This window comes from Pseudarthrobacter raffinosi, from assembly GCF_023913735.1.
Classification (GTDB): Bacteria; Actinomycetota; Actinomycetes; order Actinomycetales; family Micrococcaceae; genus Arthrobacter; species Arthrobacter raffinosi.
In genome coordinates, this window is record NZ_JAMXBH010000002.1 from 56,613 (window position 1) to 114,283 (window position 57,671).

The 57,671-nt window shown below is 65.1% G+C and carries 48 protein-coding genes and 1 pseudogene (2 of these 49 cut by a window edge); 32 read left to right on the forward strand and 17 right to left on the reverse strand.

The window, feature by feature from the left end:
• Nucleotides 1-134, reverse strand: the 5' portion of a protein-coding gene (locus NG698_RS02065) for a hotdog fold thioesterase (RefSeq protein WP_099093412.1). It extends 340 nt beyond the left edge of the window; the window shows 134 of its 474 coding nt (coding positions 1-134); it begins with the start codon at nt 132-134; the stop codon falls past the left edge of the window.
• Between the two features lie 193 nt (nt 135-327).
• Between NG698_RS02065 and polA the strand changes: the two genes are divergently transcribed.
• From polA to rpsA, 4 genes are all read left to right on the forward strand, one after another.
• Nucleotides 328-2,964 (forward strand): DNA polymerase I, encoded by a 2,637-nt coding sequence (polA, locus tag NG698_RS02070; protein WP_252608015.1) that lies wholly within the window; start codon nt 328-330, stop codon nt 2,962-2,964.
• A gap of 28 nt (nt 2,965-2,992) precedes the next feature.
• Nucleotides 2,993-3,604: a GyrI-like domain-containing protein gene (locus tag NG698_RS02075; protein ID WP_252607934.1), complete on the forward strand. Its 612-nt coding sequence runs from the start codon at nt 2,993-2,995 to the stop codon at nt 3,602-3,604.
• A gap of 97 nt (nt 3,605-3,701) precedes the next feature.
• Nucleotides 3,702-4,991, forward strand: coding sequence for a GNAT family N-acetyltransferase (locus NG698_RS02080; RefSeq protein WP_252598919.1), 1,290 nt, complete (start codon nt 3,702-3,704; stop codon nt 4,989-4,991).
• Nucleotides 4,992-5,225: 234 nt separating this feature from the next.
• On the forward strand, nt 5,226-6,704 hold the full coding sequence (gene rpsA / locus NG698_RS02085) for a 30S ribosomal protein S1 (RefSeq protein ID WP_056339708.1): 1,479 nt from the start codon (nt 5,226-5,228) through the stop codon (nt 6,702-6,704).
• A 139-nt stretch (nt 6,705-6,843) separates the two neighbouring features.
• Here rpsA and NG698_RS02090 read toward each other — a convergent pair whose 3' ends face one another.
• Together NG698_RS02090 and NG698_RS02095 are read right to left on the reverse strand one after the other, a co-directional pair.
• Nucleotides 6,844-7,368, reverse strand: coding sequence for a GNAT family N-acetyltransferase (locus tag NG698_RS02090; protein WP_252598758.1), 525 nt, complete (start codon nt 7,366-7,368; stop codon nt 6,844-6,846).
• Nucleotides 7,352-8,068 carry an IMPACT family protein gene (locus NG698_RS02095; protein ID WP_252598759.1) on the reverse strand — a complete coding sequence of 239 codons (717 nt, stop codon included), beginning with the start codon at nt 8,066-8,068 and terminating at the stop codon, nt 7,352-7,354. The genes NG698_RS02090 and NG698_RS02095 overlap by 17 nt, the downstream gene beginning before the upstream one ends.
• Before the next feature lie 22 nt (nt 8,069-8,090).
• On the opposite strand from NG698_RS02095, the gene coaE reads away from it, so the two are divergent.
• From coaE to NG698_RS02115, 4 genes are all read left to right on the forward strand, one after another.
• Complete coding sequence (gene coaE, locus NG698_RS02100; RefSeq protein ID WP_252598760.1) at nt 8,091-9,305, forward strand: dephospho-CoA kinase; 1,215 nt, start codon at nt 8,091-8,093, stop codon at nt 9,303-9,305.
• Between the two features lie 80 nt (nt 9,306-9,385).
• Nucleotides 9,386-11,485, forward strand: coding sequence for an excinuclease ABC subunit UvrB (gene uvrB / locus NG698_RS02105; RefSeq protein WP_252598761.1), 2,100 nt, complete (start codon nt 9,386-9,388; stop codon nt 11,483-11,485).
• 227 nt (nt 11,486-11,712) lie between these two features.
• Complete coding sequence (locus tag NG698_RS02110) at nt 11,713-12,741, forward strand: TerC family protein (RefSeq protein ID WP_252598762.1); 1,029 nt, start codon at nt 11,713-11,715, stop codon at nt 12,739-12,741.
• 121 nt (nt 12,742-12,862) lie between these two features.
• Complete coding sequence (locus tag NG698_RS02115; RefSeq protein WP_252598763.1) at nt 12,863-14,299, forward strand: MFS transporter; 1,437 nt, start codon at nt 12,863-12,865, stop codon at nt 14,297-14,299.
• Here NG698_RS02115 and NG698_RS02120 read toward each other — a convergent pair.
• The 4 genes and pseudogenes from NG698_RS02120 to NG698_RS02135 all read right to left on the reverse strand — a co-directional run bounded on the left by NG698_RS02120 (nt 14,285) and on the right by NG698_RS02135 (nt 20,128).
• Nucleotides 14,285-15,631, reverse strand: a complete 1,347-nt coding sequence (locus NG698_RS02120) for an alpha/beta fold hydrolase (RefSeq protein ID WP_252607935.1) — start codon at nt 15,629-15,631, stop codon at nt 14,285-14,287. The two genes, NG698_RS02115 and NG698_RS02120, sit on opposite strands and share 15 nt — an antisense overlap.
• Nucleotides 15,632-15,653: 22 nt before the next feature.
• Nucleotides 15,654-16,154, reverse strand: a complete 501-nt coding sequence (locus NG698_RS02125) for a GNAT family N-acetyltransferase (RefSeq protein WP_252598765.1) — start codon at nt 16,152-16,154, stop codon at nt 15,654-15,656.
• A 45-nt stretch (nt 16,155-16,199) separates the two neighbouring features.
• Nucleotides 16,200-17,570: pseudogene (locus tag NG698_RS21780) on the reverse strand (CoA transferase).
• Between the two features lie 11 nt (nt 17,571-17,581).
• Nucleotides 17,582-20,128, reverse strand: coding sequence for a DEAD/DEAH box helicase (locus tag NG698_RS02135; RefSeq protein ID WP_252598767.1), 2,547 nt, complete (start codon nt 20,126-20,128; stop codon nt 17,582-17,584).
• 97 nt (nt 20,129-20,225) lie between these two features.
• Between NG698_RS02135 and NG698_RS02140 the strand changes: the two genes are divergently transcribed.
• The 17 genes from NG698_RS02140 (at nt 20,226) to NG698_RS02220 (ending at nt 39,502) form a co-directional block, all read left to right on the forward strand.
• The gene (locus NG698_RS02140; RefSeq protein ID WP_252598768.1) at nt 20,226-21,011 is read left to right on the forward strand and encodes a trans-aconitate 2-methyltransferase; all 786 of its coding nucleotides are present in this window, start codon (nt 20,226-20,228) and stop codon (nt 21,009-21,011) included.
• 144 nt (nt 21,012-21,155) lie between these two features.
• Nucleotides 21,156-22,904, forward strand: coding sequence for an ABC transporter ATP-binding protein (locus NG698_RS02145; protein ID WP_252598769.1), 1,749 nt, complete (start codon nt 21,156-21,158; stop codon nt 22,902-22,904).
• Nucleotides 22,901-24,712, forward strand: coding sequence for an ABC transporter ATP-binding protein (locus NG698_RS02150; RefSeq protein WP_252607936.1), 1,812 nt, complete (start codon nt 22,901-22,903; stop codon nt 24,710-24,712). The genes NG698_RS02145 and NG698_RS02150 overlap by 4 nt, the downstream gene beginning before the upstream one ends.
• On the forward strand, nt 24,709-25,089 hold the full coding sequence (locus tag NG698_RS02155) for a GntR family transcriptional regulator (RefSeq protein WP_252598771.1): 381 nt from the start codon (nt 24,709-24,711) through the stop codon (nt 25,087-25,089). Before NG698_RS02150 ends, NG698_RS02155 begins: the two co-directional genes overlap by 4 nt.
• A 48-nt stretch (nt 25,090-25,137) precedes the next feature.
• On the forward strand, nt 25,138-28,065 hold the full coding sequence (uvrA, locus tag NG698_RS02160; RefSeq protein WP_252607937.1) for an excinuclease ABC subunit UvrA: 2,928 nt from the start codon (nt 25,138-25,140) through the stop codon (nt 28,063-28,065).
• Nucleotides 28,066-28,143: 78 nt separating this feature from the next.
• Nucleotides 28,144-28,857 (forward strand): HAD hydrolase-like protein, encoded by a 714-nt coding sequence (locus tag NG698_RS02165; RefSeq protein ID WP_252607938.1) that lies wholly within the window; start codon nt 28,144-28,146, stop codon nt 28,855-28,857.
• On the forward strand, nt 28,844-29,512 hold the full coding sequence (locus NG698_RS02170; protein WP_104061423.1) for a lysophospholipid acyltransferase family protein: 669 nt from the start codon (nt 28,844-28,846) through the stop codon (nt 29,510-29,512). Before NG698_RS02165 ends, NG698_RS02170 begins: the two co-directional genes overlap by 14 nt.
• Before the next feature lie 12 nt (nt 29,513-29,524).
• The gene (gene uvrC / locus NG698_RS02175; RefSeq protein ID WP_252607939.1) at nt 29,525-31,528 is read left to right on the forward strand and encodes an excinuclease ABC subunit UvrC; all 2,004 of its coding nucleotides are present in this window, start codon (nt 29,525-29,527) and stop codon (nt 31,526-31,528) included.
• A 72-nt stretch (nt 31,529-31,600) separates the two neighbouring features.
• Complete coding sequence (gene rapZ, locus NG698_RS02180; protein ID WP_058932525.1) at nt 31,601-32,524, forward strand: RNase adapter RapZ; 924 nt, start codon at nt 31,601-31,603, stop codon at nt 32,522-32,524.
• Nucleotides 32,524-33,543 carry a gluconeogenesis factor YvcK family protein gene (locus NG698_RS02185; protein WP_252598775.1) on the forward strand — a complete coding sequence of 340 codons (1,020 nt, stop codon included), beginning with the start codon at nt 32,524-32,526 and terminating at the stop codon, nt 33,541-33,543. The genes rapZ and NG698_RS02185 overlap by 1 nt, the downstream gene beginning before the upstream one ends.
• Before the next feature lie 9 nt (nt 33,544-33,552).
• A complete protein-coding gene (whiA, locus tag NG698_RS02190; RefSeq protein ID WP_252607940.1) occupies nt 33,553-34,533 on the forward strand; it encodes a DNA-binding protein WhiA in 981 nt (326 codons plus the stop codon).
• A 111-nt stretch (nt 34,534-34,644) separates the two neighbouring features.
• Entirely contained in the window at nt 34,645-35,271 is a 627-nt protein-coding gene (locus NG698_RS02195; RefSeq protein WP_252598776.1) for a superoxide dismutase, read from the forward strand.
• A gap of 264 nt (nt 35,272-35,535) precedes the next feature.
• On the forward strand, nt 35,536-36,546 hold the full coding sequence (gap, locus tag NG698_RS02200) for a type I glyceraldehyde-3-phosphate dehydrogenase (RefSeq protein WP_058932523.1): 1,011 nt from the start codon (nt 35,536-35,538) through the stop codon (nt 36,544-36,546).
• 10 nt (nt 36,547-36,556) lie between these two features.
• Nucleotides 36,557-37,783, forward strand: coding sequence for a phosphoglycerate kinase (locus NG698_RS02205; RefSeq protein ID WP_252607941.1), 1,227 nt, complete (start codon nt 36,557-36,559; stop codon nt 37,781-37,783).
• A gap of 87 nt (nt 37,784-37,870) precedes the next feature.
• Nucleotides 37,871-38,686, forward strand: coding sequence for a triose-phosphate isomerase (gene tpiA, locus NG698_RS02210; RefSeq protein WP_141140574.1), 816 nt, complete (start codon nt 37,871-37,873; stop codon nt 38,684-38,686).
• A 51-nt stretch (nt 38,687-38,737) separates the two neighbouring features.
• A complete protein-coding gene (secG, locus tag NG698_RS02215; protein ID WP_252598778.1) occupies nt 38,738-38,995 on the forward strand; it encodes a preprotein translocase subunit SecG in 258 nt (85 codons plus the stop codon).
• A gap of 111 nt (nt 38,996-39,106) precedes the next feature.
• Nucleotides 39,107-39,502 carry an RNA polymerase-binding protein RbpA gene (locus tag NG698_RS02220; RefSeq protein WP_252607942.1) on the forward strand — a complete coding sequence of 132 codons (396 nt, stop codon included), beginning with the start codon at nt 39,107-39,109 and terminating at the stop codon, nt 39,500-39,502.
• Here NG698_RS02220 and pgl read toward each other — a convergent pair.
• The 6 genes from pgl to tkt are packed head-to-tail and all read right to left on the reverse strand — an operon-like array spanning nt 39,455 to nt 47,685.
• Nucleotides 39,455-40,273: a 6-phosphogluconolactonase gene (gene pgl, locus NG698_RS02225; RefSeq protein ID WP_056339787.1), complete on the reverse strand. Its 819-nt coding sequence runs from the start codon at nt 40,271-40,273 to the stop codon at nt 39,455-39,457. The two genes, NG698_RS02220 and pgl, sit on opposite strands and share 48 nt — an antisense overlap.
• Nucleotides 40,263-41,204, reverse strand: a complete 942-nt coding sequence (locus tag NG698_RS02230) for a glucose-6-phosphate dehydrogenase assembly protein OpcA (RefSeq protein ID WP_252598780.1) — start codon at nt 41,202-41,204, stop codon at nt 40,263-40,265. The genes pgl and NG698_RS02230 overlap by 11 nt, the downstream gene beginning before the upstream one ends.
• The gene (gene zwf, locus NG698_RS02235) at nt 41,201-42,772 is read right to left on the reverse strand and encodes a glucose-6-phosphate dehydrogenase (RefSeq protein ID WP_252607943.1); all 1,572 of its coding nucleotides are present in this window, start codon (nt 42,770-42,772) and stop codon (nt 41,201-41,203) included. The genes NG698_RS02230 and zwf overlap by 4 nt, the downstream gene beginning before the upstream one ends.
• Before the next feature lie 15 nt (nt 42,773-42,787).
• Nucleotides 42,788-44,422: a phosphoglucose isomerase-related protein gene (locus NG698_RS02240; protein ID WP_252607944.1), complete on the reverse strand. Its 1,635-nt coding sequence runs from the start codon at nt 44,420-44,422 to the stop codon at nt 42,788-42,790.
• A 6-nt stretch (nt 44,423-44,428) separates the two neighbouring features.
• A complete protein-coding gene (gene tal / locus NG698_RS02245; RefSeq protein WP_252607945.1) occupies nt 44,429-45,544 on the reverse strand; it encodes a transaldolase in 1,116 nt (371 codons plus the stop codon).
• A gap of 23 nt (nt 45,545-45,567) precedes the next feature.
• Complete coding sequence (gene tkt, locus NG698_RS02250) at nt 45,568-47,685, reverse strand: transketolase (RefSeq protein ID WP_252608016.1); 2,118 nt, start codon at nt 47,683-47,685, stop codon at nt 45,568-45,570.
• A gap of 510 nt (nt 47,686-48,195) precedes the next feature.
• Between tkt and NG698_RS02255 the strand changes: the two genes are divergently transcribed.
• Nucleotides 48,196-49,155: a heme o synthase gene (locus NG698_RS02255; protein ID WP_252598784.1), complete on the forward strand. Its 960-nt coding sequence runs from the start codon at nt 48,196-48,198 to the stop codon at nt 49,153-49,155.
• A gap of 272 nt (nt 49,156-49,427) precedes the next feature.
• Here the strand turns inward: NG698_RS02255 and NG698_RS02260 are convergent, their stop codons facing one another.
• The 3 genes from NG698_RS02260 to NG698_RS02270 are packed head-to-tail and all read right to left on the reverse strand — an operon-like array spanning nt 49,428 to nt 52,115.
• A complete protein-coding gene (locus NG698_RS02260; protein ID WP_252607946.1) occupies nt 49,428-50,372 on the reverse strand; it encodes a COX15/CtaA family protein in 945 nt (314 codons plus the stop codon).
• A gap of 7 nt (nt 50,373-50,379) precedes the next feature.
• Nucleotides 50,380-51,150, reverse strand: coding sequence for an ABC transporter permease (locus tag NG698_RS02265; RefSeq protein WP_252607947.1), 771 nt, complete (start codon nt 51,148-51,150; stop codon nt 50,380-50,382).
• Nucleotides 51,147-52,115: an ABC transporter ATP-binding protein gene (locus NG698_RS02270; protein ID WP_252607948.1), complete on the reverse strand. Its 969-nt coding sequence runs from the start codon at nt 52,113-52,115 to the stop codon at nt 51,147-51,149. Before NG698_RS02270 ends, NG698_RS02265 begins: the two co-directional genes overlap by 4 nt.
• A 106-nt stretch (nt 52,116-52,221) precedes the next feature.
• Between NG698_RS02270 and NG698_RS02275 the strand changes: the two genes are divergently transcribed.
• From NG698_RS02275 to NG698_RS02300, 6 genes are all read left to right on the forward strand, one after another.
• Nucleotides 52,222-53,064 (forward strand): helix-turn-helix transcriptional regulator, encoded by an 843-nt coding sequence (locus NG698_RS02275; RefSeq protein ID WP_374209895.1) that lies wholly within the window; start codon nt 52,222-52,224, stop codon nt 53,062-53,064.
• The gene (gene sufB / locus NG698_RS02280) at nt 53,064-54,527 is read left to right on the forward strand and encodes a Fe-S cluster assembly protein SufB (RefSeq protein ID WP_252598789.1); all 1,464 of its coding nucleotides are present in this window, start codon (nt 53,064-53,066) and stop codon (nt 54,525-54,527) included. The genes NG698_RS02275 and sufB overlap by 1 nt, the downstream gene beginning before the upstream one ends.
• 2 nt (nt 54,528-54,529) lie before the next feature.
• Nucleotides 54,530-55,816 carry a Fe-S cluster assembly protein SufD gene (sufD, locus tag NG698_RS02285; RefSeq protein ID WP_252598790.1) on the forward strand — a complete coding sequence of 429 codons (1,287 nt, stop codon included), beginning with the start codon at nt 54,530-54,532 and terminating at the stop codon, nt 55,814-55,816.
• A gap of 16 nt (nt 55,817-55,832) precedes the next feature.
• The gene (locus tag NG698_RS02290) at nt 55,833-56,192 is read left to right on the forward strand and encodes a non-heme iron oxygenase ferredoxin subunit (RefSeq protein ID WP_056339825.1); all 360 of its coding nucleotides are present in this window, start codon (nt 55,833-55,835) and stop codon (nt 56,190-56,192) included.
• Nucleotides 56,193-56,305: 113 nt separating this feature from the next.
• On the forward strand, nt 56,306-57,094 hold the full coding sequence (gene sufC, locus NG698_RS02295) for a Fe-S cluster assembly ATPase SufC (protein ID WP_056339828.1): 789 nt from the start codon (nt 56,306-56,308) through the stop codon (nt 57,092-57,094).
• Nucleotides 57,095-57,106: 12 nt separating this feature from the next.
• On the forward strand, nt 57,107-57,439 hold the full coding sequence (locus NG698_RS02300) for a metal-sulfur cluster assembly factor (protein ID WP_160670844.1): 333 nt from the start codon (nt 57,107-57,109) through the stop codon (nt 57,437-57,439).
• 158 nt (nt 57,440-57,597) lie between these two features.
• On the opposite strand, the gene ypfJ is transcribed toward NG698_RS02300, so the two are convergent.
• Nucleotides 57,598-57,671, reverse strand: partial view of a KPN_02809 family neutral zinc metallopeptidase gene (ypfJ, locus tag NG698_RS02305; protein ID WP_252598791.1) — the end only. 808 nt of this gene lie beyond the right edge of the window; 74 of the gene's 882 nt are visible here — the last part of the coding sequence; the start codon falls outside the window, past its right edge; it ends in the stop codon at nt 57,598-57,600.

Genomic DNA, 57,671 nt, shown 5'->3' on the forward strand with positions numbered 1-57,671 from the left:
TCGAGGAAGTGGATCCCCATCTTCACCACCAGGGCACCGATGCCCAGGCGGCCGAGCCAGTCGTGGAGGTGCGCCGGGATGCCTGCTGTGACCAATTCCTCAGTGAAGGGCCCGGGCGTGAAATTGTCCATCATGGGAACTAGGCTGGCACCTGTGAGTGAAACTACCAAACCGGCCCCCTTCCCGTCCGAGACCGCAGTGCTTGACGCTGATGCTGCCCTGCAGGACATCAACGTCCTGCCGGCCGGAGGCCAGGTTTCCGCCACGGAAGGCCCCGTGGTTCCCATCACCGGCCAGCCGCGGCTCCTGGTTCTGGACGGCCACTCGATGGCGTTCCGCGCGTTCTTCGCCTTGCCGGCGGACAAGTTCTCCACCGCCAACGGACAGCACACCAACGCCATCCACGGTTTCACGTCCATGCTCATCAACCTGATCAAGGAACAGAAGCCCACCCACATTTGTGTCGCCTTCGACGTCTCGGATGACACCACGCACCGCAAAGCCGAGTACAGCGAGTACAAGGGAGGACGCAACGAAACGCCCCGTGAGATGAGCGGCCAGATCGACCTCATCGACAAGGTCATGGGCGCCTGGGGCATCAAGACCATCAAACTGCCCGGCTATGAGGCCGATGACATCCTGGCCACCCTCGCCGCCATGGGGGAAAAGGCCGGTTTCGAGGTGCTGCTCGTCTCGGGCGACCGTGACGCCTTCCAGCTGATCACGGACAACGTTTTTGTGCTGTACCCGAGGAAGGGCGTCAGCGACATTCCCCGGATGGACGCGGCAGCCATCCAGGAAAAGTATCTTGTGACGCCCGCGCAGTATTCGGACCTTGCCGCTTTGGTGGGCGAGACCGCGGACAATCTTCCGGGCGTTCCGGGCGTCGGCCCGAAAACCGCGGCCAAGTGGATCAACCTTTACGGCGGTCTTGAGGGCGTCCTCGAGCACCTGGATGCGATCGGCGGCAAGGTGGGCGATGCCCTCCGGGAAAACGTGGAGGACGTCAAACGCAACCGACGCCTGAACAGGCTCCACACGGATCTCGAACTTCCGCTCACCCTGGATGATCTCGCGGAACCGCGGCCGGACGAAGCCGCGCTGGAGGCTTTGTTCGACGAACTTGAATTCAAGACCATCCGTTCCCGGCTCTTTGCCCTTTACGGCAGCGAGGACGTGGAATCTGCGGAGCGCGAAACCATCGCCGCGCCGGACTTCGTGATTCCCGCCGGGGCCGCCGAGCTGGGTGCCTTCCTGGCGGCGGGCGCTGGCAAGACGTCGGCAGTCGCCGTCGACCTGGTGCCCGGGCGGATCGGCGAGGACGCCGCCGCACTGGCCATCGTCCGTGACGATGCCGCCGTCTATATCGACCTCGCCGCGCAGGACGCCGCAGCCGAAAACGTCCTGGCGGACTGGCTGCGCGATGAAAGCTCGTCAAAGGTCATGCACGGCTACAAGGCTGCGTTGAAGGCCCTGTCCAGCCGTGGCCTGGGACTGGAAGGCGTAGTGGATGACACGTCAATTTCCGGATACCTCATCCAGCCGGACCGCCGCACGTATGAACTCGCCGAGTTGGCCCAGCATCACCTCAACGTCAGTGTTCCGTCCGAGGCCTCCAAGGCGGGCCAGCTGGAGCTGGCGTTCGACGACGCCGCCGCCGCCGGCGCGCTGGTCCAGGTGGCGGCCGTGGTCCAGGCCCTGAGCCGGCACTTCGCATCAGAGCTCACCGAACGCAAGGCGGGGGACCTGCTGACCACCCTGGAACTGCCCGTCAGCCGGGTGCTGGCCGACATGGAAACAGCGGGCATCGCCATCGACCTGCCGCGCATGGACGAGCAGATCGCCGATCTGGCCAAAGTGATCGACAACGCGCAGGAACTTGCCTTCGCCGCGATCGGCCACGAGGTTAATCTCGGATCGCCCAAGCAGTTGCAGACCGTGCTCTTTGACGAACTCGAATTGCCGAAAACGAAGAAGATCAAGTCCGGCTACACCACCGATGCCGCGTCGCTGAAGAACCTGCTGGAAAAGACCGGCCACGAATTCCTGGTCCAGCTGATGGCGCACCGGGAGTCCTCGAAGCTGCGCCAGATGCTGGAGTCGCTCAAGAAGTCCGTGACGGAAGACGGCCGGATCCACACCACCTACGCGCAGAACGTGGCAGCGACGGGCCGGATCTCCTCCAACAATCCCAACCTGCAGAACATCCCCATCCGCAGCGAGGAAGGCCGTCGCGTCCGCGGCATCTTTGTGGTCAGCGACGGCTACGAGTGCCTGCTGTCCGCGGACTACTCACAGATCGAAATGCGGATCATGGCGCACCTTTCGGGCGACGCAGGCCTGATCCAGGCCTACCAGGACGGCGAAGACCTCCACCGGTTTGTGGGCTCGAACATCTTCCACGTGCCCACCGAAGAAGTCACCAGTGCCATGCGCTCCAAGGTCAAGGCGATGTCCTACGGCCTCGCCTATGGCCTCACATCGTTTGGCCTGTCCAAGCAGCTGGAAATTTCCGTGGACGAGGCCCGCACGCTGATGAAGGACTACTTTGACCGGTTCGGCGCCGTCCGCGACTACCTCCGCGGAGTGGTGGACCAGGCCCGGGTGGACGGCTATACGGCCACCATCGAGGGGCGTCGCCGCTACCTGCCGGACCTCACCAGCACGGACCGGCAGCTTCGCGAAAACGCGGAGCGCATCGCCCTGAACTCACCCATCCAGGGATCGGCCGCGGACATCATCAAACGCGCCATGCTGGGCGTGCACGCTGCACTGGCGGCCCAGGGCCTGAAGTCGCGCATGCTCCTGCAGGTCCACGACGAACTGGTCCTTGAAGTCGCCGCCGGCGAACGTGTTGCGGTGGAGAAGCTCGTCACCGAGCAGATGGGCTCCGCCGCGGACCTCAGCATCCCGCTGGATGTCCAGATCGGGGTGGGCCCCAGCTGGTACGACGCCGGCCACTAGGCTGCTGGGAACGAATGGGTGGGGCGCGATGGACAAGTACGACGTCAAGAAACAGTTCAAGGATCTGTACGCGCCCCGGGCCCGGGACTTCGAAGTGGTCACCGTCCCTCCGCTGAGCTACCTGATGCTGGACGGGCAAGGTAATCCGGGGACGGCCCCCGCCTACGCCGCCGCCCTCGAGGCCCTGTATTCGGTGTCCTACGCCGTCAAGTTCGCCAGCAAGCACGCGGGCCGGGACTACGTCGTCGGGCCGCTGGAGGGCCTGTGGACAGCAGACGATCCTGACGCCTTCACCCGGGGCGAGAAGAACAGCTGGAAGTGGACCATGATGATCCATCAGCCAGGCTGGATCGGCGCCGCCGAGGTGCAGGACGGTATCGCGGAGGCGGCGGCGAAGAACGTTCCGGGGCTGGACCTGCTCCGCCTTGAGACCCTCGATGAAGGCCTCTCGCTGCAGATCCTGCACATCGGCAGCTACGACGACGAGGCCCCCACGCTGCACCGCCTGCACAGTGAATACATTCCGTCCAAGGGCTTCGGATTTGCCGGCCTGCACCACGAGATCTACCTCAGCGACGCCCGCCGGGTGGCACCGGAAAAGCTCAAAACCATCCTCCGCCAACCCGTGCGGCGGCTCTGAGCCATTTCCCGCCGGCTCTGCGGAACTTCCTGCCTGCGAGCGTGTTGCTGCTGGCCAGGCGCCGGAATCATTGGTTAGGCTCGGCGGTGTGGCCGAACTGAGTGATGACTATGAAATCCGGCGCTTCCCAGCGGCATCCAAAGGCGAGGCGGGTTATCCCGACGCCGAATCATGGGTGAAGGCGGTCGCCTTTGGCTTCCACGAATCCACGCGGACACCGGAGCATGTTGCCAAATCCTTGGAGACCTACGCAGCTGACCGGCGGATCTTCACCGGCGCCTACCAGACCCGGGAAGTCGCGCCTGGGTCGCTCCCCGCGGAGGTACCGGTGGCAACCTTCGGCACCCTGCGCAAAACACTCAACATCGGCTTCGGCCGGCTGCTGGAAACGCAACTGGTCACAGCTGTGACGGTCCGGACCTCACATCGGCGGCGCGGCTTGCTGCGCCGGATGATGTCCGAGGACCTGGCCATGGCGAAAAACGATGGCCTGGCAATGGCCGCCCTGACAGCGTCAGAAGGCTCCATCTATGGGCGCTTTGGCTACGGCGTGGCCAGCTTCGAACGGACCGTGAAAGTGGACACCACTGCCCGGTTCCGGCTCAACCATCACGCCGTCGGTACCGTGGACATCGCGGACCCCCGTGTGCTGCTGGACCTGGCGCCGGTCGTCTTCGACCGCGTGCACCGCCTGACGCCGGGATCGATCGGCCGCCAGGACTGGTACCGCCAGCTTGCTTCAGGTTCCTTGGGCCGCGAGGGCAAGGAAGATCCTGCCGTCAAGGCGGCACTGCACTACGGCCCCGACGGCGCCGTGGACGGCTACGTCTCTTACAAATTCCTTGGCTGGGACACCGAGCCCTACACCATGCAGGTGGTGGACCTCGTGGCGGCCACGAACGAGGCGTACCTGGAGCTCTGGCAGTTCCTGGCCGCCATCGACCTGGTGGAACGCATCACGTGGGACGAAGCACCGCTGGATGACCCGCTCACGTGGGCACTGGCCGATCCCCGCTGCATCGACTCCTCAGACAGCCGGGACATGCTCTGGCTCCGCATCCTGGACGTGGCCCAGGCGCTGGAAGCCCGGCATTACCCGCTGGACGGCAGGCTGGTGCTCGAGGTGCAGGACCCGCTTGGTCTCACGGCGGGAACGTTTGCCGTGGACGTCAGCGGCGGCGAGGCCGCCGTCGTGCGTCTGGCAGCTGCGCAGGATCCGGACCTGACGCTGGATGTCTCCGCGCTGTCATCCATCTACCTCGGCGCTGTCAGCCCGGTGACGCTGACGGCGGCGGGCCGGATCCGTGAACACACCCAGGGCGCGGCGCTCCGGGCCCGCGGGATGTTCGCGGTGGAGCGCGCCACGCACTGCCTCACACACTTCTGAGCCCCGGCATTGCAGGCACGCTCAGCCAGGCCGCTCGTTGCCATGCGCTTTGACCCTCGTTGGCCGCTGCGACTAGAATAAGTGGGCGCGTACTACGTGCGCGTTTCTAGAATCCACAAATCAGGAAGACCCGGAAGATCCCTGCGATCGCCCGAAGACCTGCGCCTGCGTTCCATAACGCGGGCGCGGCGGTTTGCCTGACCGACTTACTATCCACAACGGAGCCCCTACTACATGACCATCACCTCCACCGAGAAGCCCGGTACCCCCGTAGTCGCCATTAACGACATCGGTACCGCTGAGGACTTCCTCGCAGCAGTCGACGCCACCATCAAGTACTTCAACGACGGAGACCTCGTCGAAGGTACCGTCGTCAAGGTCGACCGCGATGAAGTTCTGCTCGACATCGGTTACAAGACCGAAGGTGTCATCCCCTCCCGCGAGCTGTCCATCAAGCACGACGTTGATCCCGGAGACGTTGTCTCCGTTGGCGATCTCGTCGAAGCCCTGGTGCTCACCAAGGAAGACAAAGAAGGCCGCCTGATCCTCTCCAAGAAGCGGGCTCAGTACGAGCGCGCCTGGGGCGACATCGAGAAGGTCAAGGAAGAAGACGGTGTTGTCACCGGTACCGTCATCGAGGTTGTCAAGGGTGGTCTTATCCTCGACATCGGTCTGCGCGGCTTCCTGCCCGCATCCCTCGTCGAGATGCGCCGTGTGCGCGACCTCGCTCCGTACATCGGTCAGAAGATCGAAGCCAAAATCATCGAGCTGGACAAGAACCGCAACAACGTTGTGCTGTCCCGCCGTGCCTGGCTCGAGCAGACCCAGTCCGAGGTCCGCTCCACGTTCCTCAACAAGCTGGAAAAGGGCCAGGTTCGTCCCGGCGTTGTTTCCTCTATCGTCAACTTCGGTGCCTTCGTGGACCTGGGCGGCGTAGACGGCCTCGTTCACGTTTCCGAGCTGTCCTGGAAGCACATCGACCACCCGTCCGAGGTTGTCGAAGTTGGCCAGGAAGTCACTGTCGAGGTTCTCGAAGTCGACCTGGACCGCGAGCGTGTTTCCCTGTCGCTCAAGGCTACGCAGGAAGATCCGTGGCAGACCTTCGCCCGCACCCACGCCCTCGGGCAGGTTGTTCCGGGTAAGGTCACCAAGCTCGTTCCGTTCGGTGCGTTCGTACGCGTCGAAGACGGCATCGAAGGCCTCGTGCACATCTCCGAACTGGCAGTCCGCCACGTGGAGCTGGCTGAGCAGGTTGTCTCCGTTGGTGACGAGCTGTTCGTCAAGGTCATCGACATCGACCTCGAGCGCCGCCGCATCTCCCTCTCCCTCAAGCAGGCTAACGAGGGCGTTGACGCCGAGTCCACCGAATTCGATCCGGCGCTCTACGGCATGTCCGCTGAGTACGACGAAGAGGGCAACTACAAGTACCCGGAGGGCTTCGACCCGGAGTCCAACGAGTGGCTTGAAGGCTACGAGAACCAGCGCGCCGTCTGGGAGCAGCAGTACGCTGACGCCCAGACCCGCTGGGAAGCACACAAGAAGCAGGTTGCCCAGCACGCTGCTGACGACGCTGCAGCTGCAACGTCCGGTGACAGCGATTCCGGCACCACCAGCTACTCTTCGGAGCCTGCTGCCGAGTCCAACGCCGGGGCCGGTACCCTTGCTTCGGACGAGGCTCTTGCAGCTCTGCGCGAGAAGCTGACCGGCAACTAATTGCCACCGGCCCGGGGCTTCCCGGGCCAGCACAGCGGGCCCCTGCGAAGGCAGGGGCCCGCTGTGCTTAATGCGCCATCCGTGGTTGGCCGGCCATCTGACCAGCACTTAATGCTCCCAAACGAGGCTTTCGGTGCGTCTACTGCGAGTTAGTTGAGAGTACGACGACGGCACTCACCGCGCCGCCGTCGTCGTGCGTCAGGACCGCGCCAGCGGCGGTGAGGAGCCGCTGCGCGCCGATGTTGGCTGCCGTGGTGTTGGCCACGACCTGGTGCAGTCCCGCGCGGCGGGCTTCCGCCAACACCAGCCGCAACGCGGCGCCGCCGACACCGTGGCGGCGGTAGCTCCGGCCCAGCCAGATGCCCGTCTCAGCTGTTTCGTGTTGCGCCGTTTCCGCGTCCGTCAGCTTGAGCCTGATCGCGCCGGCCGGGCTGCCGTCGCATAGCACTGCCCAGCTCTTTTCCGCTACCGGTCCCTCCAGTCCCGCGGCTGCAGACCGGTGGTAGACGCGGAACCAGTCGATGCGTTCGGCATTCCAGCCCGTCCCGTTGCCCAGCGGCGGCGTGACGTCATCCGCGGACGCATCCAGCTGCGCCAGCTGCAGCAGCCGCTCCAGCATGGGGTCGTCGACGTCTGCCAGACGGACTTCAGGGCAGCGGGACATCGAGCCACTCCGTTCCGGCCGGCGTGAGCACGGTTCTCCCGGCGGTGAGTGACAACACGCGATCGGTGGCGGCAGAAACTTCCGCGGCATCGTCAGGCACGGCCAGGCGAAGGACCGTGTCCTGCGCTCCGTAGGTGGTTTCCGCCATCACAAACCCGGCCGCGCGAAGGTCGTTCTCCAGCCGTCCCGCGGCGGAGTGCGGCACCGACGCCGAACAGATCCGCAGCCGGCTGCGACGAACCAGTGGGGCCCGTTGCAGGGCCGCGGAAACCGACTCGGAATATGCACGCACCAGCCCACCCGCCCCCAGCAGGATGCCGCCGAAGTAGCGGACGACGACGGCGCTGACGTCGCTGAGGTCCGTCACGCCCGGCGCTGTTTCCCTCTTGATGATGGCCTCCAGCATGGGGATGCCGGCCGTGCCGGAGGGCTCGCCGTCGTCATTGGAGCGTTGGATGTCCCGGTCCGGCCCCAGGACGAACGCCGAGCAGTGGTGGCGGGCATCGTGGAACTCGCGGCGCAGGGCGGCCACCAGATCCCGCGCGGTGTCCTCATTGTCCGCGCGGCGCAGCACCGTGATGAACCTGGAGCGTTTGATCTCGATCTCGTGCCGGAACTCCGGCCCCAACGCGAGCGTGGTGTAGGCGGTGGCCCTGCTGTCTGCGGCGTCAGTGCTCTGTGTATCCGCTGTTTGTGCCACGTCTTCAGTTTAGGGTGGTGGGATGCTGAAGATCGGTTTGACGGGCGGCATCGCCTCAGGGAAGTCAGTGGTCGCCACACGCCTGGCGGAGCTCGGTGCGGTGCTGGTGGACGCGGATGCGCTGGCTCGGGACGTCGTTGAACCGGGAACGCCGGGGCTGGCCAGCGTGGTGGAAGCCTTTGGAGAGGAAATGCTCGACGGCGGCGGCCGGCTGGATCGGGCCAGGCTGGGTGCCGTGGTGTTCGGCAATCCCTCGCAGCTGGCCGTGCTGAACGGCATTGTGCACCCGCTGGTCCGGGCCGCCGCGGCCAGGATCATCGCCACAGCCCCGGCCGGCGCCATTGTGGTCCAGGACATTCCACTGCTCGTGGAGACGGGCCAGGGGAGCGGCTTCCATCTTGTCCTTGTGGTGGACGCGGCCGATGACGTCAGGATCGCCCGGATGCTCGAACACCGCGGCATGACGGCCGAGGACGCCCGGTCACGCATGGCTGCCCAGGCCTCGCGCGGGGCGCGGCTGGCCGCTGCCGACGTCGTGCTGGACAACTCCGGATCACTGGCGGACGTGACGGCGCAGGTGGACCGGCTCTGGGCCGAACGACTGGTGCCGTTCGCGCGCAATCTCCGGCGCAGCGTCAGGGCGGTCAGGGCAGGCATGGCAGTCTTGTCGGTGCCGCAGCAGGATTGGGCGGTCCAGGCTGCACGGCTTGGCGCCCGAATCACGGCCGCAGCACCGGACGACATCCTGGCTGTGGACCATATCGGCTCCACAGCCGTGCCTGGCCTGGCAGCCAAGGACGTCATCGACCTCCAGGTCACGGTGTCCGATCTCAACGCCGCGGACCGGATCGCACCGCTGCTGGCCGCTGCTGGCTTCCCGGCCGTGCCGGGGGTTGGCTTCGACACTCCGAAACTGACGGATCCGGACCCGGCGCAGTGGCAAAAACGCTTCCACGCCAACGCGGACCCCGGCCGCCCCGCCAACGTGCACGTACGGGCGGCCGGATCGGCCGGCTGGCGCTACGCGCTGCTCTTCCGCGACTGGCTCAGGAACGACACGGAAGCCGCCGCCTTGTATGAAGACCATAAACGCGCGTTGACCGAACAGTTTGCCGGCAGTAGAGGTACCCACGCCTATGCGGAGGCGAAGGAGCCGTGGTTCACGGACGTCGCCTGGCCGCGTATGGACGGTTGGGCTGCGCGCACGGGGTGGGTGCCGCCGTCGTACGCGCCCTGATCCTGTCCGCCCGTTTAGGGTGATGTTCGCCGGTAACTGATCCGGCTTTCACTGTCGGTCCCCGGTTGTAGATTAGATGCATGAGCCTTGCCCAGGAGATCAACCGCGTCGTCGCTCCGTTTGAAGTCATCAGCGAGTTCCAGCCGGCCGGCGACCAGCCTGCCGCCATCACCGAACTCACGGAGCGGATCAGGAACGGCGAAAAGGACGTTGTCCTGCTGGGCGCCACCGGCACCGGCAAGAGCGCCACCACGGCGTGGCTCATCGAACAGGTCCAGCGGCCCACGTTGGTCATGGTGCAGAACAAGACCCTGGCCGCCCAACTCGCCAACGAATTCCGTGAACTCCTGCCCAACAACGCGGTGGAGTACTTCGTTTCGTACTACGACTACTACCAACCTGAGGCCTACGTAGCGCAGACGGACACCTTCATTGAGAAGGACTCGTCCATCAACGAGGAAGTGGAACGGCTCCGCCACTCCGCCACCAATGCGCTGCTGACCCGCCGGGACGTTATTGTGGTGGCCACGGTGTCCTGCATCTACGGCCTGGGCACGCCGGAAGAGTACATTGCCGGCATGGTCACGCTCCGCAAAGGGGCGCAGATGAACCGCGACGACCTGCTCCGGAAATTCGTCTCCATGCAGTACGCGCGCAACGACATGGACTTCCACCGCGGCACGTTCCGGGTCCGCGGCGACACCGTGGAAATCATCCCGATGTACGAGGAACTGGCCATCCGCATCGAATTCTTCGGAGACGAGATTGAGAACATCCACACTCTCCATCCGCTGACTGGCGAACTGATCCGGGACGAGGAGGAAATGTACGTCTTCCCGGCCTCGCACTATGTGGCCGGGCCCGAGCGGATGGCCCGGGCCATCAAGCGGATTGAGGACGAACTCGCCGAACGCCTGGCCGTCCTGGAAGGCCAGAACAAGCTGGTGGAAGCCCAGCGGCTCCGGATGCGCACCACCTACGACCTCGAAATGATGCAGCAGATGGGCTTCTGCAACGGCATCGAAAACTACTCGTCGCACATCGACGGCCGTGCCCGCGGGACCGCTCCGCACTGCCTCATCGACTACTTCCCGGACGACTTCCTGCTGGTGATCGACGAATCCCATGTCACCGTGCCGCAGATCGGCGCCATGTACGAGGGCGACATGTCCCGCAAGCGGAACCTCGTGGACTTCGGCTTCCGCCTGCCGTCGGCCATGGACAACCGACCGCTGAAATGGGACGAATTCCTCCAACGCGTGGGCCAGACGGTCTACCTGTCGGCCACGCCCGGCAAGTACGAACTCGGCAAGGCTGACGGCTTTGTGCAGCAGATCATCCGGCCCACCGGACTGATCGACCCCGAGGTGGTGGTCAAACCCACCAAGGGCCAGATTGATGACCTCCTCGGCGAGATCAAGACCCGCACGGCAAAGAACGAACGCGTCCTGGTCACCACCCTGACCAAGCGGATGGCGGAGGACCTCACCGACTACCTGCTGGGCCACGGCATCAAGGTCGAATACCTGCACTCGGACGTGGACACCCTCCGACGCGTTGAACTGCTCCGGGAACTCCGGATGGGTGTCTTCGACGTCCTGGTGGGCATCAACCTGCTTCGCGAAGGCCTGGACCTGCCCGAGGTCTCCCTCGTGAGCATCCTGGACGCGGACAAGGAAGGCTTCCTGCGCTCGGCGACTTCGCTGATCCAGACCATCGGCCGTGCTGCCCGCAACGTGTCCGGCGAGGTCCACATGTACGCGGACCGCATCACCGACTCCATGGCCAAGGCTATCGACGAGACCAACCGGCGCCGCGCCATCCAGGTTGCCTACAACACGGAACGGGGCATCGATCCGCAGCCGCTGCGGAAGAAGATTGCCGACATTACCGACCAACTTGCCAAGGAAGACGCCGACACCCAGGAGCTGCTCAACAACAACCGGCTGGCCAAGGGCGCCAAACGTAGCAAGTCTGCGGCCAAGGGCGCGGCACAAGTCCGCAAGGACGGCCTCGCCGCGGCACCGGCCGAAGACCTCGTGGGCCTCATCGAACAGCTGACCGAACAGATGCACGGCGCTGCCACCGAACTCCAGTTCGAGCTGGCCGCGCGGATCCGGGACGAGGTCAGTGACCTTAAGAAGGAACTCCGCCAGATGCAGGCGGCCGGCCACGCCTAGTCCACCCCCGGGCGTCGAAGGGACGTGGCAGTCGGGGCATGTTTCCGCATGTCGGGACGCTGCTGTACAGTTAACGTCACGTAGGGGAGTATCCCGAGCGCTACGATCGTCAGCACGCCAGGCACAGTTGCCTGGCCGGGCGTAGCGGGCCGCCATTTCAGCACCAAGTGCACAGGCTGGCCGGAGAGACTTACACCATTTCTCTGTACCCTGCGAAAGGCTAACCTGTGCCCGAATTACCCGTGTGGTTCGAGGTCGGCTCACTTGTCGTCCTTGGCCTGATCCTCCTCATTGACCTTCTGCTGGTCGTCCGGCGCCCCCACGAGCCTTCCATGAAGGAAGCCGGCCTGTGGGTTGCGTTCTACGTCTCCCTGGCCCTGCTGTTCGCCGGGGCCATGTTCTTCTTTACCGGCGCCGAATTCGGCGGCCAGTTTGTGGCCGGCTGGGTCACTGAATACAGCCTCAGCATCGACAACCTGTTTGTCTTCATCATCATCATGGCCCGCTTCTCCGTGCCTCGTAAGTACCAGCAGGAAGTCCTGATGGTGGGCATCATCATCGCCCTGATCCTGCGCGGCATCTTCATCCTCCTCGGCGCCATCGTGATCGAGCAGTTCAGCTGGGTGTTCTACATCTTTGGCGCGTTCCTGCTCTGGACCGCCTGGAAGCAGGCCCAGGACGAAGGCGAGGACGAAGAGGACAAGGAAAACCCGCTCATCGCCCGGATCCGCAAGGTCATCCCCATGTCGGAGAAGTTCGACGGCGGCAAGCTGCGCACCACGGTGGACGGCAAGAAGGTCTTCACCCCCATGCTGATCGTGTTCATCACCATCGGCCTGACCGACCTCCTCTTCGCAGTGGACTCGATTCCCGCGATCTTCGGCCTGACGCAGAGCCCGTTCATCGTCTTCACCGCCAACCTGTTCGCCCTGATGGGCCTGCGCCAGCTCTACTTCCTGCTGGGTGGCCTGATGAACCGCCTGATCTACCTGAAGCACGCGCTGTCCTTCATCCTGGCGTTCATCGGCGTGAAGCTGGTGCTCCACGCCATGCACGTGAACGAACTGCCGTTCATCAATGGCGGCAACCACATCGAGTGGGCCCCGGAGATTCCGACATTCGTCTCCCTGGCCGTCATCGTGGGCACCATCATCGTTGCCGTGATTGCCAGCCTCCTGAGCTCCAAGGCAAAGACAGCCCACCTGGACCCCCGACTCGAGGAAGACGCCAAGAAGAGCCTCAGCGACGCCGAGTAGGCTGTCTCCGCGTTCCGTTGACGCACACTGCATTTCCACTGATCCCGGCCGCACGGCGGCCGGGATCAGTGGCTTAATCTGCCCCCTGTAGGACCTGGCCGCCCAGGACTATGCTCGGACCATGGCCCGCACACTGATCACGGAAAGAGGAGTGCGCCAGGTGCAACGGCGCACCGTGGTGCTGCTGAGCGCGGCCCAGGTTTTCGGTGGCATCGGCACCGGAGCCACGGTTTCCATTGGGTCCATCCTGGCCGTGGAACAGTCAGGTTCCAGCGTGTGGGCGGGTGCCGTGGCCACGGTTATGACATTGGGGGCCGCGCTGACAGCACTGCCCCTTGCTTCGCTGGCGGACCGGCGGGGCCGTCGGGCCGGGCAGGTCACGGGGCTTTCCGCCGCCCTCGCCGGCACAGTTCTGATAGTGATGTCGGTGGTGTCCGGCTTGTTCGTCCTGCTGGTGCTGGGGGCGGTGGGCATCGGGGTGGGTACCGCGGCCAGCCTGCAGGCACGCTTCGCCGCCGTCGACCTTGCGGATGCTGAACACCGCGGCAGGGCGCTTTCCGCCGTGGTGTGGGCTGTGACGGTCGGCGCCGTGGCCGGACCCAACCTGATCCAGCCCGGCACCGTTGTGGGCCTGGCCCTCGGCCTGCCGCCCGTCGCCGGACCGTTCGTGATCTCCGCAGCCGGACTCCTGCTGGCCATTGTGCTGCTTTTCGCTGGCCTCAGGCCGGACCCGCTCCTGCTCGCGCGGGAAATCGCCGCCCAGGATCTTGCCGCCCGGGATCTTGCCACTCAGGAACCCGCCGCACTGGATCTCGACGCCCAGCCAGCTGGCGGGAAGATGCAGGGCACGCCACCACGTACGGCAAATCAGCAAAGCGCCACCGCGCGCAACGCAGTCGGGGGATCGCTCGTCCGCGGGCTGCGGGCAATCCGCCAGTCCAGGGCTTCCTGGCTGGCGCTTGCCGCCGTCGTCGGAGCGCACGCCGTGATGGTGGGCGTGATGTCCATGACCCCGCTGCATTTGCAGGAACTCGTGGCCGGGCCTGGTGCCTCCCATGCCGGCCACGCCGCCTCCGGCGATGTCCTGGTGATCATCGGCTTCACCGTCTCCCTGCATATCGCAGGCATGTTCGCGTTGTCGCCGGTCATGGGCTGGCTGACGGACAAGGCAGGCAGGACTGAGACCATCATGATCGGCTTCGCCACGCTGATCGCTGCCGTCGCCGTCGCCGGATTTGGCCAGACGTCCACCGTCGCGGTGGCCGTGGGACTTGTGCTGCTGGGCATGGGCTGGTCTGCGGCCACCATTTCCGGGTCCACGCTGCTGGCGGAGAGCGTCCCCCAGGAGTCCCGCGTGCTGGTCCAGGGGGTGTCGGACATGCTGATGGGCGCCGCAGGTGCGGTGGGCGGGGCCACTTCCGGACTGATCCTCAGCTGGGCCGGCTACCTGGGGCTCAACATGGCAGGCGGACTGGTGGGGGCTGCTGTCCTGACCGCCGCCGTCGTTGCCCTGGTGGCGCGCCGCCGCAGCCCGGCGGCCGGCTCAGCTGCCGGCTGAGCCGGCAACCGAGCGCACCATACCCAGCAGCCGCCCGAAAATAGCCTCGCCGTCGTCCGCTATGCCGTCATGGTGGAAGTCGGCCGTCTCCCATACCCGGAGTCCGCGCACAGCAGCCGCCGTCTCCAGTGACAGGCTGCGGTCCACGTAAATGTCGTCCTGGTAAACCGCGGCGGCGACCGGCACGCTGTTCGCGGCCAACTGTGTGGGGTCATAGAGCGGCTTCCAGTCCGTTTTGGCGGCCAGCAGATGGGCCACCTGCCGCAGCGGCACCAGGGCGGGATCCTGTTCGAAATACCACGGGTACACCATCTCGCCGGTCAGCAGCAGCGCCTCCGCATCCGGGCGGAATGCCGGATTTTCCTGCAGCACACGCCAGGCAGCCCAGTCCGTCGCTTGTCCCTGCCCGTAGATGGACTCGTGCAGCAGAGCATAGAGCGGGTTCGCCAGGCGGGACACGATGCCCTGGACCTGCTCCAGGAAGGCATCGGCGAGCCTGTTCCCGTGTGGTGTCCCGGTAAAGGCGTCCTCCAGCAGGTAGTGCAGGCCGTCCACCCGCGTGTTACCGCCCAGGAAGGACCCCACCATCTGGAACCGTTCCACCGTGAGCCGGCCGCCGTCGGGTAGGAACTCCTCGGTCTGGCGAAGGTGCGATGCGATCGCGTTCACTGTCCGGCGGTCCTCCGGATACCAGCTGAAGTACTCGGTGTTGCGGGCGGCAACGCGCGCGAACGTGGCGCGGTAGACGTCGTCGGCATGGCCGGCTAGCGGCGCAAGTCCGCCCGTGATGAGAGCCTCCTTCAGCCCGTCCGGGGCAAAGGACAGGTACGTCAGTGCGCAGAATCCGCCGTAGCTTTGGCCGTAGATGCTCCAGGGGCCGGAGCCGAGCGCCGCCCGGATGAGCTCCGCGTCGGCCACGATGGAATCCGCACGGAAATGCTCAAGGTACGCAGCCTGTGCCTCTGCCGTTCCACGCGCCGGCAGCGTGTTCCGGTCGATGGGGGTCGAAAGCCCGGTGCCGCGCTGGTCCAGCATCAGGATCCGGAAGTCCCGGGCCGCCGCCTTGCTCCAGCCGCTCAGCGAAGCCAGCCGGTTGCCGCGGCCGCCCGGCCCGCCCTGGAGGAACACCAGCCAGGGAAGCTCCTCGGCTTCAGCCTGAGTGTGGGCCGACGAGACGTACTCTCGGGCGAACACGGTGATGGTCTCGGCGGCGGCGTCACTGCCGGGCGCGAAGTGGTCCAAAGGAACGGTGAAGTAGTGCTCGGCGGTGCGCATGCCCCGGAATTCGTGCCGGGCCTTCACAAAATGCGGGACAGGGGTCCGCGTTTGCATGGTTTGAGTGGAAGCGTCCCGCTCAACCACGGATGGACGCTGCCGTTCTGGTGCCAAAGCTCTCCAGCGCGTCGCCGGTCAGCCGGAACGTGGACCAGCCGTCCAGGGGGCGGGCGCCGAGGCTGCGGTAGAAGTTGATGGACGGTTCGTTCCAGTCCAGGACGCTCCACTCAACCCGGGCGTAACCGTTCTCGACGGCGGTGGCGGCCAGGTGCTGCAGGAGCGCTTTGCCGTGGCCCTCGCCGCGGGCGTGCGGGCTGACGTAGAGGTCTTCCAGGTAGATGCCGTGGACGCCTTCCCAGGTGGAGTAGTTCAGGAACCAGAGCGCGAATCCCTGGACCTCGCCTGCGCTGTTCTCAGCCATCGTGGCAAACACGCGCGGGTTCTCGCAGAACAGGACCTCAGCCAGCATTTCCGATGTGTTGCGGACCGCGTCCGGTTCCTTTTCGTAGATGGCCAGTTCATGGATCATCTGCAGGATGGCGGGGACGTCTTGCCGGGTGGCTGGGCGGATTACACTCATGGTCCGAGTTTACTGGCGGGGCCGTGATCCCTGCTGCCAGGCTCCCTATTGCCAGCGAAGCTGCGATGTTCCGTAGCGTACGGGTCCCTTGCTGTACTCCAGCGGCACGCCGTCCGCCATGATGGGCGGCCCAACATATCGCAGGCGGCCGTAGGGGCTGTCCATCACGCGGAGTTCCGGGTCAGGCAGGGAACCGCCGTGACTGGCCACTGCGGGCAGCCGGAACAATTCTTCAGCGGTGCGGGCCAGGGAAAGCCGGCCAGTGCCGCCACGTCCGCTTCGGAGCCGTTCGGCCAGCAAGGCAATTGCTGCCGCCGCCAGGCCATAACCGGTGGCATGATCCAGTGCCTGCACTGGGAGCTCCCCCGGCTGCCACCCGTCATCAGTCGTGCGGCCATACCGTTCGGCAATGCCGCAAGCGGCCTGTACCAGGCTGTCAAAACCGCGCCGTCCGTTCCAAGGGCCGCCGCTGTCCCAGGCGCTGAGGGTGACGATCACGAGTTCGGGCCGGGCAAGCAACAGCGCTTCGGGCGCCAGCCCAAAAGGGTCCAGCCCGCCGTCGCGGTAACCGGTGACCACCACGTCTGCAGACTCAATGAGAAGCCTGACCGTTTCCATGGCGGCAGGATCCCGGAGGTCCGCCTCGGCGCTGCGCTTGTCAAGCCCGAGTCAATGAACACATCTCTCAACTCCCGGAAGCTGGGGCGGGTCGATGCGCAGGACGTCCGCGCCCAGGGCGCCCAGGAGGCGTGTGGCAGTGGGCCCCGCAATGACGCGCGTCAGGTCCAGCACCTTTAGCCCGGCCAAGGGGTGGCGCGGAACTGCCGATGGAACCCACCGGGAGAGCTGCGGACTTTCACTGGCTGACGGTGGCGGACTGGAGATTCTGATCCATGGACCGGAGCTGGCCGTCGCATACATGGGGGTCGCGATCCACTCGTCCCGTGTGCGCACGGCAGCAGCGACGCCGTTGTTTGCCGTGATGGCTTCCTCGGCTGTCAGCGACGTCATACCTAACAGGGCGTGTTCCACGTCCTGTGGTGTGCTCACGGTGAGGGCCGACGTCAGCCGGGCTGCGTGGTGGGGGTAATTGGCGTGGAGGCGGATCCAGCCGTCCGACGTGCGCCGAAAGCCGGACATCGGAGCGAACCCTTCGGGTTTGACGCCCGCGACCCGCAGATGTCCCAGCGAATCGAAGGCCGCCGCGGTGGCTCCGGATGCCAGGGAATACCGGCCCGGAACGCCAACAAGCGCGTTCAGCGACGTCGCTGCTGCCTGGACCGCCCCCAAAGCCAGTCCCTCGACGTCCAGCGGGCCCTTCCACCACTGCCGTGGACCGTTGGAAGGTGCCACGGGCTGGGCCTCCAGGGCTTCCACAACCCGAAGGCTGCCGGTCAGGTCGGGGACGGAGTCCATTCGGTCAGAGCCTAGAGCCGGTTGACGTCGGTGACACGGACCACTGCCGTACCGGTTTCATCCGAGGCCGCCAGGTCCACTTCCGCGGAGATGCCCCAGTCATGGTTGCTCGCCGGATCGTCGAAAATCTGCCGGACCTTCCAAAGCCCTGGCTCTTCGGTGATCATGAGCAGTCCGGGACCGCGGGCATCCGGGCCGGTGCCAATGTCGTTGTGTTCGTCGAAGTAGTCGTCCAGGACGTCTTCCCAGCGGTTGGCATCCCAGCCCGCGCCGCCGTCGAGCTCGCCCAGGGCTGCGGCGTTTTCGTCCGCGAACAGTTCCACGCGGCGGAACATCTCGTTGCGGACCATCACGCGGAAGGCGCGGATGTTGGACGTCAGCGACGGCGGCGGGGGAGGGGGAGCGTCGTGCGGGGTGGGCATCGCGCCGGACGTCAGCTCCTCCCATTCGTCCAGGAGGCTGGAGTCCACCTGCCGCACCAGCTCGCCAAGCCAGGCGATGAGGTCTTCAAGGTCCTCCCGGAGCATGTCCTGCGGCACGGTCTGGCGCAGCGCCTTGAAGCAGTCGGCGAGGTAGCGCAGCACAATGCCCTCGGAGCGGGCCAGCCCGTAGAACTGGACGAATTCGCCGAAGTTCATTGCCCGCTCGTACATGTCGCGGACCACGGACTTGGGCGTCAGTTCAAAGTCGCCCACCCATGGCGCGGCCTTGCGGTAGACCTCGAAGGCTTCGCCCAGGAGTTCGGCGAGCGGCTGCGGGTAGGTGACTTCCTCCAGCATGGCCATGCGCTGGTCGTACTCGATGCCGTCAGCCTTCATCGCGGCAATCGCTTCCCCGCGGGCCTTCTTCTGCTGCGCGGAGAGGATTTGGCGGGGCTTTTCGAGGGTCGCCTCGATCACGGACACCACGTCCAGGGCGTACGACGGCGAATCCGGGTCAAGGAGCTCCAGCGCCGCCAGCGCAAACGGCGAGAGTGGCTGGTTCAGGGCAAAGTTGGCCTGCAGATGGACGGTGAGCCGTACTGTCCTGCCGTCATGGCCCTGCTCTTCTGCCGGGATGCGCTCCACCACCTCAGCGGCGAGGAGCTCACGATAGATTCCCAGGGCTTTTTTCATCAGCCGCAGCTGTGAGGACCGCGTCTCGTGGTTTTCGGTCAGCAGCTGGCGGGCCGCTGTGAACGGGTCGCCGGGCCGTTCCATCAGGTTCATCAGCATCGAATGCGTCACGCTGAAGCTGGACGTCAAAGGATCGGGCACGGATTCCACGAGGCGCTTGAAGGTGGGTTCCCCCCAGGAGACGAAGCCCTCCGGCGGCTTCTTTTTGACCACCTGGCGGAGCTTCTTCTGGTCGTCACCAAACTTGGCGGTGGCCTTGGCCATCGCCTTCACGTTTTCGATGACGTGCTCGGGTGCCTGGACCACCACTGTCCCCGCGGTGTCATACCCGGCGCGGCCGGCCCTTCCGGCAATCTGGTGGAACTCCCGGGAGTTAAGCGGGCGGGTGCGGACGCCGTCGTACTTGCTCAGTGCGGTGAGCAACACGGTGCGGATGGGCACGTTGATCCCCACGCCCAGTGTGTCCGTACCGCAGATCACCTTGAGCAGGCCCGCCTGGGCGAGCTGCTCCACGAGCCTGCGGTACTTCGGCAGCATGCCGGCGTGATGGACCCCGATACCGTGCCGGACCAGCCGGTTGAGCGTCTTGCCGAAGCCTGCGGCGAAACGGAAATTCGCGATCAGCTCCGCGATCTTGTCCTTCTCCTCGCGGGTGCACACGTTGATGCTCATCAGTGTCTGGGCCCGGTCAATGGCCTCGATCTGGCTGAAGTGCACCACATAGGCGGGCACCTGACGGGTGGAGAGGAGTTCCTCGAGTGTTTCGTGGACCGGCGTCTGGTGGTAGTAGTAATGCAGCGGAATGGGGCGCTCGGCTGAACTGACGGTGGTGGTGGGGCGGCCCGTAAGTTCGGTGATGCCGGCCTCGAACCGGCTGACATCGCCCAGGGTGGCGGACATCAGAAGGAACTGGGCCTGGGGGAGCTCCAGCAGCGGGACCTGCCAGGCCCACCCACGCTGGGGGTCGGAGTAGAAATGGAATTCGTCCATGATGACCGCACCGAGCTCGGCGTCGGCCCCTTCGCGGAGGGCGATGTTCGCGAGGATTTCTGCCGTGCAGCAGATGATCGGTGCGTTCTGGTTGACGCCGGAGTCACCCGTGATCATGCCGACGTTTTCTGCACCGAAAATGTCGCACAGGGCAAAGAACTTCTCCGAGACCAGCGCTTTAATGGGGGCGGTGTAGTAACTGCGCTGGCCCCGCGCCATGGCCTGGAAGTGCGCCGCGATGGCCACCAGCGATTTGCCGGAGCCCGTCGGGGTGGCGAGGATGACGTTGGCTCCGGTGGCGAGCTCCATGATGGCCTCGTCCTGGGCAGCGTAAAGTTCCAGGCCCCGGCTTTCGGTCCACTCAAGGAATTGCGTGTACAGGGCGTCCGGGTCGATGCCTGCGCCGGAGGGGTCTGAGGCGGACAGGACAGGCAGCTGGTCAACGAGTTTCATTGATTTCCAGCTTAGTGCCCAGCCGGTGCCGGATATCCGGGCGGGCCCGGGTTAGGCTCGCGGTACTGCCAGACAGCACCCGGCGATGGAGGTAACTGTGAAGTGGGACCCCGTAAAGTACGTCCAGTTCGGCGATTACCGGGACCGGCCGTTTTTCGACCTGACGGGGCGGATCCAGGCCGACCGGCCACAGCACGTTGTGGACCTGGGATGTGGTCCGGGAAACCTCACGGCCACCCTCGCCCGGAGATGGCCGGAAGCGCAAGTGGTGGGGCTGGATTCGTCCAGGCAGATGCTGGACAAGGCCGCCGCGCACGCAGCCAGGCATGCGGGCCTCAGCTTCGGGCTGGCGGATATCGCAGCCTGGACGCCCCCGGCTGAAACGGACGTGGTGGTCACCAATGCCGCGCTTCAGTGGGTGCCTGGGCATCAGGAAATGCTGGCGGGCTGGCTGGCGGCGCTCAAGCCCGGTGCCTGGTTCGCCATGCAAGTGCCGGGGAACTTCAATGCCCCGTCCCATGCCCTGATGCGGGAACTCGCAGGTTCGGCACGCTGGGCGCCCCAGCTCGCCGGCGTACTTCGCGGTGGAGAGTCCGTGGGGGAGCCCGCAGACTACCTCAGCCTCATGCTGGACGCGGGCTGCACGGCAGACGCCTGGGAAACCACATACCAGCAGGTCCTCACTGGAACGGATCCGGTGCTGGACTGGGTGCGCGGCACGGCGTTGCGCCCGGTCGTGGCGGCACTTTCGGCCGAGGACGGGCACGCCTTTGAAGCGGAGTATGCTGCAGCCCTGCTGTCCGCATACCCGGCAACGGCACATGGCACGGTGTTTCCGTTCCGGCGGATCTTTGCCGTGGCGCAAAAGCGGCCAGGCGCATAAACTCCATTCGTTTGAGGTTCTCTGGTCGGTAATGCCTTATGACTGAGTCGAGAATGTGATGCTGGTTACAATGACGACAACGGCTTCTGGGGATGGCAAATGGCCGGACCCTCATCGGCCTCCCAAATCCGTCCTGGAGGTGCGATGCTTTTCGGCTTGATGACCCGGCTGCTGGCTGGCCACAAAGGCGCCGTGACCGCGATCGTTGCTCTCCAGCTTGTCCAGACCGCAGGCAACCTCCTGCTGCCCACCATCAACGCTGCCATCATCGACGACGGCATCGTTGCGGGGAACACGCCGGAAATCTTCCGTTTGGGCACTGTCATGGTCCTGATAGCTGCGGTCCAGGCGTCGGCGGCCATCGCCGCGGGCTACTTCGGGGCAGTGGTGGCCATGAAGCTCGGGCACCAACTGCGCGGCGAGGTCTTCACCAGGATCCAGTCGCTTTCTTCCCAGGAAATGGCAGCCTTCGGCACGCAAAGTCTTGTTACCAGGGCCACCAACGACACCCAGCAGATCCAGTCGTTCGCCGTCCTGGTCTTCACCATGCTTGTGGCGGCCCCCGTGATGGCCGCCGGGGGCGTCTTACTGGCGTGGCAGCAGGACATGGTGCTTTCAAGCGTCGTGATGGTCATCATGCCAATACTTCTGCTCATCATGTATCTCATCGTCCGGCGCCTCGTTCCCCTGTACCGGCAGGGGCAGGAGCTCCTGGACCGAACGGGGGAGCTCTTTCGTGAACAGATCATCGGCGCGAATGTGATCCGCGCCTTCGTCAGGCAGGGACACGAAACGCGCCGGTTTGCGAAGACCAACAGCAGCCTCACGGGAAACAACCTTCAGTCGTCGCTGCTCGTGGCCGGCATGTTGCCACTGATCATGATTGTGGTCAACCTGTCGTCGGTGGCCGTGGTGTGGTTCGGTGGTCACCGGGTTTACGACGGCGGGATGAAGATTGGTGCCCTCACGGCCTTTATCGCGTACATCCTGCAGATTCTCCTGGCAATCATGATGGCCATGTACGTGTTCATGACGGCGCCGCGGGCCGTTGCCTGCGCAGAACGGCTGGGAGCCGTGCTCGACGCAAGACCGTCAGTCCAGGACCACAAGGCGCCGACCCAAGAGACCCGCCATGGGAGCTCCCTGGAGGGCGGCAGCGTCACTTTCAGGAACGTCAGCTTCTCCTACCCCGGCGCCGAAAATCCGGTACTGGAAGACATCAGCTTCACGGCCCGGCCAGGAACCACTGTTGCCATCGTCGGCTCAACAGGGAGCGGCAAGTCGACACTCCTGAGCCTGGTGCCCCGGTTCCTGGACGCCACGGCCGGAACCATCAGCATCGGCGGCCGGAACATCTGCTCGATGTCCCTGGACGTCCTCCGCCGGACCATGGCGGTGGTGCCGCAAATGTCGCACCTTTTCTCCGGAACCATCGCCGACAACCTGCGCGTCGCAGCTCCGGAGGCAACCGAGGGCCAGCTTTGGGAAGCCATGGAGACAGCTCAGGCCGCCGGCTTCGTCCGTGCGCTGCCACGGGGGATGGACACGGAGGTCGGGCCAGGCGGAACGAATCTCTCCGGCGGCCAGCGGCAGCGTATCTGCATAGCGCGGGCCCTCCTGCGGAGGGTCCCCGTCTATCTCTTTGACGACAGCTTTTCTGCGCTGGACTTCGCCACCGAGGCCCGGGTCCGGGATGCCCTGGAGATTGCCCTTGAGGGTGCAGTGGTCATTGTCGTGGCGGAACGGATCTCCACCGCTGCCGGAGCCGGCCAGATCCTGGTGCTCGACGACGGCCGGCTGGCTGCCCAGGGAACACACCTGCAACTGCTGGAGACGTCTGCCACCTACCGGGAAATCGCCGAGTCCCAACTGGCGCTGGACGACGCGCCATGACCGCTTCGCCCGGCGCCGGGGCGTCCGAAGGGTTCTGGCCCACAGCGCGCCGGGTCCTCGCGTTGCTGCGCCCGTCCAGGGGGCGGATGCTGGGTGCAGTTGCGGCCACCTGCGCTTTTGTTGCCCTCAACGTCGCGGCGCCGAACTACCTCGGTGATGCCACCGATGTGGTGGTGGATGGGGTCTACAGCGGAGCGCTCGACGGGCAGCGCCTGGGACTCCTGCTGGCCGCCGTTGCCGCGATGTACATCGGCGCTTCGCTGTTCAACTGGATCCAGGGAGCGCTGACGGCCAGCGCGGTTCACGGCCTGATGTACCGCCTCCGGGCATCGGTTCAAGACAAGCTGCACCGGCTTCCTTCCACGTACTTCCAAGAGCAGTCCAGGGGTGATGTCCTGAGCCGCGTCACCAATGACATCGACAATATTTCGCAAGCGCTCAGCCAGGTCCTCACGCAGCTGATCATGTCTGTCCTGATGCTATGCGGTGCCTTGGCCATGATGCTGTGGATCTCGCCGCTCCTGGCCCTGATCGCGCTTGTTTCGGTGCCCTTGTCCACCCTTATCACCGTTATGGTGGCCCGGAAGTCCCAAGCGCATTTTGCCCGCCAGTGGACCGAAACGGGTGAGTTGAACGCGCACGTGGAGGAGTTTGTCACCGGGCACGAGGTTATTAAGGCCTTCGGGTACCAGGACCAGACAGCGGCAGTCTTCAAGGCAAGCAACGACCGCCTGGCCCGGGCATCCGCACGGGCCCAGTATTCATCCGGCATTGTCCAGCCATTGATGGTCCTTATCGCCAATATCAACTACATCGCGGTGGCGGTGGTGGGGGCGCTCCAGGTCACCATGGGGGCCATGACCATCGGCGGGATCCAGGCGTTCATCCAGTTCAGCCGGCTTTTCACCCAGCCTGTGGGCCAGATCGGCGGCATGCTCAACGTCATCCAGTCCTGCGTGGCTTCGGCGCGCCGTGTGTTCGACCTGCTCGACGCCGCGGAGATACCTGCCGAGCCCGAAAGTGACGGTCACAAACCCAGTCAGGAAGGGCGGATTGTGTTCAGTGATGTCACCTTCGGCTATGCCCGGGCTGACCCTGTGGTCCGTGGACTGTCGTTCACGGTGGAACCGGGCCGGATGGTCGCGATTGTCGGGCACACGGGCGCCGGCAAGACCACCGTTGTCAACCTGCTCATGCGGTTCTATGAGGTCGACGCCGGCACGATCACCATCGGGGGTACCGACATTGCTGACATTCCGCGGGACGTCCTGCGCAAGGGATTCGGGGTGGTGCTGCAGGATGCCTGGCTGTTTTCCGGCACCATCAGGGAGAACATCGAATACGGCCGGCCAGGAGCCACGTTTGCGGAGATCACTGCGGCAGCAGAGGCGAGCCACGTGGACCACCTCATCAGGTCGCTGCCGGCCGGCTACGACACGATGCTGGGCAACGGGGGAGAGCCGCTCAGCCAGGGCCAGCGCCAGCTGATCTCCATCGCCCGGGCGCAGTTGGCGGACCGCACTGTGCTGGTCCTGGATGAGGCCACCAGTTCAGTGGATTCCCGGACTGAGGTCCTGATCCGCCAGGCCATGCGGAGGTTGCGCCGTGGAAAAACAAGCTTTGTGATCGCCCACCGTTTGTCCACGGTCCGGGACGCTGATCTAATTCTGGTCATGGACCACGGACGCATTGCAGAGCAGGGAACCCATCGAAGCCTCCTGGCGGCCAACGGCCGCTATGCACGGCTTTACAACGCCCAGTTCGCCGGACGCTCGGGCCGGGCCGGCACGTTGGAGGCCGGACGATGACAACAACTGGTCCGTTCCCCGGGCCCTGGAAGCCCAACCAGTCCAGCACGGTGGCACTGTTTGAGCAGCTGCGCCTGCATGTGATCCGCCTCGCGGACAGCGGGGCCCTTCCGCCGGGAACCAAGCTGCCGGCGGTGCGGACCCTGGCGGGGCTGCTCGACGTCGCGCCCCACACGGCGGCCAGGGCGTATAAGGAGCTGGAGGCAGCCGGTGTCGTGGCCACGAAGGGCAGGAACGGCACCGTGGTGTGCGCGCGTGATGAGCGGGCGGACGCGCTCTCTCTGGCCGCCAACTCCTATGCGTCGGTGGCCAAGGCCCAAGGTGCCACCTTTGCGGAAGCGGTCCAGCTGCTGGCAGCAGCCTACGACGCCGACTAGCCGGACCCCGCATGGATATTCGAAGAAGTTTTCGATTAGCATTAGTGGGTGCCTAAAGCCGTAGCTGAAGAAACAGCAGTCGAATCCGTCCCCGTCGCCGTTCCCCAGGCCCCAGCCACGCCTGCCCGGCCAGACCTCTCCCGCCTTGTGGTCAAGGGGGCGCGCGAGCATAACCTGCGCAACGTGGACCTGGATCTGCCCCGTGATGCCATGATCGTTTTCACCGGGCTGTCCGGTTCCGGGAAGTCGTCGCTGGCGTTCGACACAATCTTCGCCGAGGGCCAGCGGCGCTACGTTGAGTCCCTGTCGGCCTATGCCCGCCAGTTCCTCGGCCAGGTGGACAAGCCGGACGTCGATTTCATCGAGGGGCTCTCGCCGGCGGTATCGATTGACCAGAAGTCCACCAGCAAGAACCCCCGGTCCACGGTTGGCACCATCACCGAAATTTATGACTACATGCGATTGCTGTGGGCACGCGTGGGACGGCCGCATTGCCCGGTCTGTGGCGAGGTTGTGGCCCGGCAGACTCCGCAGCAGATCGTGGACCAGCTGCTAGAGCTTGACGAAGGCACACGCTTCCAGGTCCTGGCGCCTGTGGTGCGGGGGCGCAAGGGCGAGTTCGTGGACCTCTTCAAGGAGCTGACCGCCAAGGGCTATTCGCGTGCCCGGGTGGACGGTGAGCTGATCCAGCTGAGCGAGCCGCCCAAACTCGGCAAGCAGTTCAAGCACACGATTGAGGTGGTGGTGGACCGCCTGGTGGCTAAGGAAGGCATCAGCCAGCGCCTCACGGACTCCGTTGAAACGGCGCTTGGCCTGGCCGAAGGCCGGGTGCTGGCCGAGTTCGTCGATCTGGACGCAGACGCGCCGGGACGGCTGCGGGCATTTTCCGAGAACCTCGCCTGCCCGAACGAACATCCCCTGGCCATCGATGAAATCGAGCCGCGGTCCTTCTCCTTCAACAACCCTTTCGGCGCCTGTTCCGCGTGCAGCGGTATCGGTACACGGCTCGAGGTTGACGAAGAACTGATCATTCCGAATCCTGAGCTGTCGTTGTCCGAGGGCGCCATCGCGCCATGGTCACTTGGCACCGCAACAACCGAGTATTGGAACCGCCTGCTCGAAGGGCTGTCCAAGGAGCTTGGCTTCTCCATGGACACACCCTGGGAGAAGCTGGGCAACGACGTCCGCCAGACCGTCCTGCACGGCAAGGACCACAAGGTGGTTGTGCAGTACAAGAACCGCTTCGGACGGGAACGCAAATACAGCACCGGCTTCGAAGGTGCCATCCAGTACGTCCACCGCAAGCACGGTGAGACGGACTCCGAGTGGGCGCGCGACCGCTACGAAGAGTACATGCGGCAGATCGCTTGCCCCGCGTGCAATGGCGCCCGGCTCAACCCCGCCTCGCTGTCCGTCCTGATCAACGGCAAGTCCATCGCCGACGTCGCGGCCATGCCCATGCGCGTGTGCGCGGACTTCCTGAACAACCTGGTCCTCACCGGCCGCGAGGCCCAGATCGCCCACCAGGTGCTCAAGGAAATACAGGCCCGGCTGACCTTCCTGCTCGACGTCGGGCTGGAATACCTGAATCTCGAGCGCCCCTCCGCCACCTTGTCCGGCGGCGAAGCGCAGCGAATCCGGCTCGCCACCCAGATCGGTTCCGGCCTCGTGGGCGTCCTTTACGTCCTGGATGAGCCCTCCATCGGCCTCCACCAGCGCGACAACCGCCGGCTTATTGAGACCCTGACCCGGCTCCGCGACATGGGCAACACGCTTATCGTTGTGGAGCACGATGAGGACACCATCCAGGTGGCGGACTGGATCGTGGATATCGGGCCCGGCGCAGGCGAGCACGGCGGCCAGGTGGTGCACTCGGGTTCGTACCAGGATCTCCTGGCCAACACCAACTCACTGACCGGCGATTACCTGTCCGGCCGCAAGAAGATCGACATCCCCAAGAAGCGGCGCAAATACGACAAAGAGCGTGAGCTGAAGGTCGTCGGGGCGCGTGAAAACAACCTGGTCAACGTTGATGCGGTCTTCCCCTTGGGCCTGTTCACCGCCGTGACCGGCGTGAGCGGCTCCGGCAAATCCACCCTGGTCAACGAGATCCTCTACAAGGTGCTGGCCAACAAGCTCAACGGCGCAAAACAGGTGGCCGGACGCCACAAGAGCATCATGGGCCTGGAGCACCTGGACAAGGTGGTGCACGTGGACCAGAGCCCTATCGGGCGCACCCCACGCTCCAACCCGGCCACGTACACCGGCGTCTTTGACAACATCCGCAAGCTCTTCGCCGAGACCACCGAGGCCAAGGTCCGTGGCTACCTGCCAGGCCGGTTCTCCTTCAACGTCAAGGGCGGGCGCTGCGAAGCCTGCGCAGGTGACGGCACGCTGAAGATCGAAATGAACTTCCTGCCGGACGTCTACGTGCCCTGCGAGGTGTGCCACGGCGCACGGTATAACCGCGAAACCCTCGAAGTCCACTACAAGGGCAAGACCATCGCGGACGTGCTCAACATGCCCATCGAAGAAGGTGCGGAGTTCTTCGCGGCCTTCTCCCCGATCGCCCGGCACCTGAACACCCTTGTGGACGTGGGCCTCGGCTACGTACGGCTGGGACAGCCGGCAACCACCCTCTCCGGCGGCGAGGCCCAGCGTGTCAAGCTCGCCGCGGAACTGCAGAAGCGCTCCAACGGACGCAGTGTGTATGTTCTCGACGAGCCCACCACGGGCCTGCACTTCGAGGACATCCGCAAGCTCCTGATGGTCCTTCAAAGTCTGGTGGACAAGGGCAACACCGTGATCACCATCGAACACAACCTGGACGTGATCAAGAGTGCCGACTGGATCGTGGATCTTGGCCCGGACGGCGGTTCGGGCGGCGGCCAGATCGTGGCCACCGGCACGCCCGAGCAGGTATCGAAATCCACCAAGGGCCACACGGCATCCTTCCTCGCGGAAATACTCGGCTAGGCGGTTGGCCTCCGATGACGTATGCCGTGTCGGGCATGCGAGTTTCAGCCATGCTCGGTGTCGTGAGAAACTAAGCCGGTGACTCAAACAACAGTGCCCGTGATCTTTGACCTGGACGGCACTCTTGTCGATCCGGCCGGCGGAATATCCGGCGGAATCGCAGCAGCCCTTGCCGCCGCAGGTCTGCCGGTTCCTGGCCAGGACGTCCTGAACTCGATGATCGGCCCCAAACTCAGCGACGCACTCCAGAGTGTCTGCAAGGTTCCGGCCGAGATGCTTGACGAGGTCATCCGGACTTACCGGCAGTACTACCTGGCCAAGGGGATAGCCCAGAGCAGGCTGTACCCCGGGATCAGGGAAGCGCTGGAGACCTTCGCGGCCGAAGCCAGGCCAGTGGCCGTCGCCACGCAGAAGCCCGAAGGGCTGGCCCAGATCGTGCTGCGCCACCACGGCATCGCCAACCTGTTCCAGTCCATCAGGGGTTCGGCAGACAACGAATCGTCAACGGACGGTCCGGTGGGGAAGGCCGACATCATCGCCGCGGCCCTGGCTGACCTCTCCACCCAGCACGCCGTTATGGTGGGTGACCGCGCCCAGGATGTGGCGGGCGCCATCGCGAACGGGCTTGACTGCATCGGTGTGGGTTGGGGTTTCGCTCCCGACGGCGAACTCGAGGAAGCCGGGGCCGTCACCGTGGTGGACACCACCGCGGGCATGGTTGCCGCCATCGGGCGCCTCGAAGCCATCCACGCTGCCGCGATGAGCGAGGTGCGCAACGATGGCGCTGTTTGAGGCGGTCCGCTGGACATTTCGCGGGCTCGTCGCGGGCACCTGCCGGCCCACCGTCGTCGGCCTTGAAAACGTCCCCAAAGAGGGGCCCTTCATTGTGGCCCCGAACCATCTTTCCTTCTTTGACAGCGTCATTGTCCAGGCACTGATGCCGCGGCCCGTGGCCTTCTTCGCCAAAGCCGAGTACTTCACCACGGGTGGCGTCAAGGGCAGAGTCATGAAGTCCTTTTTTGAGTCCGTGGGTTCCATCCCGGTGGAGCGCGGCGAGCAGGCAGCAAGCGTCCAGGCGCTCAAAACCCTCCTGGACATCCTCGAAGCGGGCAAAGGCATTGGCATCTACCCCGAGGGCACGCGCTCACGGGACGGCATCCTCTACCGCGGCCGCACCGGGGTGGGCTGGCTTGCACTGGCAACCGGAGCTCCCGTGATCCCGGTTGGACTGATCGGGACGGAGAACCTGCAGCCGGCCGGTGAGAAGGGCTTCAAGCCGCATCACTTCACCATGAAGGTAGGGGAGCCCCTGTATTTCGACAAGACCGGCCCGGACCATTCGCTGCCGGCGCGGCGGCAGGTCACGGACCGCATCATGGATGCGATCGCCGAACTCAGCGGCCAGGAACGCTCCACCAGCTACAACCAAAGTAAAAGCACGGATTAGTAGAATGAAGTAGTGGCAGATCCAGCAAGTTACAGGCCCCAAACGGGTGAAATTCCCACCAATCCCGGGGTGTACCGGTTCCGCGATCCCCACGGCCGGGTCATCTACGTCGGCAAAGCCAAAAGCCTTCGCTCCCGCCTGAACTCCTACTTCGCGAATCCGGCGGGCCTGCTGCCCAAAACCCACGCAATGGTTCACACAGCCAGCAGTGTCGAGTGGACGGTGGTGGGCAGCGAGCTGGAGTCGCTGCAGCTTGAATACACCTGGATCAAGGAATACAAGCCACGCTTCAACGTGGTCTTCCGCGACGACAAAACCTATCCGTACCTGGCCCTCACCATGAGCGAGAAGCTCCCCAGGGTCCAGGTCATGCGGGGGGACCGCCGCAAAGGCACACGGTACTTCGGCCCGTACACGGCTGGCGCGATCCGGGAAACCATGGACACCTTGCTGCGGGTTTTCCCCGTCCGCAGCTGCAGCGCCGGGGTCCTCAAACGGGCCCAGGCGAGCGGCCGGCCCTGCCTGCTGGGCTACATCGACAAATGCTCGGCCCCCTGCGTTGGCCGGGTGACTCCCGAGGAACACCGGGCCCTGGCGGAGGACTTCTGCGCGTTTATGGGCGGCGAGGCCAAACGCTTCATCACCAAGCTCGAAAAGGAGATGGCCGACGCCGTCGGCACCCTCGACTACGAGCGTGCGGCGAGGCTCCGTGATGACATCTCCGCCCTGCGGAAGGTCTTTGAGCGCAACGCCGTGGTGCTCGCCGACGATACCGACGCCGATGTCTTCGCGCTGCACGAGGACGAGTTGGAGGCTGCCGTCCAGGTGTTCCACGTCAGGGGTGGCCGGATCCGTGGCCAGCGCGGCTGGGTAGTGGAAAAAGTGGAGGACGCCACCACCCCGGATCTCGTCGAACACCTGCTGCAGCAGGTCTACGGCGACGACGGCGACAGCCATGGCAGGCTGCCCCGCGAAGTCCTGGTGCCCGTCGAACCCAGCAACGCTGCGGAACTTACGGAATGGCTCGGCGGCCTGCGCGGAGCCAAGGTGGATGTCAGGGTGCCGCAGCGCGGCGACAAGGCCGCGCTCATGTCCACCGTCCGTGAAAATGCCGAGCACGCGCTCAAACTGCATAAGACCCGCCGTGCCGGGGACCTCACCGTGCGCTCCCAGGCACTGCAGGAGCTGCAGGAAGCCCTGGACCTGCCCGTGGCGCTCCTGCGGATCGAATGCTTCGATGTCTCCCACGTCCAGGGCACCAACGTCGTGGCGTCCATGGTGGTGGTCGAGGACGGGCTGCCCAAGAAGTCCGAATACCGGAAATTCTCCGTCACCGGGGCCGCAGCGGCAGACGACACCGCCGCCATGCACGACGTCCTGACCCGGCGCTTCCGGCATTACCTGCAGGACAAGTCGGCGCAGTCCGAGGCGTCCGCCCTGCCCGGGCACCAGGCCGCCTTGGAAGCAGCCGCTGCTGCGGTCCTGGACACCACCACGGCCGCCCCGCGGGCAAAATTCGCGTACCCGCCCAACCTGGTGGTGGTCGACGGCGGCAAGCCCCAGGTGAACGCCGCAGCCCGGGCCCTGGCGGACCTTGGCATTGAGGACGTCTACGTGGTGGGCCTGGCCAAACGCCTTGAGGAAGTCTGGCTGCCGGACAGCGACTTCCCCGTGATCCTGCCCAGGACGTCCCAGGGACTCTATCTGCTGCAGAGGATCCGTGACGAAGCCCACCGCTTCGCCATCACCTTCCACCGGCAGAAGCGCGGCAAGGCCATGACCGTCTCGGCGCTGGACGGAGTGCCGGGCCTTGGCGAGTCCAAACGCAAGGCCCTGCTCACCCACTTCGGATCCGTCAAAGGCGTGAAAGCCGCCACCGCGGCCGAGCTCACGGCGGCCAAGGGCATTGGACCATCCCTTGCCAACGCCATCGTCGCCCACTTCAGCGGCGATGACACGGCCGGCGATGCGCTTCCGGCCGTGAATATGGCCACCGGCGAAATCATTGAAACCTAGGTAGGGTAAGGAACGCAGGTTTCCGCCATTGCGGGTGCCTGCCTTCATCTGAACAGGAACGGGGCGGAACGAATGGCAGACTCTACGGCGGAATCCGGGACGGAGCAGGACGGGCTGACGCCGGTCAAGCCCCTCGAAGCGGAACTGCTGGTGGTCACCGGTATGTCAGGGGCGGGACGCAGCACCGCCGCGGACGCACTTGAGGACCATGGCTGGTATGTCGTGGAAAACCTGCCGCCGCAGATGCTCGGCACCCTGGCCGAGATTGTCTCCCACGCTCCGCAGTCCATTCCGCGGCTGGCCGTGGTGATGGATGTCCGCAGCAAAGGCCTCTTTGTCGACGTCCGTGCGGCCCTGGGGGCCCTCGCCGCCAGTGGTGTCAAGTTCCGCGTCCTTTTCCTCGACGCCAAAGACGACGTCCTGGTCCGCCGGTTCGAGCAGGGCCGCAGGCCCCATCCGCTCCAGGAAGGCGGCCGCATCCTCGACGGCATTGCAGCCGAACGGGAGGTGCTCAAGGAACTGCGCGACAGCTCCGACGTCGTACTGGATACCTCGACCTACAACGTCCACGCCCTGGCTACCGCCATCACGGAACTCTTTAGCGAGACCGGCCCGGTGGCACTGCGGCTCAACGTCATGAGCTTTGGCTTCAAGTACGGACTGCCGGTGGATTCCAACTACGTTGCTGACGTCCGGTTCATCCCGAATCCGCACTGGGTCCCGCAGTTGCGCCCGCATACGGGCCTGGACAAGGACGTCAGCGATTATGTCCTCGAGGCGGAAGGTGTAAAGAACTTCGTGGACCGCTATGTCCTGGCGCTCGAGCCCGTCCTGGACGGTTACCGGCGCGAAAACAAGCACTACGCCACCATCGCCGTCGGCTGTACCGGCGGCAAGCACCGGTCCGTGGCCGTCGCCGTCGAGCTTTCCAAGAAACTGGCACAGTATCCGCGCGTGACCGTGACCACCACGCATCGGGATCTGGGCCGCGAGTAATGGGGATGTTCACCGGGCCCCTCCCGCTCGTACCGGTTTCCAGCGGAACGGCAGCCGGCCAGCAGGACAAGGGCCCCAACGTCGTGGCGCTCGGCGGCGGGCACGGACTGTCCGCTTCGCTCTCGGCGCTGCGGCTGCTCACCTCCGAGCTGACCGCCATTGTCACTGTGGCGGACGACGGCGGGTCTTCAGGGCGTCTGCGCGACGAGTACGGCGTCCTGCCGCCCGGAGACCTGCGCATGGCGCTCTCCGCCTTGTGCGATGACACGGACTGGGGACGCACCTGGCGCGACGTGATGCAGCACCGTTTCAGGCCAGGCCAGGGCAGCGGCGGATCGCTGGACGAGCATGCAATGGGCAACCTGCTCATCGTCACCCTTTGGGAGCTGCTGGGCGACACCGTGGCCGGCCTGAAGTGGGCCGGCGCCCTGCTCGGTGCCCGTGGACAGGTCCTGCCCATGTCCACCGTTCCGCTGACCATTGAAGGTGACATCCGCGTCACTGCACCTGACGGCACGTTCGCGCTCCAGACAGTCCGCGGGCAGGCGCGGTGCGCCGTTGCCGGCTCGCTGGAGCACGTCCGCCTCCTGCCCGAACAGGCGCCGGCCTGCGTTGAAGCCCTGACAGCCATCGAACTGGCTGACTGGGTAATCCTGGGGCCGGGGTCCTGGTACACGTCCGTGCTGCCGCACCTGCTGCTCCCGGAAATGCGTGACGCCCTGAGTGCCACAGCCGCAAAACGCTGCCTCACCATGAACCTGGCCACGGACACCAAGGAGACCACGGGCATGTCGGCGGCGGACCACCTGTACGCAATGCGCCGGTATGCGCCGGACTTCAGCGTCGACGTTGTCCTGGCGGATCCCGCGTCGGTGCCGGACCGGCAGGAGTTCGAGAAAGCCGCCGGGATGATCGGCGCCGAGGTTGTCTTGGGTAAAGTGGGGGCGTCGGGCCGCCGACCCGTCCATGACCCCCTGCGTCTGGCAGCGGCGTACCACGACATTTTCGGGAACAGTTAGGAAGGTGCCATGGCACTGACATCATCGGTCAAGGAAGAACTGTCCCGTCTGGACATCAAGAAATCTTCAGTCCGCAAGGCAGAGGTCTCGGCAATGCTGCGCTTCGCCGGCGGCCTGCACATCATCTCGGGCAGGATCGTGATCGAAGCCGAGGTTGACCTCGCATCGACGGCGCGCAGGCTCCGGGCGGCCCTTGCTGAGGTTTACGGGCACCAGAGCGAGATCATCGTCGTCTCCGGCGGCGGACTGCGCCGCGGCAGCCGGTACGTGGTGCGGGTAGTCCGCGACGGCGAGTCCCTGGCCCGGCAGACAGGCCTCCTGGACGGCCGCGGCCGGCCGGTGCGGGGGCTTCCCTCGGCCGTCGTTAACGGCTCGGCCGCCGACGCCGAGGCCGTGTGGCGTGGAGCTTTCCTGGCCCACGGGTCCCTCACGGAACCGGGCCGTTCGTCATCGCTTGAGGTCACCTGCCCGGGTCCCGAGTCGGCGCTTGCCCTCGTTGGTGCCGCCCGCCGTCTTGGCATCCAGGCCAAAGCCCGCGAAGTCAGGGGAGTGGACCGTGTGGTGATCCGCGACGGCGACACCATCGCCGCCCTGCTCATCCGCATGGGCGCCCACGACGCCCTGATGGTCTGGGAAGAACGCAGGATGCGCAAGGAAGTCAGGGCCACGGCCAACCGGCTGGCCAACTTTGACGACGCCAACCTGCGGCGCTCCGCCCAGGCGGCCGTGGCCGCCGGAGCCAGGGTTGACCGGGCACTGGAGATCCTGGGTGACGACGTCCCGGACCACCTCAAATACGCCGGCGAACTCCGGGTGGCCCACAAACAGGCGAGCCTGGACGAGCTGGGGCGCCTGGCAGATCCGGTAATGACCAAGGACGCCATCGCCGGCCGCATCCGCCGGCTCCTGGCCATGGCGGATAAGCGGGCCATCGATTTGGGGATCCCTGGCACTGATGCCAATGTGACGCCTGAGATGCTGGACGAGTAGCGGCGCCCCTAGAATCAGAGCGTTCACCCTGATCTTCCGGATGCCAGTCATCCGGATGCACAATCCGAGAGTTACAACCCGGACAGACCGTCCACGACATTGGAGGATTTTGTGACCGAGTACGTACTGCCAGAACTCAGCTACGACTACGCGGCGCTTGAGCCGCACATTTCGGCGCGCATCATGGAGCTGCACCACAGCAAACACCACGCTGCCTACGTTGCAGGTGCCAACAACGCCCTTGCCCAGCTGGCAGAGGCGCGCGACAAGGGCGATTTCGCCAACATCAACCGCCTTTCGAAGGACCTCGCGTTCCACACCGGCGGCCACATCAACCACTCGGTGTTCTGGAACAACCTGTCACCGGACGGCGGCGACAAGCCTGAGGGCGAGCTGGCAGCTGCCATCGACGATGCCTTCGGTTCCTTCGACGCCTTCCGCGCACAGTTCTCCGCGGCTGCCCTTGGCCTGCAGGGATCGGGCTGGGGCTTCCTGGCCTACGAGCCGATCGGTGGCAACCTGGTCATCGAGCAGCTCTACGACCAGCAGGGCAACGTGGCTCTCGGCACCACGCCGCTGCTGATGCTGGACATGTGGGAGCACGCCTTCTACCTGGACTACGTCAACGTCAAGGCTGACTACGTCAAGGCCTTCTGGAACATTGTCAACTGGGCCGATGTCGCCAAGCGCTTCGCTGCTGCACGCACCAACGCCACGGGCCTCATCACCCTGCCGTAGTGACCCGCAGTACATGAGCGTGTAACAAACTTCACATTTCGGCGTGATTTCGGCCGGAATGTGGAAGGTCCGCCCCCGCACTTGCGGGGGCGGACCTACTTAAACGTAAGATGGATCACGGAAGGCGGTCTGCCTTCAGCAATGTGGCTGGTCGCCCTCCGATCTGTTAATCATCTCTGCCCAATGGCGTGCGGGATCTGTTAGTTGGCTTCAATGCCCGCTCAACTAGTTTGTGCTTAATCAAGCACCAAGGAGACTGAACAAGTGACGACCCGTATTGGTATCAACGGCTTCGGCCGCATCGGCCGCAACTACTTCCGCGCAGCCCTCGCACAGGGCGCGGACCTGGAGATCGTTGCCGTCAACGACCTCACCAGCCCTGAGGCACTGGCCCACCTGCTTAAGTACGACTCCGTCGGCGGCCGCCTGAAGGAAACCGTTGAGGTCAAGGACGGCAACATTGTTGTCGACGGCAACGTCATCAAGGTTCTCGCCGAACGCGATCCCGCCAACTTGCCCTGGGGCGAGCTGGGCGTCGACATCGTCATCGAGTCCACCGGCTTCTTCACCAAGGCCGCTGCCGCGCAGAAGCACATCGACGCAGGCGCCAAGAAGGTCCTGATCTCCGCACCTGCCTCCGACGAGGACATCACCATCGTGATGGGCGTCAACGAGGGCCTGTACGACAACGCGGCGCACAACATCATTTCCAACGCGTCCTGCACCACCAACTGCCTGGGCCCGCTGGCCAAGGTCCTCAACGACACCTTCGGCATCGAGCGTGGCCTGATGACCACCATCCACGCCTACACGGCTGACCAGAACCTGCAGGACGGCCCGCACAACGACCTCCGCCGTGCCCGTGCCGCCGCCATCAACATGGTTCCCACCTCCACGGGTGCGGCCAAGGCGATCGGCCTGGTCCTGCCCGAGCTCAAGGGCAAGCTGGACGGCTTCGCCATCCGCGTGCCCGTCCCCACCGGCTCGGCCACCGACCTCACCGTCACGGTCTCCCGCGAGACTACCGTCGAGGAAGTCAACGCGGCGCTGAAGAAGGCTTCGGAGTCCGACGAGTTCCAGGGCATCCTGACCTACACGGACGCACCGATCGTGTCCTCGGACATCGTCGGGGACCCGGCGTCGTCGATCTTCGACTCCGGCCTGACCAAGGTCATCGGCAACCAGGTCAAGGTTGTTTCCTGGTATGACAACGAATGGGGCTACTCCAACCGCCTCGTGGACCTCACGGAGCTCGTCGCAGCCAAGCTGGGCTAGGGTTAGACACATGACATTCCACACCCTCAACGAACTGATCGCTGAAGGTGTCCGCGGGCGGTACATTCTTGTCAGAAGTGACCTGAATGTGCCGCTCGACGGCTCTACAGTGACTGACGACGGCCGCATCAAGGCCTCTCTGCCAGTACTGGGAAAGCTCACGGACGCCGGTGCCCGCGTGCTGGTAACAGCCCACCTCGGACGCCCCAAGGGCGCTCCGGAGGAAAAGTACTCCCTCCGGCCTGCCGTAGCGCGGCTCGTCGAACTTGCCGCCTTCAAGGTCTCGCTCGCGAAGGACACCGTGGGCAGCTCCGCTAAGGAACTCGCCTCCTCCCTTCAGGACGGCGAGGTCCTCGTCCTGGAGAACGTGCGCTTCGACGCCCGGGAGACCAGCAAGGACGACGCCGAACGCGGCGCCTTCGCGGACGAACTGGTGGCCCTGACCGGGGCCAACGGCGCCTACGTTGACGACGCCTTTGGTGCCGTGCACCGCAAGCACGCCAGTGTCTACGACGTCGCCACCCGGCTCCCGTCCTACCAGGGCGATCTTGTGCACACCGAGGTGGAGGTCCTGCGGAAGCTGACAGCTGACACGCAGCGGCCCTACGTGGTGGTGCTCGGCGGCTCCAAGGTCTCCGACAAGCTGGCGGTCATCGACAACCTCATCGGCAAGGCCGACACCATCCTGGTGGGCGGCGGCATGCTCTTCACGTTCCTGGCAGCAGAGGGCCACAGCGTGGCCGGCAGCCTCCTGGAAGAAGACCAGATCCCGGTTGTCCAGGACTACCTGAAACGGGCTGCCGGTGCCGGCACCGAATTCATTGTGCCCACCGACGTTGTGGTGGCCGGTAAGTTCGCGTCCGACGCTGACTACGAGACTGTCCCCGCGGACGGCATCGAGGGCAGCAGCTTCGGTGCCCGGGGCATCGGCCTGGACATCGGACCGGACTCTGCAGCCGCTTTTGCGGACCGCATCAAGGGCGCCAAAACGGTGTTCTGGAACGGGCCCATGGGCGTCTTTGAATTCGAAGCATTCTCCGGCGGAACCCGCGCCGTGGCCCAGGCCCTCACCGAGGTCGACGCGTTCACCGTGGTCGGCGGCGGCGACTCCGCTGCCGCCGTGCGGACGCTCGGCTTCGCTGACGACCAGTTCGGTCACATTTCCACCGGCGGCGGCGCCAGCCTGGAATATCTCGAAGGCAAGGAACTCCCGGGACTCAGCGTCCTGGACCGTTAGGCACCTGGACTGCCAAGTCCTCCGGCTGGCAGGGTGCCCGCGGGCACCCTGCCGGCCGCACACATATCAAGTACTTTTGGAGAACACGTGACTACGTCAACGAACGGCGCTTTTGACCGCACGCCTCTCATTGCAGGCAACTGGAAGATGAACATGGACCATGTCCAGGGCATCACCCTCCTGCAAAAACTGGCCTGGACCCTGTCCGACGCCAAGCACGACTACAACCGGGTTGAGGTGGCCGTCTTCCCGCCATTCACCGACCTCCGCGGCGTGCAGACCCTCGTCCAGGGAGATGAACTGGACATAGCCTACGGCGGCCAGGACCTCTCCCAGTTCGACTCGGGCGCCTACACGGGCGACACCTCCGGCCAGTTCCTGAACAAGCTGGGCTGCCGCTACGTCCTGGTGGGGCACAGTGAACGCCGCACCATCCACCAGGAATCCGACGAAGTGCTCAACGCCAAGGTCAAGGCAGCGTTCAAGCACAGTGTCACTCCGGTCCTTTGCGTGGGGGAAGGCCTGGAAATCCGCCAGGCCGGCACGCATGTCGAGCACACGCTGACACAGCTCCGGGCGAACGTCGCCGGTTTGACGGCCGAGCAGGCGGCAGAGCTTGTGGTGGCCTACGAGCCCGTCTGGGCCATCGGCACCGGTGAAGTGGCCGGGCCGGAGGACGCCCAGGAAATGTGCGCCGCCATCCGCGCGGAACTGGCCACGCTCTTCGGCGATGACGTTGCGGCGAAGATCCGGCTGCTCTACGGCGGCTCGGTCAAGGCCAATAATGTCGCCGCGATCCTGAAGGAACGCGACGTTGACGGCGTGTTGGTCGGCGGGGCAAGCCTCGATCCCGCGGAGTTTGCTAATATTGTCAGGTTCGAGAGTCACCTGGTGACGGACTAGTCCGTCACTCAGCTCCAGGCTCCCGCAATTCCAATCTTCTGAAAGGCCGTCGTGGACGTTCTTCATGTCATTCTGCAGATTCTCCTGGGCATCACCAGCCTTCTGCTGACCCTGCTTATCCTCCTCCACAAGGGCCGGGGTGGCGGGCTGTCGGACATGTTCGGCGGCGGTATGAGTTCCGGCCTCAGCTCCTCCGGCGTGGCCGAGCGGAACCTGAACAGGTTCACGGTGATTCTGGGCGTTACCTGGGGCGTCGTGATCATCGCCCTTGGCCTGTTCATGCGCTTCAGCGGCGCAGGGGACTCATAGCTCCTGCAACTGATCGTCGCCCGGCACTGCCGCGATGGGGAACTCCGAACTAAACTGTGGCTGTTGGCTTCCAACAGCCACAGTTTTGTGTTTAAGCAGCCAGGAGTCCCGATGGTACATAGTGCGTCAGCGTTCCGCGGCACCCGGGTGGGTGTCACAGAAGGAGCCGGTCCCAAGAACCAGTCAGAAGCGGCCTCGGGCGAGAGGGTGCCCCGTATCAGGGTTTCCTTTTGGTGCGCCAAGGGGCATGAGACCCAGCTTGTTTTCCTGCGGTTGCCGGAGGAGCAGCTTCCCACGGTCTGGGACTGCCGGCGCTGCGGGGCTCCGGCATCACGGGACGGCAAGGAAGCCGACCTGCCGGACCCGCTGGACGAAGGCTTCAAGAGCCACCTTGAATACGTTAAAGAACGGCGCTCCGACCAGGACGCCCAAGCTGTCCTGGCCGGAGCGCTGGAAAGGCTACGCGCCGGCGGCGTCCTTCCGGACGAGCTGCTGCGGGACGCGTGACGCTGCGTTTTCGTCGATAAGCCACAGCGTGCGGGATGTTCCCCGCGGGCCTGCCGCCGGTACCTGTACCGGGTTGGCGCCCGCCAGGGCCAGGCCCACCGCGCCGGCCTTGTCCTCGCCCGCCACCACCATCCAGACCTCGGCAGCAGTGTTTATGGCGGGAAGCGTGAGCGAGATCCGCTGGGGCGGCGGCTTGGGGGAATTGCGGACGCCAACGACTGTCCGCTCCTTCTCCCGGATTCCGCCCTGCTCCGGGAAGAGCGAGGCTACGTGGGCGTCCGGGCCAACGCCCAGCAGCACAACGTCCAGCCGCGGCAGTACTCCCGGTTCGTCCGGACGGTCGTCGGACATGTCGGCAGCGTGTTCGGCCTGGGCTGCTTCCCGGAGCCTGCGCGCGTAGTCCTCGGCGGCTTCTTCGGGCGTGTCGAAGTCATCCGAGGAGGCAGGCTGGTTGATCCTTGCAGGATCAACCGGAATGCTCGACAGGAGTGCAGCAAACGCCTGCCTGGTGTTCCGGTCGGGATGGTCCGCGGCAACAAAGCGCTCGTCACCCCACCAAAAGTTCACCTTGGACCAGTCCACGGCCGGCGCTGCCGGCGAATCCGCAACAGCCTTCAGCGTTCCGATGCCTACTGTGCCGCCGGTCAGCACCACCGTGGCCTCACCGTGCTTGTCCTGCACATCCACCAGCTTGGTGATCAGGCGGGCCGCAATGGCGGCCATCAGGACGGACGAATCAGGATGGATGCTAACTCTTGGCTCAACGCTCACTGGGTCGGACGCTCCTTAGATTGGTACGTGGCAGTCCAATAGTAATCACTTCGCCGAACACTTCGTCGGGGTCGAGGCGGCGGAGCTCTTCGGCGAGGCAGTCTTTGAGGCTGCGGCGTGGGAGGGAGATGCGTTGGGCGGGCTGTCCGGGCTGGGTGAGTTCGGCGACGGAGAGTCCGGGGCGGAAGAGCTGGACGTCGCCGGTGTGGCGCGTGAGCCGGACCCGGCGGATACCGGTGCCGGCGGGGTCCGCGACGATGGTCACAGGCGCGTCCAGGGCCAGGGTAAGCCATGCCGCCAGCAGGATGGTGGACGGGGAGTCGGAGGCGCCTTCGACGGCCACGGCGGTCACGGGGGAGGAGTCCACCTGGTCCAGGACTGCCGCGAGCTGGATCCGCCAGTTGGTCAGCCGGGTCCAGGCGAGGTCGGTGTCCCCGGCCTTGTACGTGGCCCGGATGTTCTCCAGCGCGGCCTGGGGATCGGTTTCGTTCGCGGAGTCGGTGATCCGGCGGTGCGCGATCCGGCCCACGGAGGTTTCGCAGGCGTTCTTCGGTGCCCCGTGCGGCCACCAGGCCACGATCGGCGCGTCCGGCAGGAGCAGGGCCGCGACCAGGGATTCGCTTTCGTGGGCGAGCTCGCCGTAGCCGCGGAGCACGATGACCTCGGACGCGCCGGCGTCACCGCCGACCCGGATCTGCGCGTCGAGCCGGTTCGGGGCGGTCGCCCCGGCGTCGGCGAGGACGATGATCCGGCAGGGGTGTTCGCGGCTGGCCTCGTTCGCGGCCTCGATCGCTTCTTCCTCGAGCCCGGACCGGGTGACGACCACCAGGGTCAGGACCCGGCCCAGGGCGATCACGCCGCCCTGCTCGCGCAGGGACATAATCTTCTTGGAGATCTTCGAGGTGGTGGTGTCAGGCAAATCTACAATCATGGCCTTCTCCAGGTTCGTCCGTCACGGGCCAGCAGTTCATCGGCCGAGGCAGGGCCCCAGGACCCCGGAGCGTAGGGCTCCGGCTGCTCTTTGAGTCCGGCCCAGTAGTCTTCAAAGGGGTCCAGGATCTTCCAGGACAGCTCCACCTCCGCGTGCCGCGGGAACAGCGGCGGCTCGCCCAGGAGCACATCGAGGATGAGGCGCTCATAGGCTTCGGGGCTGGACTCGGTAAAGGAATGCCCGTAGCCGAAGTCCATGGTCACGTCCCGGACTTCCATCTGCGTGCCCGGGACCTTGGACCCGAACCGGATCGTCGCACCCTCATCGGGCTGGACCCGGATCACCACGGCATTCTGCCCGAAGTCATCCTCACCATGATCACGGAACAGCAGGTTCGGGGCGCGTTTGAACACCACCGCGATCTCCGTCACCCGCCGGCCCAGGCGCTTGCCCGCACGCAGGTAGAACGGCACACCGGCCCACCGGCGGGTATGGATATCCACCCGGATCGCCGCGAACGTCTCGGTCTTCGAATCCGCCGGGATACCCTCTTCTTCCAGGTAGCCCTGGACCTGTTCCCCGCCCTGCCAGCCGCCGGCGAACTGCCCCCGCGCCGAATGCGTCGACAGATCCTCCGGGAGCTTGACCGCGGCAAGGACCTTTTCCTTCTCCGCCCGCAGATCATCGGCGTTGAAGGAAATGGGCTCCTCCATCGCCGTCAAAGCCAGCAGCTGGAGCAGGTGGTTCTGGATCACGTCGCGGGCAGCGCCCACACCGTCGTAATACCCGGCGCGGCCGCCCGTGCCGATGTCCTCGGCCATCGTGATCTGGACGTGGTCCACATAATTGGCGTTCCACAACGGCTCGAACAACTGGTTCGCGAAACGCAGCGCCAGGATGTTCTGGACCGTTTCCTTACCCAGGTAATGATCGATCCGGAACACCGCATCCGGCGGGAAGACCGACTCCACAATGTCGTTCAGCTGCCGGGCCGAGTCCAGGTCATGCCCGAACGGCTTCTCGATCACCACCCGCCGCCACTTCTCACTCTCAGCCTGCGCGAGGCCGTGCTTGGACAGCTGGCGGCAGACCTGTTCAAACGCCTTCGGCGGGATCGAGAGGTAAAACGCGTGATTGCCCCGCGTTCCGCGCTGCTCATCCAGCTCAGCGATCGTGTCACCCAACCGCTCAAAGGCGTCATCGTCGTCGAACTCGCCCTGGACAAAACGGATACCCTCAGCGAGCTGGTTCCACACCGCCTCATCAAACGGCGTCCGCGAGTACGACTTCACCGACGCCTTCACCTCAGCAGCGAACTCCGCATCACTCCACGGACGGCGGCCGAAACCCACCAACGCGAAACTCGGCGGCAACAGCCCCCGGTTCGCCAGGTCATACACGGCCGGCATGAGCTTCTTACGGGCAAGATCCCCGGTCACCCCGAAGAGCACCAACGACGACGGACCGGCAATCCGATTCAGACGACGGTCACGGGGATCCCGGAGCGGATTCCGCCCTGATCGCCCGGAACGCGTCGCGGAATTCCTGCCGTTTTCAGTTTCTGGCATGTTTGCTGTTGAGCCTTAGTTTTCGGTGACGGAAGATGACCGGGCTGCGAGTGCTGCAATGATCTCCTGCAGCTGTGCAACTCCGGCGGCGCGGTCGGTCAGGTGCAGTCGCAGGACCGGGCGGCCATGGCCGGCCAGGACCTGGGCGTCGCCCGCGGCCTGGGCGGAAATCAGTTCCCCGAACGTGAACGGACGGTCCGGGATGGCCAGGTCTTCCGCAGGAGCGGCCGTGACCTGGAGAAAGACTCCAATGGCGGGTCCGCCCTTGTGGAACTGCCCGGTGGAGTGCAGGAACCGCGGGCCCCAGCCAAACGTGACGGGACGGCCGCTTACGCCGGCAAGCGGGTCGCGGATGCCTTCCAGCTCTGCGAAGGCCAGCCGGTCAAAGTAGGCATGGACGCTGAGGTAGCTGTCGTCGTCGAGCGTTCCAAGGAGGGCGCCGACGGCTTCCTCCGCGGTGGCTGCCCCACGGAGCCAGTCACCGCCGCGGACCTCAACGGCGCCGTCCACGAAGGCGGCAGGGGTCGGTTCGGGCTGGGCATCCAGCAGGCCGCGGGCGGCAACCTTGGCTGCCTCCACGTCCGGCTGGTCATACGGGTTGATGCCCAGGAGGCGCCCGGCCACGGCAGTGGCGAACTCCCACACCATCATCTGGGTGGCCAGGCCGCCCGCGATGGCTACCTCGTTGTCACCGAGTTCGACGTCGGCATCCGCGGCTACCAGCCGCACCACCAGGACGTCCGCGGCGCCGGAGGTGACCTCCGGCGACGTCAGTCCGGCAACCACCGGCAGGACGCCGGTACCGAGCTTGCCGGTGGATTCGGCGATGAGCTGTTCGGCCCAGTCCGCGAAGCCCACAATGCCTGAGCCGTCCTCGGCGATGACAATCTTGTTGCGCAGCGGGTTGGTTCCGCCCAGGGCTGTTCCGAGGGCCAGACCGATGTTCTCGGCGGCGTCCTCGTTCAGGATCTCGGCGGCTTCCTCGGCCTCATCCAGGAAGGCCTGGATATCCACACCGGCCAGGCCCGAGGGGACCAGCCCGAATGCGGTGAGGGCCGAGTAGCGGCCGCCCACGTTCGGATCGGCGTTGAAGACGGCGCGGTAGCCGGCCTCACGCGATGCCTTATCCAGCGGGGAACCGGGATCGGTGACGATGATGATCCGGCTCTTCGCTTCGATGCCGGCCTCGGTGAAGGCGTGCTCGAAGATCCGGCGCTGGGAGTCGGTCTCCAGGGTTGAACCGGACTTGGACGAAACCACAATCGCGGTTTCGGCCAGCCGGTCTGCGAGGGCAGCACGGACCTGGTCGGGGTCGGTGCTGTCCAGCACTGTCAGCTCGACGCCAGCGGTGCCGGCGATGACCTCGGGAGCCAGCGAAGATCCGCCCATGCCGCAAAGCACGATGCGGGTCACGCCGTCAGCCTTGAGGGCATCACGGAGCTCGAGGATGCCGGCCACAAGGGCCTGTGAGACGGTGGCCGCCTCCACCCAGCCGAGGCGGACAGCGGACTCGGCCTCGGCGTCGGGACCCCACAGGGTGTGGTCCTTGGCGAAGATCCGGGTGGCGATGCGGTCCGCCACGAGGGCGGGCAGGTGCTGCTCGAGTGCCTGCTGCGCGGCACCGGTGGCGTCGTAGCTGAGAGTGCTCATAGTGGGTTAGGAGGCCTTCCGTGCGGCGGCAAGGGCACCTTCGACGTCGCCCAGGAGTTCATTCCAGCTGGCCACGAACTTGTCCAGGCCTTCGGATTCGAGGAGGGCGACAACCTCGTTGTAGGAGATGCCCAGTGCGTCCAGCGCGTCCAGCGTGGCGTTGGCCTCGGTGTACGTGCCGGAGACGGTGTCGCCGGTGACGACGCCGTGGTCGAACGTGGCATCGAGGGTCTTCTCCGGCATGGTGTTCACGACGCCGGGGGCGGCCAGTTCGGTCACGTACAGGGTGTCCGGGTAAGCCGGGTCCTTGACGCCGGTGGAGGCCCACAGCGGACGCTGGGGGAGGGCGCCGGCTTCAGCCAGCAGTGCCCAGCGTTCGGTGGCGAAGAGCTCCTCGTAGACCTGGTAGGCCAAGCGTGCGTTGGCCACGCCTGCCCTGCCCTTGAGGGCCTTGGCCTCGTCGGTGCCGATGACGTCAAGGCGCTTGTCGATTTCGGAGTCCACGCGGGACACGAAGAACGACGCGACCGAGTGGATCTTGGACATGTCGTGGCCGTTGTCCTTGGCCTGCTCCAGGCCTGACTGGAAGGCGTTGATGACTGCGCGGTAGCGCTCGAGCGAGAAGATCAGGGTCACGTTGACGCTGATGCCCTCGGCCAGCGTCGCGGTGATCGCTTCGAGGCCTTCGAGCGTGGCCGGGATCTTGATGTGGACGTTGTCCTTGTTGACCTTCTTGTACAGGTGCTTGGCTTCGGCAATGGTGCCGGCAGTGTCCCAGGCAAGGCGCGGGTCAACTTCGATGGACACGCGGCCGTCAACACCGTTGGTGGCTGCTGCCACCGGTGCGAAGAGGTCGCAGGCGTCGGCGACGTCGGTGGTGGTGATTTCGAAGATGGTCTCCTCGACGCTGGCGCCGGCTGCTGCCTGCGCCGCGATGATGGCGTCGTAGTCCGTGCCGGCCGTGATGGCGGCGTGGAAGATGGACGGGTTGGTGGTCACACCAACAACGTTCTTCTCTTCGATCAGCTTCTGCAGCGTGCCGGTCTCAAGGCGGCTGCGGGAAAGGTCATCGAGCCAGATGGATACTCCGGCGTCGGAGAGCTGCTGTGTAGGGGTAGTCATGGTGATATCTCCTAAAATCTGGTTCAGGCCTGCAGGCCAGCGAGGGAGTCCTTGGCAGCGGCGGCGACAGCCACCGCGGTGATGCCGAACTCCTGGAAAAGGCGCTTGTAGTCGGCGGAAGCGCCATAGTGCTCGAGCGAGATGGAACGTCCGGCGTCGCCGACGAATTCCCTCCAGCCCAGGGCCAGCCCGGCCTCGACGGAGACCCGGGCCTTGACGGCAGCGGGGAGCACGGACTCGCGGTAAGCGGCGTCCTGCTTGTTGAACCACTCCACGCACGGCATGGAGACGACTCGGGCAGCGATGCCTTCAGCCTGGAGGGCTTCGCGGGCCTGGACGGCCAGCTGGACCTCGGAGCCGGTGCCGATCAGGATCACGTCGGCGGGCACGGTGGCGCCGTCCTTGGAAGCTTCAGCCAGGACGTAGCCACCCTTGGCCACACCGGAAACGGAACCGAACGTGTCGCCGTCGGCTTCGCCTTCACCGCGGGCATAGGTGGGGATGTTCTGGCGGGTCAGGACAATGCCGGCAGGGTTCTCGTGGTTCTCCAGCATGGTCTTCCATGCCACCGCGACCTCGTTGGCATCGCCGGGGCGGACCACGTCCAGGCCCACGATGGCGCGCAGGGAAGCGAGCTGTTCCACCGGCTGGTGGGTGGGGCCGTCTTCGCCCAGGCCGATGGAGTCGTGCGTCCAGACATACAGGGACGGAACACCCATCAGGGCGCCGAGCCGGATGGCGGGCCGCTGGTAGTCGCTGAAGATCAGGAACGTGCCGGAGAACGCGCGGGTCCGGCCGTGCAGGGCAATGCCGTTCACGATCGATGCCGCGGCGTGCTCACGGATACCGAAGTGCAGGACCCGGCCGTAGGGGTTGCCGGACCAGGTATCGGTCTGCTTGGAGGCGGGCACGAACGACGGCGAGCCTTCGATGGTGGTGTTGTTGGACTCGGCGAGGTCGGCGGAGCCGCCCCAGAGTTCCGGCATGACCGGTCCGAGTGCGTTCAGGACCTTGCCGGAAGCGGCGCGGGTGGAGACGTCCTTGCCGGCCGGGAAGACCGGAAGCGCGGCGTCCAGGCCGTCGGGCAGTTCGCGGGCCTCGATGCGCTGCAGGAGTGCAGAGCCTTCGGGGTTGGCGGCCTGCCAGGCGTTGAAGGACTCTTCCCATTCCTTCTTGGCAGCGGCGCCGCGGTCCACGACGGAGCGGGCGTGGGCCAGGACTTCCTGGTCAACGTCGAAGGACTTGGCGGGGTCGAAGCCCAGGACGGACTTCAGGCCTGCGACTTCCTCTGCGCCCAGGGCTGAACCGTGGATCTTGCCCGTGTTCTGCTTCTTGGGCGCCGGGTAGCCGATGATGGTGCGCAGCGAGATGATGGACGGCTTGGACGTCTCGGCCTTCGCGGCGAGCAGCGCGGAGTAGAGCTCCTGGACGTCTTCGACGTATTCGCCTGTCTCGGTCCAGTCGACGCGCTGGGTGTGCCAGCCGTAGGCCTCGTAGCGCTTGAGCACATCCTCGGTGAAGGAGATGTCGGTGTCATCCTCGATGGAGATGTGGTTCTCATCGTAGACAACTACAAGGTTGCCCAGTTCCTGGTGGCCGGCCAGCGAGGACGCCTCGGACGTCACGCCTTCCTGCAGGTCCCCGTCGGAGGCGATAACCCAGATGGTGTGGTCGAAGGGGCTTTCGCCGGCCGCAGCATCGGCGTCGAACAGGCCGCGCATCCGGCGCTGGGAGTACGCGAACCCGACCGACGAGGCCAGGCCCTGGCCCAGCGGCCCGGTGGTGATCTCCACACCGGCAGTGTGCTTGTACTCCGGGTGGCCCGGCGTCAGGGAATCCCAAGTGCGAAGCGCCTCAAGGTCCTTCAGTTCCAGGCCGTAGCCCGACAGGAACAGTTGGATGTAAAGGGTCAGCGACGTGTGGCCGGGAGACAGGATGAAACGGTCGCGTCCCAGCCAGTCCGGGTTGCGCGGGTCGTGGCGCATCAGCTTCTGGAAGAGAAGGTAGGCGGCGGGCGCCAGGCTCATGGCCGTGCCCGGGTGGCCGTTACCGACCTTCTCGACGGCATCCGCAGCCAGAACGCGGATGGTGTCCACCGCGCGCTGGTCCAAGCTGGTCCATGACAGTTCTTGCTCTTCCAAATGTGGCACGAAAACCGGGCCCCTCTCTGTGCTGATGGTGGGCGGTACGCGGGATCCGTTTCGGGGCACGCTATGGTGCCCGCTGCGGTGTGTACCAGCCGTTCACCATCGAAACGTTGATCTATCATTCAGCAGGGCTATGGGAACGCGTTATCCAACGCTTTTCTGCCGCTTGCTGATCTGGTGACAGCTTAGCTCGATTCCACTCTGCGGTCAGTGCAAATCTCACCTTTTGGACGCAATTTCCCCTTATGTGAATCGCCATTTCGTGAGGTTGAGTTAATCTGCTCGAATCACCCTGCGCGCAATCATCAGGGCCTAATCAGGGGGCATCTGTTACAAATGCGCACGGTATGATATTTGGAGGCCGACACCGGTAGCCGAGCCCTTTAGGGGCGGCTGGGGAGCCGGGGCGTTGCCGGGACCTCTTCTGATGACCATTGGCGGGCTGCCCGGCGAACGGCCGCAAGACACAGCTGCACCGCCAGACAGAACTGCCAACCAGAACGGGTGACTGCCACCGTGAGCACAACAGATACGCCGCTTAATGCTTCCCGCACCAGAGGGGGAGCCGGGTTCGCCCGTAAGGCCAAGGCGTATTTCGCCCTCACCAAGCCGCGTGTCATTGAGTTGCTGCTGGTCAGCACCCTGCCCACCATGATCTACGCCGAGCGCGGCTTCCCGCCGATCGGTCTGATCCTGGCCACGCTGGTCGGCGGCGCGTTTGCTGCCGGCAGTGCCGGTGCCTTCAACTGCTACCTTGACCGCGACATCGACAAACTGATGCACCGGACCGAGAACCGTCCGCTCGTCACTGGCGAGGTGACGCCGCGCGAGGCGCTGGTGTTCTCCTGGCTGCTCGGGGCAGCCGCCATTGTTATTCTCTGGTTCGGCGCCAACCCATTGGCCGCGTGGCTCGGGTTGGCCGCAATTTTCTTCTATGTAGTCATCTACACCATCATCCTCAAGCGCCGCACCGCACAGAACATTGTGTGGGGTGGAGCTGCGGGCTGCTTCCCGGTGCTGATTGCATGGGCCGCCGTGACCAATACCGTCGAATGGCCGGCCGTCATCCTGTTTATGGTCATCTTCCTCTGGACGCCGCCGCACTACTGGCCGCTTTCCATGCGTTACGGCGAGGACTACCGCAACGCGAACGTGCCCATGCTTGGGGCAATTGCAGGCGCCAAGGTGGTTTCCGTCCAGGTGGTCCTCTACGCCTGGGCCATGGTGGCCTGCTCGCTGCTGATGGTCCCCGCCGGTGGCGCGGGCTGGGTCTACACGGCCACGGCAGTGTTGGCGGGTGCCTGGTTCCTGTCCGAGTCGCACTCCCTGTACAACCGGGCGCAGCGCGAGGACATCTCGGACAAGCGCGCCATGAAGGTCTTCCACGGCTCCATCAGTTACCTGACGCTGTTGTTCATCGCATTGGCCGTGGATCCGTTCGTTGGATCAGCGATCATCGGTTAACAGCACCCCCACCCAACGCTCTCTCACTTAACGTGGGTTTTTTACCGATCCTCTATCAGTACCTGCAGCTTTCTTAGCGACCCTCTCTCACCAACGGTGAAGGAGGGTCGCTTTTGTGTCTCCAGGAGGTAAGGGAAGATCCTGCGAACCACCGCAGGGAATGAGAGAGGGTCTGCCGATTCCATGCATTAAATGAGAGAGCGTCCTTACATGCGGGGCGCCACGGTTCGTCGCGAACCGTGGCACTCCGTCGGGGCAAAAAGCGGTGGAGGTTACGTGACCGGGCTCGAACGGGCGAGGTCGGCGGAGTTTGTTGCCGCGCTCATCAGCAGCGCCGCCCCCAGCATGTGGGCGCCCACCAGCAAGGCGGGGATGCCGTTGTAGTACTGGGTGAAGCCGATGACGGCCTGCAGCAGGGTCACGGCAAGCAGCAACAGGACGGACGTGCGGAACGGGCCATGGATCCGGCGGACAATCACCAGCACCAGTGCGAACAGTGTTCCGGCCGTGATCACATACGCCGGAACGGCATGGATGTGGGAGAACAGGTCCCAGTCCAGGCCGTTGCGGGGAGCATCGGCGTCACCGGCGTGGGGACCGGAGCCGGTCACCACTACGCCGAGCATTACGGCGAGGGCGGAGAAAAGCCCGACGGCGGCAGTCACCGGACGCATGACGCCCGGCAACGCGGGGAGCTGGACGCTGGCGTGGCGGCCAGTCCTGCTGTAGGCCCGGTTGACGAGCAGCGTGGCAATCACCACAAGGGCCATGGAAACGAGGAAGTGCAGGCCCACCACCCACGGATTGAGGTTGGTCAGCACGGTGATGCCACCGATCACCGCCTGTGCCGGGATGCTGGCCAGCAGGCCCAGCGCCAGCAGGAAGAGGTCCCGGCGCTCCTTGCGAAGGTTCCACAAGTACACAAGCATGGCCAGCGCAACCGCCGCCAGGGCAAACGTCAGGAGCCGGTTGCCGAACTCAATGAAGCCGTGGATCCCCATTTCGGCCGTGTTGACCAAAGAGGTCTCGGTGCAGCGCGGCCAGGTGGGGCAGCCGAGGCCGGATGCAGTCAGCCGCACCGCGCCGCCGGTCACCACTAGCAGCGTCTGGCCAACCAGGGACGCCACCGCGAGGCGGCGGACACTGGCGTCCACGGTTCGGGGCAGCCTCGCGATAAGGCGGCCGGCGATCTGGGGGAGGCGTGAAGCCGTGCTCACGGATATCTCAATTCCACTTGAACCAACGGATGGCTGCTGCTCCGGCAAGAACCGTCCAGAGCAGCAGGATAAGCGCGGCGCCGCCGTTCAACGAGCCGTGCAGGAAAGCTTCGCGCATGGCCTCGCCGAGTGCGCCGGAGGGCAGGTAGTGGACCGCTCCCTGCGCCAGTGCGGGCAGCCGTTCCGCGGGAATGACTATCCCGCCCAGGGCGCCCAGCAGGATCCACAGCAGATTGGTGATGGCAAGGGTTGCCTCGGGCCGGACTGTGCCTGCCACCAGGAGCCCCAACGCGGTGAACGCCACGGCGCCCAGGGCCAGCAGCGACAGCCCAGGGAGCCAGCCGGAGGCAGGCGGCTGCCAGCCCAACGGAAGCGCCACCAGCGTCACCACTGCCACCTGGAGGCAGAGCACCGCGAGGACCGCCAGCACCTTACCCGCGATGAGGCCTTCGCGGCCCAGGGGTGTGGTGGACAGGAACCGGAGAACACCGTACCGCCGGTCAAAGCCGGTGGCGATGCCCTGCCCGGTGAAGGCCGTGGACATGGCGCACAATGCCAGGATGCCGGGGACGGCCACATTGATGCGGCTGGCTCCGAAACCGTCCAGGAAAGGAGTGACGGTGAGCCCAATCAGCGCCAGAAGCGGCAGGACGACTGCAAGGATCAGCTGCTCGCCGTTCCGGAGCATCGTCAGTGATTCGTACTTACCCTGCAGCAGGATACGGCGCAGCAGCGTGGCTGGTGCTCCCTGGGCGGCGGTGGCTGCGGGAGCCGTCATCGGATGTCCTTTCCCGAGATGTCCAGGAAGACATCTTCCAGGCTTCGTGCCGCCAGGCTCATGGAACCGGGCATCACGCCGTGGGCTGCCCACCAGGCGGTCAACGACGCGAGATCGCGGGGTGTCAGTGCACCCGAGGCCACGTAGCTTCCGGCCCGTGTTTCAGAGACGGCGATGGCATCGGGCAGCACGCCGGTGAAATCCAGCCCCGGGGGAGCCTCGAACACCAGGGTGCGGACGTGGTCGGTGCCGGCCTCCACAGCCGGGTCCCGCTGCAGCAGCTGGGAAACTGTTCCCTCGGCGACGTTCCTGCCGGCGTCGATGATGTACACGTAGTCCGCCAGCCGCTGGGCGTCGTCCATCAGGTGTGTTGTCAGGATGATGCCCATCCCGGCCGCCCGCAGTTCCGAGATCAGCTCGAAGACCAGTTGCCGGGACTGGGGATCCAGGCCGGCGCTGGGCTCGTCCAGGAAAAGGACTTCCGGATTGCCGATCAGTGCTGCGGCGAGGGCCAGACGCTGCTTCTGCCCACCGGAGAGTCTGCGCACGCTGGTCCTGGCGAAAGTATCAAGGCCGAGCCGTTCCACCAGTTCGTCAACTGAGCGGGGCCGCGCGTACATTCCGGCGATGTGCCGCAGAAGCGGGATGGGACGGGCCGACGGCGGGAGGCCGCCGTCCTGAAGCATGACGCCTACGCGGGACCGCAGGTCTGCGCCGGAACGGCCCGGATCCTGGCCGAGCAGCGAGATGCTGCCGCCGCTGCGCTTCTGCAGGCCCTGGGCGCATTCGATGGTGGTGGTCTTTCCGGCTCCATTGGCGCCCAGGAGGGCCGTGACCTGGCCGCGTTCGGCCATAAGGGATACGCCGTTGACCACCCGGAGCATTTTTCCGTCCAGGCTGGCCAGCGGACCAACATCCTTAATTAACCCGCTGATGGACAGAACCGGGGATTCGGGGGATCGCACCCCAGCATTCTACGCGATGTAGTACTGGCGGCCCTGCAGTGGACCCGGGCCGCAGGTCAGCCTGACCTTACTAGTACGGGGGAGTAAATTACGACATGATTGTGTTGTGTATTCCATGACCAATGCTCCTGCTGTGCCGTTTGCCGGGCACCGAGCGCCGCGTGCCGCCGCTGACCGCGGCCACGTGGCCGCTGTGCCGGTGGCGGACTCGGACGAGCGTACACGGGACCGGGTCCTTGGTGCCGTGCTTGAGCACGGCCCCATCAGCGCGGCGGAACTCGGCGACATGCTCGGTTTCACACCCGCCGCGGTCCGGAGGCATCTTGATCATCTGGCCCGCAGCGGGGTTATTGAGGTCAAGCGCGTGGCCAAGGCCGGCGCCGGCGCGGGACGTCCCGCCCGCCGCTACGTCCTGAGCTCGCAGGGCCAGTCCACGCTTGGCAACGATTACCTCGACATCGCTACCCTCGCGCTCAAGCAGCTCCAGGCAGTGGCGGGCGACGACGCCGTCCGCGCGTTCGCCGTCGAACGTTTTGCCGACATGGAACGCCGGTACGCACCCGAGGTCGAACAGGCCGGACCGGACATTACCGCCAGGGCGCAGGCACTGTCCGCGGCGCTGAGCCGGGATGGCTTCGTGGCGTCGGCCGCCTCGATAGAGGCCAAGGCCCCGCTGCCGGCAGCACTCTCCAGCGTCCAGCTGTGCCAGGGGCATTGCCCCATCCAGCAGCTCGCCGCCCAGTTCCCTGTCTTCTGCGATGTGGAGACCGAAGTGTTCTCCCGGCTGGTAGGCGTTGACGTACGCCGCCTGTCCACGCTGGCTCGCGGTGGACACGTCTGCACCACCCATATACCCACAGGCCGGCTGGTTGCCGGGGGACCCCGCGTCCCGCAGGCAGCCCCCGCCAGCCTGGATGAAGTAACCAACCATCAGCAAGAAAGGCCGTGATGACGGACCAACTATCAGAGAAAGCGGTAGCCGAAGACACTGTGATCTCGGAGATTCTGGAAAAGAATCCTGAGCTCCACGGCATCGGCACGTACGAGTACGGCTGGTCCGACAAGAACGACGTCGGCGCCAACGCCCGCCGTGGGATCAATGACGAGGTCGTCCGTGACATTTCGGCCAAGAAGAGCGAGCCCGAATGGATGCTCGATCTTCGGCTCAAGGGCCTGAAGTACTTCGACCGCAAGCCCATGCCCACCTGGGGTGCAGACCTCTCCGGCATCGACTTCGACAACATCAAGTACTTTGTGCGGTCCACCGAGAAGCAGGCCACCAGCTGGGAGGACCTGCCCGAGGACATCAAGAACACGTACGACAAGCTCGGCATCCCCGAGGCCGAAAAGCAGCGCCTGGTTTCCGGCGTCGCCGCCCAGTACGAGTCCGAGGTTGTCTACCACCAGCTGCGTGAGGACCTTGAAAAGCAGGGCGTCATTTTCCTGGACACCGACACCGCACTGCGCGAACATCCTGAGATCTTCCAGGAATACTTCGGCACCATCATTCCCGTGGGCGACAACAAGTTCGCGTCGCTGAACACGGCCGTCTGGTCCGGCGGTTCCTTCGTGTACGTCCCCAAGGGCGTCCACGTGGACATCCCGCTGCAGGCATACTTCCGCATCAACACGGAAAACATGGGCCAGTTCGAGCGGACCCTGATCATCGCCGACGAGGACTCCTACGTCCACTACATCGAAGGCTGCACCGCGCCGATCTACACCTCGGACTCGCTGCACTCCGCCGTCGTGGAGATCATCGTCAAAAAGGGCGCCCGCGTCCGTTACACCACCATCCAGAACTGGTCCACCAACGTGTACAACCTGGTGACCAAGCGTGCCATCTGCGAAGAAGGCGCCACCATGGAATGGGTTGATGGCAACATCGGCTCCAAGGTCACCATGAAGTACCCGGCCGTCTATCTGGTAGGCGAGCACGCCAAGGGCGAGACCCTGTCCATCGCGTTCGCCGGCGCCGGCCAGCACCAGGACACCGGCTCGAAGATGGTGCACATCGCGCCGAACACGAAGAGTTCCATCATTTCCAAGTCCGTGGCCCGCGGCGGCGGGCGTGCTGCCTACCGCGGCCTGGTTCAGGTCCGTGAAGGTGCGAAGCACTCGGCGAACACCGTCCGTTGCGACGCGCTGCTGGTGGATACCATCAGCCGTTCGGACACCTACCCGTACATCGACATCCGTGAGGATGACGTGGTGATGGGCCATGAAGCAACTGTTTCCCGGGTCAGCGAAGAGCAGCTCTTCTACCTGATGTCCCGCGGCATGCGCGAAGACGAGGCCATGGCGATGATCGTCCGTGGTTTCATCGAGCCCATTGCCCGCGAACTCCCGATGGAGTACGCACTCGAGCTGAACCGCCTGATTGAACTGCAGATGGAAGGGTCCGTCGGATAACGATGACTGAAATCACTACTGAAAAGGCCCGCATCGGCGCGCCCTCGGCCCAGCCGTTTATCAACGGTTTCACGGAAGAAGGCGAAAGCCTGTCCCCGATCAACTCGGCCACGTCCAAGGCCCCGCTGGCCGGGGAAGCGGTCAAACGCCACTCGCACGGCGGCGGTGTGGGCATTCCGGACAGCTCACGAGCCGGTCGGCTGACCTCGTACAACCTGGCGGACTTCAAGCCGCTCACCGGGCTTGAGGAGGACTGGCGGTTCACCCCGCTCAAGCGCCTGCGCGGCCTGCACAGCGAGGTCCTGTCGGGGGCGGCTCCCACCGTCACCGTCAGCGGCCCGGAGCGGGTGACGGTCGAAACCGTGGCCCGCGGCGATAAGCGCATCGGTTCCGCCGGCATCCCGGAGGACCGCGTGTCCGCCAACGCCTGGGAGAACTTCAGCGAAGCCACCGTACTCACCATCCCGGCGGGGTTTGAAGCCGATGCCGAGATCACCGTCGTGATCGAAGGCACCTCCACGGAGGCAGCTGCCCAGCACGTGGTGATCGTCGCGGAGAAGTTCTCCAAGGCCATTGTGGTCCTGGGCCACCAAGGTACGGCTGTTGTGTCCGAAAACATCGAAATCGTTGTTGAAGACGGCGCCAACCTCACGGTTGTTTCGCTCCAGGAATGGAACGACGACGCCGTCCACGCCTCCTCCCAGCAGGCAAAGATCGGCCGCGACGCCAAGCTCAAGCACGTGGTGGTCAGCCTCGGCGGGGACCTGGTTCGCGTCACGCCGTCGGCCCGTTTCACCGCCCCGGGCGGTGAAGTGGAAATGTTCGGCCTGTACTTCGCCGACGCCGGCCAGCACCTTGAGCAGCGGCTTTTCGTTGACCACGCAGTGGCCAACTGCAAGTCCAACGTGCTGTACAAGGGCGCGCTGCAGGGCCGAAACGCCCACGCCGTGTGGGTAGGCGACGTCCTGATCCGCAAGGAAGCCGAAGGCACCGACAGCTACGAGGCCAACCGCAACCTGCTGCTCACGGACGGCGCCCGCGCCGACTCCGTGCCGAACCTCGAGATCGAGACCGGCCTGATCAAGGGTGCCGGCCACGCCAGCGCCACCGGCCGGCTGGACGACGAGCACCTGTTCTACCTCATGGCCCGCGGCATCCCCGAGGATGTTGCCCGCCGCCTGGTGGTCCGTGGCTTCCTGCACGAGATCATCCAGCAGATCAAGGTACCGGCCCTCGAAGAGCGGCTCACCGAGGCTGTTGAGCGCGAACTCGCCGTGACGAACAACTAGACGGCGCGGAAAACAGATGACTGACCAGCCAAAGGGCGAATTTGTCTGCAAGACGGATGAAATCCAGCTCAAGCAGGCGCTCCGGATCCTGATCGATGACTACCCCGTAGCCATCGTGAAGGACTCCATGGGAGACATCCACGCCATCGGGGACACCTGCTCGCACGCGGACATCTCACTGTCCGAGGGCGAAGTGGAGGGCTGCATGATCGAGTGCTGGGGCCACGGCTCCCAGTTCGACCTGCGCAGCGGTGAGCCGCTCCAGCTCCCCGCCTACGATCCCGTCCCGGTGTTCGCCGTCGAGATCGTCGGCGACGAGGTCTACGTGGACTTCACGAACGTGCTCAACGGAGCGGAAGCCCCGAACTTCAGCTAGCAGCATCAACCGGGCAGATCAGCCGCGAGCAGCAATACCAAGCAACAGAACCAAACTTCCAGATACAGACCGCACCACCGCCGGAGGGCGCGGTGCAGAGGAGAACAAGACCTATGTCTACTCTTGAGATCAAGGACCTGCACGTCAGCATTGACACGGAGCAGGGCACCAAGGAGATCCTGAAGGGCGTCAGCCTGACCATCAAGACCGGTCAGACCCACGCCATCATGGGCCCCAACGGTTCGGGCAAGTCCACCCTGGCCTCCACCATTGCCGGGCACCCGCGCTACAAGGTCACCAGCGGAACTATCACGCTCGACGGCGAAGATGTCCTCGCGATGACCGTTGACCAGCGGGCCCGCGCCGGCCTCTTCCTGGCCATGCAGTACCCCGTGGAGGTCCCCGGTGTCAGCATGACCAACTTCCTGCGCACCGCCAAGACCGCCATCGACGGCGAAGCACCCAAGCTGCGTACCTGGACCAAGGACGTCAAGGCGGCCATGGCCCAGCTGCGCATCGACGCAGACTTCGCCGAGCGCAACGTCAACGAAGGCTTCTCCGGCGGCGAGAAGAAGCGCGTCGAGATCCTCCAGCTGGAACTCTTCAAGCCGAAGTTCGCCATCCTTGACGAGACCGACTCGGGCCTGGACGTTGACGCCCTGAAGGTTGTCTCCGAAGGCGTCAACCGTGCACACGAGGCGGGCAACATGGGCACGCTGCTCATCACCCACTACACCCGCATCCTGCGCTACATCAAGCCTGACTTCGTCCACGTCTTCGTCGACGGCCAGGTTGTCGAAGAGGGCGGCCCGGAACTGGCTGACCGCCTCGAAGACGAAGGCTACGACCGGTACGCGACGGGCGCCGGTGCAGCCACCATCGCTGCTGCCGCACAGGCCTAGATAGGACTTGCCATGACCGAAATCAATGTGGCCCGCACGGGCCTCGAAGATGTCGAAGAGGCACTCAAGGACGTCATCGACCCGGAACTCGGTGTGAACATCGTGGACCTCGGGCTGCTGTACGGTCTGAAGTACTCCGACGACGACGGCGCGCTGCTGATCGACATGACGCTCACCACGGCCGCCTGCCCGCTCACCGATGTCATCGAGGAGCAGGTAGGCAAGTCCCTCGACGGCGTCGTTGACGACTGGCGACTGAACTGGGTGTGGATGCCGCCTTGGGGTCCGGAGCGGATCACCGACGACGGCAAGGACCAGATGCGCGCCCTCGGCTTCAACATCTGATCCCCACCGCCTCCCTAGCCTCGCTTCGCTCGGCCAGGGAACCCTGGCGGCGTGGCCCCTGACATGAAAGTACGACGACGGCCGGTCACCTCCCCAGCGGAGGTGGCCGGCCGTCGTCGTACTTGTCTAATTGGTTCTGCCGCCGGCCGCGGATCCTGTCAGAGGGTGGCCGCCGAGAATGTGTCGCACTGGTTGATGTCGCCGGTCTGGTAGCCGGTGTAGAACCATTTCT

What these genes read in the sequence shown, in the direction of transcription:
- NG698_RS02170 (WP_104061423.1), top strand. Translation starts at nt 28,844, where the DNA reads ATGGCGCTGTTTGAGGCGGTCCGCTGGACATTTCGCGGGCTCGTCGCG.
- NG698_RS02300 (WP_160670844.1), top strand. Translation starts at nt 57,107, where the DNA reads ATGACCGAAATCAATGTGGCCCGCACGGGCCTCGAAGATGTCGAAGAG.
- NG698_RS02155 (WP_252598771.1), top strand. Translation starts at nt 24,709, where the DNA reads ATGACAACAACTGGTCCGTTCCCCGGGCCCTGGAAGCCCAACCAGTCC.
- rpsA (WP_056339708.1), top strand. Translation starts at nt 5,226, where the DNA reads ATGACCATCACCTCCACCGAGAAGCCCGGTACCCCCGTAGTCGCCATT.
- NG698_RS02220 (WP_252607942.1), top strand. Translation starts at nt 39,107, where the DNA reads ATGGTACATAGTGCGTCAGCGTTCCGCGGCACCCGGGTGGGTGTCACA.
- rapZ (WP_058932525.1), top strand. Translation starts at nt 31,601, where the DNA reads ATGGCAGACTCTACGGCGGAATCCGGGACGGAGCAGGACGGGCTGACG.
- NG698_RS02205 (WP_252607941.1), top strand. Translation starts at nt 36,557, where the DNA reads ATGACATTCCACACCCTCAACGAACTGATCGCTGAAGGTGTCCGCGGG.
- sufC (WP_056339828.1), top strand. Translation starts at nt 56,306, where the DNA reads ATGTCTACTCTTGAGATCAAGGACCTGCACGTCAGCATTGACACGGAG.
- NG698_RS02150 (WP_252607936.1), top strand. Translation starts at nt 22,901, where the DNA reads ATGACCGCTTCGCCCGGCGCCGGGGCGTCCGAAGGGTTCTGGCCCACA.
- NG698_RS02185 (WP_252598775.1), top strand. Translation starts at nt 32,524, where the DNA reads ATGGGGATGTTCACCGGGCCCCTCCCGCTCGTACCGGTTTCCAGCGGA.
- polA (WP_252608015.1), top strand. Translation starts at nt 328, where the DNA reads ATGGCGTTCCGCGCGTTCTTCGCCTTGCCGGCGGACAAGTTCTCCACC.
- NG698_RS02120 (WP_252607935.1), bottom strand. Translation starts at nt 15,631, where the DNA reads ATGCAAACGCGGACCCCTGTCCCGCATTTTGTGAAGGCCCGGCACGAA.
- NG698_RS02290 (WP_056339825.1), top strand. Translation starts at nt 55,833, where the DNA reads ATGACTGACCAGCCAAAGGGCGAATTTGTCTGCAAGACGGATGAAATC.
- NG698_RS02240 (WP_252607944.1), bottom strand. Translation starts at nt 44,422, where the DNA reads ATGAGCACTCTCAGCTACGACGCCACCGGTGCCGCGCAGCAGGCACTC.
- zwf (WP_252607943.1), bottom strand. Translation starts at nt 42,772, where the DNA reads ATGCCAGAAACTGAAAACGGCAGGAATTCCGCGACGCGTTCCGGGCGA.
- NG698_RS02230 (WP_252598780.1), bottom strand. Translation starts at nt 41,204, where the DNA reads ATGATTGTAGATTTGCCTGACACCACCACCTCGAAGATCTCCAAGAAG.
- sufB (WP_252598789.1), top strand. Translation starts at nt 53,064, where the DNA reads ATGACGGACCAACTATCAGAGAAAGCGGTAGCCGAAGACACTGTGATC.
- NG698_RS02090 (WP_252598758.1), bottom strand. Translation starts at nt 7,368, where the DNA reads ATGTCCCGCTGCCCTGAAGTCCGTCTGGCAGACGTCGACGACCCCATG.
- NG698_RS02135 (WP_252598767.1), bottom strand. Translation starts at nt 20,128, where the DNA reads ATGAAACTCGTTGACCAGCTGCCTGTCCTGTCCGCCTCAGACCCCTCC.
- NG698_RS02125 (WP_252598765.1), bottom strand. Translation starts at nt 16,154, where the DNA reads ATGAGTGTAATCCGCCCAGCCACCCGGCAAGACGTCCCCGCCATCCTG.
- coaE (WP_252598760.1), top strand. Translation starts at nt 8,091, where the DNA reads ATGCTGAAGATCGGTTTGACGGGCGGCATCGCCTCAGGGAAGTCAGTG.
- uvrB (WP_252598761.1), top strand. Translation starts at nt 9,386, where the DNA reads ATGAGCCTTGCCCAGGAGATCAACCGCGTCGTCGCTCCGTTTGAAGTC.
- whiA (WP_252607940.1), top strand. Translation starts at nt 33,553, where the DNA reads ATGGCACTGACATCATCGGTCAAGGAAGAACTGTCCCGTCTGGACATC.
- NG698_RS02115 (WP_252598763.1), top strand. Translation starts at nt 12,863, where the DNA reads ATGGCCCGCACACTGATCACGGAAAGAGGAGTGCGCCAGGTGCAACGG.
- tal (WP_252607945.1), bottom strand. Translation starts at nt 45,544, where the DNA reads ATGACTACCCCTACACAGCAGCTCTCCGACGCCGGAGTATCCATCTGG.
- NG698_RS02265 (WP_252607947.1), bottom strand. Translation starts at nt 51,150, where the DNA reads ATGACGGCTCCCGCAGCCACCGCCGCCCAGGGAGCACCAGCCACGCTG.
- sufD (WP_252598790.1), top strand. Translation starts at nt 54,530, where the DNA reads ATGACTGAAATCACTACTGAAAAGGCCCGCATCGGCGCGCCCTCGGCC.
- NG698_RS02145 (WP_252598769.1), top strand. Translation starts at nt 21,156, where the DNA reads ATGCTTTTCGGCTTGATGACCCGGCTGCTGGCTGGCCACAAAGGCGCC.
- NG698_RS02075 (WP_252607934.1), top strand. Translation starts at nt 2,993, where the DNA reads ATGGACAAGTACGACGTCAAGAAACAGTTCAAGGATCTGTACGCGCCC.